This is a genomic window from Frankia sp. AgB1.9 (genome assembly GCF_016786355.1).
Taxonomy (GTDB): Bacteria; Actinomycetota; Actinomycetes; order Frankiales; family Frankiaceae; genus Pseudofrankia.
The window spans coordinates 1-57,671 of the sequence record NZ_JADWYX010000015.1 but is presented as its reverse complement, the minus strand read 5'-3'; the positions used below and the strand labels follow the sequence as shown (position 1 = coordinate 57,671).

45 protein-coding genes and 1 riboswitch (1 of these 46 running past the window's edge) are annotated in these 57,671 nt (G+C 70.1%); of the genes, 20 read left to right on the top strand and 25 right to left on the bottom strand.

Annotation, left to right across the window (positions count from 1 at the left end; all coding sequences use genetic code 11):
- From I6A60_RS07865 to I6A60_RS07845, 5 genes are all read right to left on the bottom strand, one after another.
- Positions 1-515: the 5' end (the start) of a cell wall metabolism sensor histidine kinase WalK gene (locus I6A60_RS07865; protein ID WP_203018274.1), read on the bottom strand. It extends 1,411 nt beyond the left edge of the window; only the first 515 of its 1,926 coding nucleotides appear in the window; the start codon lies at positions 513-515; the stop codon falls past the left edge of the window.
- Between the two features lie 209 nt (positions 516-724).
- Positions 725-1,570 carry a response regulator transcription factor gene (locus tag I6A60_RS07860; protein WP_203018344.1) on the bottom strand — a complete coding sequence of 282 codons (846 nt, stop codon included), beginning with the start codon at positions 1,568-1,570 and terminating at the stop codon, positions 725-727.
- Between the two features lie 296 nt (positions 1,571-1,866).
- Positions 1,867-2,610, bottom strand: coding sequence for an anti-sigma factor domain-containing protein (locus tag I6A60_RS07855; RefSeq protein WP_203018276.1), 744 nt, complete (start codon positions 2,608-2,610; stop codon positions 1,867-1,869).
- Positions 2,607-3,248, bottom strand: a complete 642-nt coding sequence (locus I6A60_RS07850) for a sigma-70 family RNA polymerase sigma factor (protein WP_203018278.1) — start codon at positions 3,246-3,248, stop codon at positions 2,607-2,609. The genes I6A60_RS07855 and I6A60_RS07850 overlap by 4 nt, the downstream gene beginning before the upstream one ends.
- A 196-nt stretch (positions 3,249-3,444) precedes the next feature.
- Entirely contained in the window at positions 3,445-4,404 is a 960-nt protein-coding gene (locus I6A60_RS07845; RefSeq protein WP_307873579.1) for a helix-turn-helix domain-containing protein, read from the bottom strand.
- Between the two features lie 27 nt (positions 4,405-4,431).
- Between I6A60_RS07845 and I6A60_RS07840 the strand changes: the two genes are divergently transcribed.
- The gene (locus I6A60_RS07840; protein WP_203018280.1) at positions 4,432-4,971 is read left to right on the top strand and encodes a glyoxalase/bleomycin resistance/extradiol dioxygenase family protein; all 540 of its coding nucleotides are present in this window, start codon (positions 4,432-4,434) and stop codon (positions 4,969-4,971) included.
- Between the two features lie 3 nt (positions 4,972-4,974).
- Here the strand turns inward: I6A60_RS07840 and I6A60_RS07835 are convergent, their stop codons facing one another.
- The 3 genes from I6A60_RS07835 to I6A60_RS07825 all read right to left on the bottom strand — a co-directional run bounded on the left by I6A60_RS07835 (position 4,975) and on the right by I6A60_RS07825 (position 10,718).
- Positions 4,975-7,374 carry an ATP-binding domain-containing protein gene (locus I6A60_RS07835; protein ID WP_307873578.1) on the bottom strand — a complete coding sequence of 800 codons (2,400 nt, stop codon included), beginning with the start codon at positions 7,372-7,374 and terminating at the stop codon, positions 4,975-4,977.
- Positions 7,375-7,925: 551 nt separating this feature from the next.
- On the bottom strand, positions 7,926-9,182 hold the full coding sequence (locus I6A60_RS07830; protein ID WP_203018282.1) for an ABC transporter substrate-binding protein: 1,257 nt from the start codon (positions 9,180-9,182) through the stop codon (positions 7,926-7,928).
- Between the two features lie 435 nt (positions 9,183-9,617).
- Positions 9,618-10,718: an SRPBCC family protein gene (locus I6A60_RS07825; protein ID WP_307873577.1), complete on the bottom strand. Its 1,101-nt coding sequence runs from the start codon at positions 10,716-10,718 to the stop codon at positions 9,618-9,620.
- Between the two features lie 193 nt (positions 10,719-10,911).
- Here I6A60_RS07825 and I6A60_RS07820 point away from each other — a divergent pair, with 193 nt between their 5' ends.
- Complete coding sequence (locus I6A60_RS07820) at positions 10,912-11,679, top strand: class I SAM-dependent methyltransferase (RefSeq protein WP_203018284.1); 768 nt, start codon at positions 10,912-10,914, stop codon at positions 11,677-11,679.
- A 150-nt stretch (positions 11,680-11,829) separates the two neighbouring features.
- On the opposite strand, the gene I6A60_RS07815 is transcribed toward I6A60_RS07820, so the two are convergent.
- Together I6A60_RS07815 and I6A60_RS07810 are read right to left on the bottom strand one after the other, a co-directional pair.
- Positions 11,830-12,618, bottom strand: a complete 789-nt coding sequence (locus tag I6A60_RS07815; protein WP_203018286.1) for a VOC family protein — start codon at positions 12,616-12,618, stop codon at positions 11,830-11,832.
- Between the two features lie 180 nt (positions 12,619-12,798).
- On the bottom strand, positions 12,799-13,428 hold the full coding sequence (locus I6A60_RS07810; RefSeq protein WP_203018288.1) for a pyridoxamine 5'-phosphate oxidase family protein: 630 nt from the start codon (positions 13,426-13,428) through the stop codon (positions 12,799-12,801).
- Positions 13,429-14,264: 836 nt separating this feature from the next.
- Between I6A60_RS07810 and trxA the strand changes: the two genes are divergently transcribed.
- On the top strand, positions 14,265-14,645 hold the full coding sequence (trxA, locus tag I6A60_RS07805) for a thioredoxin (RefSeq protein WP_203018290.1): 381 nt from the start codon (positions 14,265-14,267) through the stop codon (positions 14,643-14,645).
- 123 nt (positions 14,646-14,768) lie between these two features.
- Complete coding sequence (locus tag I6A60_RS07800; protein ID WP_203018292.1) at positions 14,769-15,209, top strand: NUDIX hydrolase; 441 nt, start codon at positions 14,769-14,771, stop codon at positions 15,207-15,209.
- Between the two features lie 31 nt (positions 15,210-15,240).
- Here I6A60_RS07800 and I6A60_RS07795 read toward each other — a convergent pair whose 3' ends face one another.
- Together I6A60_RS07795 and I6A60_RS07790 are read right to left on the bottom strand one after the other, a co-directional pair.
- A complete protein-coding gene (locus I6A60_RS07795) occupies positions 15,241-16,674 on the bottom strand; it encodes an amidohydrolase family protein (RefSeq protein WP_203018302.1) in 1,434 nt (477 codons plus the stop codon).
- Between the two features lie 160 nt (positions 16,675-16,834).
- The gene (locus I6A60_RS07790) at positions 16,835-17,284 is read right to left on the bottom strand and encodes a DUF3052 domain-containing protein (protein WP_203018304.1); all 450 of its coding nucleotides are present in this window, start codon (positions 17,282-17,284) and stop codon (positions 16,835-16,837) included.
- A gap of 235 nt (positions 17,285-17,519) precedes the next feature.
- Between I6A60_RS07790 and I6A60_RS07785 the strand changes: the two genes are divergently transcribed.
- On the top strand, positions 17,520-19,274 hold the full coding sequence (locus I6A60_RS07785) for a sensor domain-containing protein (protein WP_307873574.1): 1,755 nt from the start codon (positions 17,520-17,522) through the stop codon (positions 19,272-19,274).
- A 68-nt stretch (positions 19,275-19,342) separates the two neighbouring features.
- Here the strand turns inward: I6A60_RS07785 and I6A60_RS07780 are convergent, their stop codons facing one another.
- Complete coding sequence (locus I6A60_RS07780) at positions 19,343-20,392, bottom strand: magnesium transporter CorA family protein (RefSeq protein ID WP_203018306.1); 1,050 nt, start codon at positions 20,390-20,392, stop codon at positions 19,343-19,345.
- 210 nt (positions 20,393-20,602) lie between these two features.
- On the bottom strand, positions 20,603-21,145 hold the full coding sequence (locus I6A60_RS07775; protein ID WP_203055584.1) for a hypothetical protein: 543 nt from the start codon (positions 21,143-21,145) through the stop codon (positions 20,603-20,605).
- A 640-nt stretch (positions 21,146-21,785) separates the two neighbouring features.
- Here I6A60_RS07775 and I6A60_RS07770 point away from each other — a divergent pair.
- Genes I6A60_RS07770 through I6A60_RS07760 form a run of 3 tightly spaced genes read left to right on the top strand, consistent with a single transcriptional unit; the run spans position 21,786 to position 27,605 of the window.
- On the top strand, positions 21,786-24,041 hold the full coding sequence (locus tag I6A60_RS07770; RefSeq protein ID WP_238434983.1) for an amino acid transporter: 2,256 nt from the start codon (positions 21,786-21,788) through the stop codon (positions 24,039-24,041).
- 49 nt (positions 24,042-24,090) lie between these two features.
- Positions 24,091-26,814, top strand: a complete 2,724-nt coding sequence (locus tag I6A60_RS07765) for a DUF4118 domain-containing protein (protein WP_203018312.1) — start codon at positions 24,091-24,093, stop codon at positions 26,812-26,814.
- Positions 26,811-27,605, top strand: a complete 795-nt coding sequence (locus I6A60_RS07760) for a response regulator (protein ID WP_203018321.1) — start codon at positions 26,811-26,813, stop codon at positions 27,603-27,605. The genes I6A60_RS07765 and I6A60_RS07760 overlap by 4 nt, the downstream gene beginning before the upstream one ends.
- 14 nt (positions 27,606-27,619) lie before the next feature.
- Here I6A60_RS07760 and I6A60_RS07755 read toward each other — a convergent pair whose 3' ends face one another.
- Positions 27,620-29,110, bottom strand: a complete 1,491-nt coding sequence (locus I6A60_RS07755; protein WP_307873572.1) for a substrate-binding domain-containing protein — start codon at positions 29,108-29,110, stop codon at positions 27,620-27,622.
- Between the two features lie 750 nt (positions 29,111-29,860).
- Positions 29,861-30,032: riboswitch (cyclic di-AMP (ydaO/yuaA leader) on the top strand.
- A 78-nt stretch (positions 30,033-30,110) separates the two neighbouring features.
- Here I6A60_RS07755 and I6A60_RS07750 point away from each other — a divergent pair.
- On the top strand, positions 30,111-30,791 hold the full coding sequence (locus I6A60_RS07750; protein ID WP_238434982.1) for a peptidoglycan-binding protein: 681 nt from the start codon (positions 30,111-30,113) through the stop codon (positions 30,789-30,791).
- Positions 30,792-30,986: 195 nt separating this feature from the next.
- Here I6A60_RS07750 and I6A60_RS07745 read toward each other — a convergent pair whose 3' ends face one another.
- The gene (locus I6A60_RS07745) at positions 30,987-33,563 is read right to left on the bottom strand and encodes an RNA helicase (protein WP_238434981.1); all 2,577 of its coding nucleotides are present in this window, start codon (positions 33,561-33,563) and stop codon (positions 30,987-30,989) included.
- Positions 33,564-33,803: 240 nt separating this feature from the next.
- Here I6A60_RS07745 and I6A60_RS07740 point away from each other — a divergent pair, with 240 nt between their 5' ends.
- The 5 genes from I6A60_RS07740 (at position 33,804) to I6A60_RS43400 (ending at position 38,820) form a co-directional block, all read left to right on the top strand.
- A complete protein-coding gene (locus I6A60_RS07740) occupies positions 33,804-34,583 on the top strand; it encodes a hypothetical protein (protein WP_203018325.1) in 780 nt (259 codons plus the stop codon).
- Positions 34,584-35,229: 646 nt separating this feature from the next.
- The gene (locus I6A60_RS07735; RefSeq protein ID WP_203055583.1) at positions 35,230-35,811 is read left to right on the top strand and encodes a hypothetical protein; all 582 of its coding nucleotides are present in this window, start codon (positions 35,230-35,232) and stop codon (positions 35,809-35,811) included.
- 245 nt (positions 35,812-36,056) lie between these two features.
- Positions 36,057-36,716 carry a YdcF family protein gene (locus I6A60_RS07730; protein WP_203021805.1) on the top strand — a complete coding sequence of 220 codons (660 nt, stop codon included), beginning with the start codon at positions 36,057-36,059 and terminating at the stop codon, positions 36,714-36,716.
- A 513-nt stretch (positions 36,717-37,229) separates the two neighbouring features.
- On the top strand, positions 37,230-37,952 hold the full coding sequence (locus I6A60_RS07725; RefSeq protein WP_238434980.1) for a thymidylate kinase: 723 nt from the start codon (positions 37,230-37,232) through the stop codon (positions 37,950-37,952).
- A gap of 145 nt (positions 37,953-38,097) precedes the next feature.
- A complete protein-coding gene (locus tag I6A60_RS43400) occupies positions 38,098-38,820 on the top strand; it encodes an HNH endonuclease (protein WP_203021807.1) in 723 nt (240 codons plus the stop codon).
- A gap of 48 nt (positions 38,821-38,868) precedes the next feature.
- On the opposite strand, the gene I6A60_RS07715 is transcribed toward I6A60_RS43400, so the two are convergent.
- Positions 38,869-39,162: a hypothetical protein gene (locus I6A60_RS07715; protein WP_203021808.1), complete on the bottom strand. Its 294-nt coding sequence runs from the start codon at positions 39,160-39,162 to the stop codon at positions 38,869-38,871.
- Positions 39,163-40,474: 1,312 nt separating this feature from the next.
- Between I6A60_RS07715 and I6A60_RS43395 the strand changes: the two genes are divergently transcribed.
- Positions 40,475-41,737, top strand: coding sequence for a peptidylprolyl isomerase (locus I6A60_RS43395; RefSeq protein WP_203021809.1), 1,263 nt, complete (start codon positions 40,475-40,477; stop codon positions 41,735-41,737).
- Positions 41,738-41,935: 198 nt separating this feature from the next.
- On the opposite strand, the gene I6A60_RS07705 is transcribed toward I6A60_RS43395, so the two are convergent.
- Both I6A60_RS07705 and I6A60_RS07700 read right to left on the bottom strand, forming a co-directional pair.
- On the bottom strand, positions 41,936-44,110 hold the full coding sequence (locus I6A60_RS07705; RefSeq protein WP_203042416.1) for an EAL domain-containing protein: 2,175 nt from the start codon (positions 44,108-44,110) through the stop codon (positions 41,936-41,938).
- Between the two features lie 750 nt (positions 44,111-44,860).
- A complete protein-coding gene (locus tag I6A60_RS07700) occupies positions 44,861-45,727 on the bottom strand; it encodes a helix-turn-helix transcriptional regulator (RefSeq protein WP_203042417.1) in 867 nt (288 codons plus the stop codon).
- 1,421 nt (positions 45,728-47,148) lie between these two features.
- On the opposite strand from I6A60_RS07700, the gene I6A60_RS07695 reads away from it, so the two are divergent.
- Both I6A60_RS07695 and I6A60_RS07690 read left to right on the top strand, forming a co-directional pair.
- Complete coding sequence (locus I6A60_RS07695; protein ID WP_045879662.1) at positions 47,149-47,385, top strand: DUF397 domain-containing protein; 237 nt, start codon at positions 47,149-47,151, stop codon at positions 47,383-47,385.
- 56 nt (positions 47,386-47,441) lie between these two features.
- Positions 47,442-48,230, top strand: coding sequence for a hypothetical protein (locus I6A60_RS07690; RefSeq protein ID WP_238434979.1), 789 nt, complete (start codon positions 47,442-47,444; stop codon positions 48,228-48,230).
- Between the two features lie 330 nt (positions 48,231-48,560).
- Here the strand turns inward: I6A60_RS07690 and I6A60_RS07685 are convergent, their stop codons facing one another.
- Positions 48,561-49,016 (bottom strand): hypothetical protein, encoded by a 456-nt coding sequence (locus I6A60_RS07685; protein ID WP_203023656.1) that lies wholly within the window; start codon positions 49,014-49,016, stop codon positions 48,561-48,563.
- Entirely contained in the window at positions 49,013-49,420 is a 408-nt protein-coding gene (locus tag I6A60_RS07680; protein ID WP_238434978.1) for a recombinase family protein, read from the bottom strand. Before I6A60_RS07680 ends, I6A60_RS07685 begins: the two co-directional genes overlap by 4 nt.
- A 150-nt stretch (positions 49,421-49,570) precedes the next feature.
- Between I6A60_RS07680 and I6A60_RS43930 the strand changes: the two genes are divergently transcribed.
- Positions 49,571-50,209 carry a replication initiator gene (locus tag I6A60_RS43930; protein WP_374113328.1) on the top strand — a complete coding sequence of 213 codons (639 nt, stop codon included), beginning with the start codon at positions 49,571-49,573 and terminating at the stop codon, positions 50,207-50,209.
- Positions 50,210-50,724: 515 nt separating this feature from the next.
- Here the strand turns inward: I6A60_RS43930 and I6A60_RS07675 are convergent.
- On the bottom strand, positions 50,725-52,287 hold the full coding sequence (locus I6A60_RS07675) for a recombinase family protein (protein ID WP_203023658.1): 1,563 nt from the start codon (positions 52,285-52,287) through the stop codon (positions 50,725-50,727).
- A 128-nt stretch (positions 52,288-52,415) separates the two neighbouring features.
- Positions 52,416-52,994 (bottom strand): TetR/AcrR family transcriptional regulator, encoded by a 579-nt coding sequence (locus I6A60_RS07670; protein ID WP_203023659.1) that lies wholly within the window; start codon positions 52,992-52,994, stop codon positions 52,416-52,418.
- Between the two features lie 83 nt (positions 52,995-53,077).
- Between I6A60_RS07670 and I6A60_RS07665 the strand changes: the two genes are divergently transcribed.
- Positions 53,078-54,202, top strand: coding sequence for an alcohol dehydrogenase catalytic domain-containing protein (locus I6A60_RS07665; protein WP_238434977.1), 1,125 nt, complete (start codon positions 53,078-53,080; stop codon positions 54,200-54,202).
- A gap of 193 nt (positions 54,203-54,395) precedes the next feature.
- Here I6A60_RS07665 and I6A60_RS07660 read toward each other — a convergent pair whose 3' ends face one another.
- Positions 54,396-54,986 (bottom strand): TetR/AcrR family transcriptional regulator, encoded by a 591-nt coding sequence (locus tag I6A60_RS07660; RefSeq protein WP_203023661.1) that lies wholly within the window; start codon positions 54,984-54,986, stop codon positions 54,396-54,398.
- 170 nt (positions 54,987-55,156) lie between these two features.
- On the opposite strand from I6A60_RS07660, the gene I6A60_RS07655 reads away from it, so the two are divergent.
- Positions 55,157-56,689, top strand: coding sequence for an MFS transporter (locus I6A60_RS07655; protein WP_203023663.1), 1,533 nt, complete (start codon positions 55,157-55,159; stop codon positions 56,687-56,689).
- A 151-nt stretch (positions 56,690-56,840) separates the two neighbouring features.
- Here the strand turns inward: I6A60_RS07655 and I6A60_RS07650 are convergent.
- Positions 56,841-57,671: cation:proton antiporter (locus I6A60_RS07650; protein WP_203023665.1), on the bottom strand; the 831-nt coding region annotated here is incomplete at its 5' end.

The window sequence follows — 57,671 nt, the reverse complement described above, 5'->3', positions numbered from 1 at the left end:
GCCGCCAGCTTGGCCGCCTCGCTGGCCGGAAGCTGTTGGGCGACCTCGCCGGGCGCCGGGATCACCGCGGTCTCGACCTTGCTGCCGACGATGTGGGCGGCGACGGTGCCGGTCGACTGGCCCTGCAGGTTGACGAAATCGGCCGGGGTGCCCTGCCACGGCAGCACGCCGGTCGGGCTGCCGTCTGGCCCGGCGGTCGAGCCGAGGCCGGTCCCGTTACCCGGCGTGCTACCACTCGAGCCTGGCGTCCCGGAGGCGCTCGACGACGATCCGTCGGTGTTCGACCCAGTACCACTCGGCGCGAAGCCGCCGCCGGCCCGCGCGTTGGCATCGGTCGGCGGCGGCTTGACCCAGCGCTTGTCGACCGCGCCGAGACGCGCGTCGACCTGGTGGATCAGGTAGGAACGCAGTTCGAGCGCCGTCACTCCGACGATCGCCGTCGACACGGCCGTCAGCAGCACCAACAGCAACGCCAGCAGCCGGGTCCGCAGCGACCATCGGCGCGGCGCGAGCACCCGGCGTGACGACCGTTCGCGGTGTCTCACCCGGTCCGGGCGCGACGCCGGACGCGGGGGTGCGCCGCGGCCGGGCCCGGAGCGCGACTGCCGATGCCGACGGCCGCGCGACCCCGTCTCGGCACCGGCCCGGTCGCCACCGCTCGCGCGCTCGGCGGCGGCTCGCCCGGCGGCCGGGTCGATCCTCGGTTCCGGGCTGGCGGCGCCGGTCACCCCGTGGCCGCCGGATTCGCCACCCTGACCAGGGCGGCTCCGGCCGGCGCCGCGACCGGCCGGAGCACGTAGCCCGCGCCACGCATCGTGTGAATCATCGGCTGCCGGCCGGCGTCGATCTTCTTGCGCAGGTAGGACACGTAGAGCTCGACGACGTTGGCCTGGCCGCCGAAGTCGTAGTTCCAGACCCGGTCGAGGATCTGCGCCTTGCTCAGTACCCGCCGTGGGTTGCGCATCAGGTAGCGAAGGAGCTCGAACTCGGTCGCGGTCAGGTGGATCTCGGCTCCGTCGCGATAGACCTCGCGGCTGTCTTCGTCGAGGGTGAGATCGCCGACCGACAGGACGTTGCGGCGGGCGGCGACGGTGCCGTGCACCCGCCGCATCAGCCCGCGCAGCCGGGCGGCAAGCTCCTCGATGCTGAACGGCTTGGTCACATAGTCGTCGCCACCGGCGGTCAGGCCGAGAACCCGGTCCTCGACCGCATCCTTCGCGGTCAGAAACAGCACCGGGATGTCAGGCCGAACCGAACGCATCCCGCGCAGCACCGCGAGCCCGTCCATGTCCGGCAGCATGATGTCCAGGACGACCGCGTCCGGCTGGAACTCGTCGATCATCCGCAGGGCGGTGATCCCGGTGCCGGCGGCGGCGACCTCCCAGCCTTCGTAGCGCAGCGCCATTGTCAGCAGCTCCGTCAGCACGGATTCGTCGTCGACGACCAGCACCCGCAGCGCCCGACCGTCCGCGGCGCGAGTCTCCCGTGAACCACCTCGTAGCCCGCGCGTCCCGGCGGCCTCGACCGAGACCGCCGCGCTCACCGGCGGCAGCGGCCGCACGCCGGCCATGGACCCGCCACCACCAGCTGGGCCCGCGAAGGTCCCGCCGGGAGCGCCGTTCGGGCCAGCCTCGTCATCGGCCCGCGAAGCGGCCTTGTCATAGGTCCGCGACGCCGCCCCGTCGTTGTTCCGCGAAGCGGAGGTGGACGTCGACACCGGTTCACGCCATCCCATGTCCCCTAGGTTCCGCCAGCCGACTGTGGGCTTCCTGAGCGAAACCTGTGGAAAGCCTGTGCGCGTCCACACCGGGGCGCAACCGAGCGACTCTGCCCAAGCCGCGGCCGCGCCGCCGGATGCGGACGATCTCAGCTGTGCACTGCCGCCGAGCCGATGATCGGTGTCGTCGGCTGTTGGGAGCCGCCGGCCGGCTCGATGGTCATCTTCACCGAATCCACGCCCTTGCGCAGCGAGAGCACCCGCGCGGCCCGTTGGGCGTTTCCTCCGACGACTCCGGCCGACTCGACGCCCTGCGGGCTCGACATCCACAGCTGGTACACCCGGCCACCGGAGAGCGGCGGCAGGTCGTGGACGTCGACGTACGCCTGGTTTCCGAACGGGATCACGGCGATGGTTCCGCCGCCCGCCACCGGCTGGCCCAGCCGGTCCGCGGCCGCGGCGACCGCCGAGTTCAGGTCGGTCGCCCGGCTGCGCTCGGCGGCGAGCTGATGGTGCTGGTCAAGGGAGACGCCGCCGACGATGCCCAGCGCGACCAGGGCGACGGCCGCGGCGGCGCTGGCCACGCCGGTGATCGTCCTCAGTCGTCGCCGCTCCCGCCGGGCGAGGAGGTCGTCATCGACCTCGACGACCAGCGGCGGCAGCTGACGGGTTCGAGCGGCTTCCCGAAGCACCGAGCTGCGCAACGTGCTGGGTGGCGTCTCCGGCACCGACTGGCCGAGCAGGCCGGCGACCACCCGCAGTTCGGCCACCTCCCGGGTGCACGTCGGGCAGCCGGCGAGATGCCCCTCGACCTCGGCCCGGTCACGGCTGTCGAGCGCGTCCAGGGCGTAGGCGCCCGTAAGCAGATGTGCCTCCGGCGACGGCGATGTCATGCCTCCACCCCCAGGCAGTCGCGCAGCCGGATCAGTCCGTCGCGCATGCGGGTCTTGACTGTCGGCACCGGGGTCGAAAGCAGGTGCGCGACCTCACGGTAGGTATGGCCGTTGTAGTAGGCCAGCACGATCGACTCGCGCTGCAGGTCGGTGAGACCGTCGAGGCAGCGGCGAAGCCGCTCGTATTCAAGCCTCAGCTCGACCTGTTCGGTCACCTCGTCGTAGCCGGAGTCCTCGGCGCCCGCCCACGCGACACCGACGCGGCGTTCCCGGTCGGTCGCGGCCTGCGCCGAACGCACCCGGTCGACGGCCCGACGGTGCGCGAGAGCGCAGACCCAGCCGACCGCGCTGCCCTTCGTCGGGTCGAAGCGGCTTGCCAGCCGCCAGATCTCGACGAACACCTCCTGGGTGACTTCCTCGGCCTGCGCCGGGTCGCGTACCACCCGCTTGACCAGGCCGAACACCCGCGCCGCGAGTTGGTCGTAGAACGCGGCGAAGGCGTCGCCGTCTCCCCGGCCGCTGCGTTGCAGGAGCTGTTCGACGTCAGGGGCCCCACCGCCCGTGGGACTGACGCCGAAATCGGGCGTCGGGACGGCGTGGAGCGCTGGGCCGTCATCCTCGTCCGCGCGTCGCGGCATGGCCGGAACCTCCGGGTCGTGAGGCAAGGCCCGGTCGCTGACGCCTCGGGGCGCCGCCCCGCCGGGCCGCTGTCATCCATTACTTCGTGCCAAACCGGCGCGCGGATTGGTCCCGGCGCCACAATTCTCGCCGAGCTCGCGTCAGCGCCCGAAGCGGCCCTATTCGTCGCGCCGACCCGGCCCTGGAACGCCAGGACTATCCGGCGGCGGGCCCGGTGTACGTGCGCGGCGGAACCCCCACGGCCGCGCGGAAGTCGCGGGTGAAATGGGCCTGGTCGAACCAGCCGAGGGTCGTGGCGAGGGTCGCCAGGTCCTCGACCTCGCCGGCGTCGAGCATGAGCTGGGCGTCGTGCAGGCGGAAGCGTCGCAACACCCATTTGGGCCCGACGCCGACGTAACGGCGGAACAGCCGCTGCAAGGTGCGCGGCTCGACGTTGAACCGGTCCGTGACGGCCTGGACGCTCGTGAGGCTCCGGTCGGCGAGCATCGCGGCGACGATCGCCAGCAGTTCCTGGTAGCGAGGATCAGCCACCGAAGGGCGGCGGGCGAGCAGGAACTCGTCCATCAACGCGACCCGCTTGTCGTCCTCGTCGGCGGCCAGTATCGAGGCCTGGAGTTCCGCGACCCCGCCGTCGGCGTCGGCGTCGTCTGACGAGGCGATCGCGCCGCCGAGGGCGTCCGCCAGCAGAACCGCCCGATCGGTGTAGCTGGCGACATCGACACCGGCGCCGGTGTCCAGGCCGGTGAAGGCCGCGAAGCCGCCAGGCCGGAACTTGACCCCGAACACTCGGCCCTCGCCGCGCAGCACGATGTCGAACCGTCGGGTCACCACACCGTGCAGAAGTGCGGCCGGCATCGGGAAGCCGTGACGCGGACCGTCGCCTGACTCGACCGAGAGGTGCAAGGCCGGGTGGGAGAGCACTGACGACAGGTAGGACGCTCCGGGCGGAAGCTCCCAGCGAACTGTCCAGTACCGGTCCACCCAGAGGTCGAGGTCCGGATGGGCCGCCGGTCGGCCGAGAGTGAAGTGCCGGAGCCCCTCGTCCGGACGCAGCACGCCCGCGAGGTTCGACGTCACCGGCGGCCGAGCCCCGCCGGCCGCGGTGTCATCCGACGGTGTCCCCGTCTGCTGTGTCGCGTTCGTGCAAGCCCGCACGGACCCAGCCTAGGCACGATCGACCGCATGACCACGCAGACCTCACAGCCAGGCGACCACTCGGCAGCCATCCCCGGCGCGGTGAGCCCGATTCCGGCCGGTTTCACCTCACTCACACCCTTCGTCGTCGTCGACGGAGCCGAGCAGGCAATCGCCTTCTACCAGGCGGTTTTCGGAGCCCGGGTCATCAGTCGCAACGACACCCCGGACGGGGCGAAGATCGCGCACTGCGAGCTGGAGCTCGCCAACGGCCGCCTGCAGTTGTCCGACCCGATGCCCGACCACAATCTGGTCGCGCCGACCGGCGGCGACGTCGTCAGCGGTTCGGTCGTCGCCTACCTGCCGGATGTCGACGCGTCGTACGCGAAGGCCGTCGAACTCGGCGCGAAGGGCTACGGCGAGCCGTCGACCTTCGTTACTGGCGACCGGTTCGCCGCGATCCTGGACCCCTGGGGACACCGCTGGGCACTGATGACCCGCGTCGAGGACGTCGACCCCGACGAGGCCCAGCGCCGGGTCGACGCCTGGCTGGCGGAGGGCGGCTACGAGGCCGACCAGCCGAGCTGAGCCTCAGCCCGCGACGGCCTGGGCCACCGCGGGGCCCGGTTCCAACTTTCCGAGGGCGGCCGGGAGCGCGGCGGTGTGCAGAACGGCGAGCGAGCGGGTGGCCCGAGTAAGAGCCACGTAGAGGTCGTTCAGGCCGCGCGGAGACTCCTCGATGATCAGATCGGGCTCGACGACGAGGACCGCGTCGAACTCCAGGCCTTTGGACTGACGGACGGTGAGGATCGCGACGGGCGATTCCAGGTCCGGCTCGTCGCCGGCCGTCGTGGTGGCGGGGAGGGCTGCCTCGATCGCGGGCCGCAGGTCGCCGAGCAGGCCTGATGGGACGAGAACCGCGACGCGACCGCCATCCGGGCCGTCACCGAGGGCTTCGCGCAGCTCGGCGACCTCACTGGCGGCGATCGCGGCCAACTGGCTGGCCAGCGCGTCCGGGGCGACCGTGAGTTCCCACGGCGCGGTGCCCGTCTCCCGGACGGATCGAGGCGGTTCCAGCCCAGGGTCGATCGCTGCCAACACCTCGGCGGCAACGGCCATGATCTCGGCCGGGGTGCGGTAGTTGACGGTCAACCGCTCAAGCCGCCAGCGATCGCCCAGCTGGGGTCCGAGAACCCGGGCCCAGGACGAGGCTCCGGCGAGGTCACCGGTCTGGGCGACGTCGCCGACCAGCGTCATCGAACGGCTCGGGCACCGACGCATCACCATGCGCCAGGCCATGTGCGAGAGTTCCTGCGCCTCATCGACGATGACGTGCCCGAAGGCCCAGGTCCGGTCCGCGGCGGCCCGTTCGGCGGTCGAACGGTCATCGGAGTCCTCGTGCCGCTCGGCGAGCCGTTCGGCGTCGATGAGGTCGGAGACCATGAGGATGTCCGGGTCGTCGTCCATATCCCGGGTGAGGATGTCGACGACGCCCTGCGCGTACGCGATCCGCTCGCGGCGGCGGCGCTCGGCGGCGGCCAGCGCCGCCGCCTCGTCGTCGCCGAGCAGTTCGGCGGCCTCGTCGAGCAACGGCGCGTCGGCGGAGGTCCACATCTGGTCGGCCGCGCGGCCACCGTGCGGATCGGGCCGCGACAGCAGGTCACGCTCGGCGTCGGTCAGCCCGGCCGCCTCGGCGGCGGAGGCGAGCAGCTCCGCGTCGGCGAACAGGTCGGCCAGCAGCCACTGCGGTGTCAGCACGGGCCACAGCTCGTCGAGCGCGGTGAGCACCGCGTCGTCCTGGCCCAGCTCCTGGCGGATGTCGTCGACGACCTCGTCGCCCAGCAGGTTGCTGTCGCCGCCGGGTGCGTCGTCCTCGCCCAGCGGGTCGTCGGCGTACGGGTCGGCCCCCAGACGATCGGCGTACTGCTGGGCGAGCGCGTCGACGACGGCCTGGACGAAGACCACGCGGGCCTGGTTGTGCGGTCGATGTGTCGCTCGGGCGCGGTCGCGGGCGGCTTCGCAGGTGGCAGCGTCCAGCAGCAGGATGTCGTCCTCGAAGGGGATTTCCCGCGGGTCGTCTGGCACCCGCTGCCGGTCGCGGACGGCGGCGGTGATCAGCTCGACCATCCGCGGGCCGCCCTTGAGCTCCGCCGTCTCGCGCGGCTCCGTTCGCGTGGCATAGACGCCGGGGAACAGGTCACCGACGGTCGAGAGCACCACGCTGGTCTCGCCCAGCGCGGGCAGTACATGGGAGATGTACCGCAGGAAGGTCGGGTTCGGGCCGATGACCAGGACGCCTCGTTTGGTCAACTGCTCGCGGTACGTGTAGAGCAGGTACGCGGCCCGGTGCAGCGCAACGGCAGTCTTACCGGTGCCAGGGCCGCCCTGGACGACGAGGACCCCGGCATTCTCCGCCCGGATGATGCGGTCCTGCTCGGCCTGGATCGTTTCGACGATGTCGCCCATTCGGCCGGTGCGGCCGGCGGTGAGCGCGGCCATCAGCCGGGCCTCGCCGGTCAGCGACTCATGGCCGGTGCGCGCGTTCGCGTCGGCCAGCTCGAGTACCTCGTCGTCGATCTCGACAACCCGTCGCCGGGCCGTCCGGATCTGGCGACGCCGGCGGACGCCCTCGGGAGAGGCGGCCGTCGCCAGGTAGAAGGGCCGGGCGGCGGGGGCCCGCCAGTCGATCAGCAGCGGGGCATAGTCGTCCGACTCGTCGAAAATGCCGAGACGGCCGACATAGCGGGTCTCGTCGTCGTCGAGGTCGAGCCGGCCGAAACACAGCCCATCCTCGGCGGCGTCATAGCGGGCGAGCTGACGTGAATAGGTCGAGGCGGCCGCCTGCCGTTCGGTGTGCGCCTGTGGCCGGCCGCCCGGCCGCTCGGCCAGCACCTCGGCGAGCCGGGTGGACGCCTGTTCCCGGAAGCCGTCAAGACGCTCGTAGAGCATCGAGACATACTCCTGCTCGCGCCCCACTTCTTCGTTTGACAATACGTCTCCCCGGACAGTACAATCCGCCTTGCCTATTTTCCCTTTACGGCGCGGTCCGGAGAATTGTAACTGGCGAAACGGTCCAGGCGAGTTTCTGGGCGCCGCGGTGGGTAGGCGTTCGCGGGTAACCGGCAGCCGTCGGGCTCGCGCCGGGACGGCCCCACGTGCGTTGGGCTCCCTCGGACCCGCGGGTCCGCAGGTCGGAACGCTCCTCTTGATCTAGCGCCGCGACCCCCGCGGCCAGCACCTCGGCGTGCTCGTCGCCCACGCCCGATGCCGGTCGCAGCCGGGCCCTCGGGTAGCCAGCCGGGCCCACCGATCGCCGTCTCCGCCCGCTGAGAGCCGCGATCAGGGCAATTCCCCAATCATCAGGGGGCGCGACCGGCTATCACCTCGGGCGGAAAAGACCGAGGCCGGCGTGTCCGTTGTGGACACGCCGGCCAGGCCTAACCGGTATTTACCGAGCTGTTTACGGTGGCGCTTCGAGACTGGCCCGCTGTCGCGGCTCTCGCGGCTCTCGCGCGTACCGGAAAATGCTCAGCGCTGGTGGATCAGGACGCCGCAGCTACCGTCTTGCCGGGGATGACGTCGCCACAGATCGGGGTCGCGCCCTTGACGAGCTCGAACTTGTCGCCGACCAGCTTCGTCATCCAGGAGCAGTTGTCCGGACCGCTGACGACATTCACGCGGTCATTGATGTCGACCTTGTGGGAGCCGTACAGGCCCAGCGCGTTCCAGTCGTGGATGCCCTCCAGACCCTTGAGCAGGCCCGCCTGGCTCGGGGTTCCCCCGGCCGCCTTCAGCGCGCGGACCAGCAGGCCGATCGAGACGTAGCCGTTGTACATGGCATACGTCGGTTCACCGGTGGTGCCGCCGCTCTTGAGGTCGGCGACGAACTGCTTGGTCGCGGTGGTCTGCATCTCGACCGGCTCGTAGCCGAGCAGGAAGTAGACGTTCTGCGCCGACGACAACGCACCAGCCCCGGCCTGGATCAGGTCGCCGCCGTACCCGGTCGGCAGCAGAGCCGCCTTCAGGTTGACGCCCGAGTCACGCAGGCCCTTGATCAGGGCGAAGCCGGTGTCGGAGTCCGTGGAGGTCACGAGCCCGTCAATGCCGGCGTCCTTCATCTGCAGCACCGCCGGACCGACGTTGGTGCTGCCGAACGGGAACTTGGCGTTCAGGTAGCCGACCTTGATGCCGGCGGCCTCGGCCGAGGCCGCCGAGGCGGAGGCCGCCTCGGACGAGAGCGGCGAGACCGAGTAGCCAATCGAGCCCAGGCTGGTGACGCCCTCCAGCTTGAAGAACTTGCCCATCGTCGTGGCGACCTTGGTCTGCTGCAGCGGACCAGTCACGGAGAACATGTTCTTCGCGGTAATCCACTCGGGCCCGTCCTCGCCGATCCCGATGACCGGGACGTTGTGCGCGGTGAGGTAGGTCGACGCAGTGAACGTAATTGCCGAGCTCGCGATCACCGCGAGGACATGGTCCTGGGTGACGAACTTCTGCGCGACAGCGAGGGCCGTCGTCGGGTTTGTCGCCGTGTCGCCGACGACATACTTGATCTTGTAGCCATTCCTGGCCGCGTAGTAGGTCCCCGCCTTCACGCCGGCCTCGACGGTCTTGTTACCCGAGGCCGCCGGACCAGTGATGTCAGCGAACACACCGACCGTGACGGTCTGCGTCGCCCCGGCCGAGCCGGAGCCGGTCGCGGCCGGGCCGCTCGACCCCGACGAGCCACAGCCAGCGGCTAAGAGCACCGCACCAGCGGCGACCAATGCAGCTAAGGCGGTACTGCGCTTACGGATCACTGCTTTTTCCTCATCCCACTCGGTGTTGGCGCCGGGACATGTCTACGCATCGCAATGGACGGCCACATGACTACATAGAGTGACGATCATTGGGTAGGGTCGGCGACGAATTTAGGACGGTGCGCAACCTTTCGCCTGCTCCAGCCAGGACGGAGCACGCGCCGAGCACCTCAACTGCCGTTACGGCGTGTGAGCTAGGTTACAGATATTGACGTCGGCGTCAAGCATTGCCCACCGCGGCCCCACACGCAACCGACATACCGCCGCCGCAGGTAGGTCACCTGCCCGCCCGCGAGCGCGACCGGCGCGGACCCGATGGGTGAGAGAAGTGCCGGCCCCGCAGGCGATAGCGTCCGACTCTGAGTGCGCCCCCTGGGGACGGGTCACACGACGGCCGACCTCCAGCCGGGAGGCCGCGCGCTGTGGTGAGCCGCGCTATACGCGACGAGCGCGGGCGCGGCGACGAGCCCGCGCTCCGGGGATGGCGAGCGTCGCGGTCGTGTCAGGGACGAGCATGCGCCGGATGCGCTCGTTCTCCTGGGCAAGCCGCGAACCGGCCTCGCCAAGCGTCTCAAGCAGGCGCTGGCGCTGTTCCGGGGCGAGCGGCTTCGCTCCCAGCCACACGGTCCGGGTAAGCCGAGTGCTGTCCGGCCCGACCGCACGCAGCGCCGTTTCCACGCGCAGGGCGTGGTTACGGGCGCCGCGCGCCATCATGCGTCGCGGTGGGTCGAACGCGACCGTCTCGGATTCGACGACATCCCCGACCGCTGACGGCGGAACCGGGAACAGGTGGGCGACCAGAATCCGGCCGACTCCCGCGGGCGTGCCGGGCTTCTGGTAGACGCGCTCGACTGTGTGGTCGTAGCTGGTGACGTTGCGCGGATCGTCGAGGAAATGCCATACCTGCGCGCGGGGCCGGTCGATGACGACCGATGACTCGCCAATCTTGATCCACTCGACGAGCCGCCGCGAGTGGATCAGGTTCAGCAGGAGCCGGCCGTCGCTGACGGCCCCGGACGAGTGCACCCGTGGCACGAGGTTCGCGACCAGAAAGACAAGGTTCACGACGAAGACGAAGACGGTGACGACCGGGAGATAGGTGTGTGCTCCCGGCTGCACCGCCACGCCGTGCCGGAACTCCCAGCTAAGGCTCGCGGGTGCCGTCACCACGACAATGAACAGGTTCACCGCTGCGCCGCCACCGTAGGTGACTATCCCCCGCCAGCCAGTTATCCAGCCGCTTCCCGGCGAAATTAGCGTCGCGGCCCGCCCGAACTTGCGGCCGAACTGCAGGAAGCCGCCACTGCGGGAGAAGTCCGCACTGGTCCCACCGACGATGAACCCGCGAACGCGATACCCGACCGCCAACGCGGCCAGGGCATGCCCGAGCTCGTGCAGCACGTTGCTGACCAGCACGACCACCGGCAGGCTGGCCACGATCGCGACCAGTGACAGCCACTGCAGCCCCTGACCCACGCCGCTCCCATCCACGACCAAGACCCGCCCCGCCGTCCAGCCATCTTGCACCAGGGTCACGGAACGGCGCCTTCGCCCCCTCTTGGCGGATACCTCCCCATCCGGGGCGGCCCAGCGCCGGGCCCGATTCGCCGAGTGGCTGCGCACGATCGGTAGCGCGGCGTACACGGCCGAAGTAGGCGAGAGGTCAGGGGGCCGGTGACAACTGGATGAATGCGCCGGGCTGGCCAGCCAGGCCACATAGGCTGAGGCCGTGCCAAACTCCGTCAACTTTGACCGGATGGCTGACCGCTACGACGCGACCAGGGGCGGCGAGCTACGCGGCTCCCTGGTTGCCGAAGACGTGGCGCCGCACCTGCCGAAAGGGCGGCTACTGGAAATCGGCGTCGGTACTGGGCTGATCGCCGCCGCGTTCGCCAACCTGGGCCGGGAGATCGTCGGCATCGACCTTTCGGAAAAGATGCTCGCCCACGCCACCCGGCGGGTGCCTGGACGGGTGGTCCGCGCCGACGCCTCGAAGCTTCCAGTTGCCGACGGCTGCGTGGATGCCTGTCTGGCCGTTCACGTCATGCATCTCGTCGGAGACGCTCCGGCCGTCGTGGCCGAGGTCGCCCGGGTATTGCGGCCCAGTGGCCGGTTCGCCGTCGTTGGCGGTGGCGCGAACGTCGATCTCTCGGATATCACCGAGGCGATGATGGGTATGCAGGCACGCTTGGAGCACGGCGCGCTCAGGGAACGCGGCGCGCAGGTTGCCGCGCTCACGACGACGGCGGAACGGGCCGGTCTGCGGTTGGTCGAGGATCTCGTCAGCGTGCACGAGGTCGGCCAGACAACACCGGCGCAGGCGGCAGACGGCGTCGAGCAGCGGCTTTGGTCACGGCTGTGGGATCTCTCGGCCGAGACCTGGGCCGAGGTGGTCGAGCCGACGATCGCGCTGCTTCGCCGGCTGCCCGACCAGGACCGCCCTCGTTCCAGCGTGCTCCGCAGCCCGGTCCAGATCTTCGAGGCACCAGCCGGCTAGCCTCCCGGGCCGGCAGTTCGCCCGTTCCGGAACGGCGATCAAGGCGACGGGCGGACCTTGGCGGTCACGGCACTCGCGTCCAGGGCCGGCGCGACCACCCGGTGAACGTCTGAGCTCTCCGACTCCGGGCGTTCACCGGGTATAGGGCAGTCACCCCTTGTTCGGACCCATGATCTTGAAGGTGGCGCCGGTAGCGTCGGCAGCCTCGGCGATCCGGCCGTAGGGCGTGTCCTCGGGCTCCCGCAGGGCCTTTCCACCCAGTTCGGCGATCTTCGCCGTAGCCGCATCGGCGTCCTCGACGTTGAAGTACACCGACCAGCTGGACGGCGCCCCCGCCGGAAGGAAGCTGCTCGCGTCCATCACTCCGGCCTGCTGCTCACCGGCGGCGTTGACCAGCGTCGCGTAACGGAACTCGTCCGTATCGGACACCACCTGGACCGTCCAGCCGAACGCATCCCGGTAGAAGTCGAGGACAGCCGCGAAGTCCCGGGTGAACAGCTCGAACCAGACAGGCGCACCCGGTTCGCCGACCTTCGCGAAGCCGGTGTGAGTACCCGGCTGCCACAGGCCGATGGCCGCGCTGCCAGGGTCGAGCACGACGGCGAATGCTCCCAGGTCTCCGACCGGCATCGGCGGGGCGATCACCTGGCCACCGCGGTCGACGACCGCGGCGACCGTCTTCTCCGCGTCGTCGGTGCGCAGGTAGATCGACCAGCGGTCGGCCACCGCTTCCGCCGGCATCCCCGGCTGGTAGCCCATGCCGCCCGCGACCGGCTCGCCCGCCCGCAGGAAGTTGAAGTACCCGCCGAACTCCTCACTCCCGGTCTCCGCCGTCCAACCGAACAGCTCTCCGTAGAAGGCCCGGGCAGCGTCCGTGTCGGTCGTCATCAGGTCGATCCAGATCGGTCCGCCGGCGACGGTGCTGTCTGGCTTGGGCATGGTGGCTCCTTTGCTGGGCGCACGAACCGACGGAAACGTGGCAGCCTGGTCTGCGCGTTTCCTGGCCCGCGAGCGGGTCACTGAGATGCTTCTTTGACCTGCCCACCGTGCCGAAGTCATCGGTCCGCAAAATTTTCCGCCCATGCCCGCCGAACGTCGGCCAGGCCAACCAGGTGAGTCCTACCGGAGGGACGGCGCGAGTCCGGTGGGGATGGGGAGGTCACACGCAGGCTCCGGCGAGCCGGCGACGAGCCGAACCGGGACGACACCGGCCCAGTGACCCAGCTCGAGGTCAGCCTCATCGTCGAGTGGCCCACCAGTCCGCACCTTGAGCGCGACATCCGTGGTCTCGGCCGCGAGATCGACGGCAAGCACCGACGTCGCCGCGAGCTCCTTCGCCGTCGGCGGGCGGCACTGGGCGGACCGGGCGGTACCGACCCGATCGACCAGGGCGTCCAGCATCCGACTCTTCTCCTCGGCGTCGGTCACCAGGCGGGCGGCGCCGTGCACGACGACCGACCGGTAGTTCAACGAATGGTGAAACGCGGACCGGGCGATCACCAGCCCGTCGAGCAACGAAACCGTGACGCAGACCGACAACGGCCCGGAGCGGGCCGTCGCAAGAATCCGCGCCGCCGATGATCCGTGTACGTATAGAGTGTCGTCGACGCGGGCGTGCAGCGTGGGCAGCACGTGCGGCCGGCCATCGACGACCACGCCGACGTGACAGAACAGCGCTTCATCGAGAACGGCGTGCGCGGCCGCGCGGTCGGCGACGAAACGCTCGCGGTAGCGGGTCGGGCTCAGCATGGAGCCATCCTCCGGGCCGACTCCGGCGGACGTCCAGCGAATTTTCGCGAACGGAAGCGGCCAGGAGAAATCAACGACCGGGTTGCTGGAAAGCGCCTCGCCGATAATTACGAAAGCGTTTTCGGCATTGCGCCGTCCCGACTCCCGCAGCCCGAAGCGGGGCCACCCCACAGGGTCGTCACGGGCCAGCCCGACCGAGCCACCACGCGTGACAGATCAGACCACCACGATCTCCGCCGCCGCCCGGCCGGGTCGCGGCAGGATCCCACGCGCCCCGGGCGGCCGATCTCCGCGTTCTGCGGAACGCCGAACGGCGCGCTCCACAGCGCATTGGACTCCCACGCACGCCGACACAGCCGATCTCGGTAGTCCGCGCGGCGGCCGATCTTCCTGCTCCTGGGAACGGCCCGCCGACACCTTCTACACGGCAGCAGACTCCCACCCACCCCGACACAGCCGATCTTCGCGTTCCGCGGAACGCCGAACGGCGCGCCCCGCACCGCAGCGGACTCCCACACCCCGACACAGCCGATCTTCGCGTTCCGCGGAACGCCGAACGGCGCGCCCCGCACCGCAGCGGGTCCTCATGTTCCCCGAACGGTCCAGCTCCGCGTCGCGCGCGGAGGCGGAGCTGCCGGTTCGTCGGTGTGGTCCATCCAGGCCCGACGACGGCCCGGGTGGCAGTAGCCACCGCCGGGCGCCGCGCGAGGCGAGCGGCCACTCCGCGGGTCTCCGGTTGATCGACGGGAGGCCTTGGGAGCGCCGCGTCGTGGGAATGCTGGCCGGCCGCCGTAGCTTGAGGTGGTCGAGGGAATTTCGATCGAGGAAGGCCAGCGATGGCGACTGTGGAATTGACCAAGGAAAACTTCGACGAGGTGGTCGGCGGCGACGCGGACCTCGTGCTGGTTGATTTCTGGGCATCATGGTGCGGGCCGTGCCGGATGTTCGCTCCGGTCTACGAGCGGGCGTCACAGAAGCACCCGGACGCGGTGTTCGGGAAGGTCGACACCGAGGCTCAGCGCGAGCTCGCCGCGCATTTCGGCATCTCGTCCATCCCGACCCTGATGATCGTCCGAGACAAGGTCGTCCTCTACTCCCAGCCCGGCGCGCTCCCCGAGGCCGCGCTGGAGGACCTGATCACGCAGGCCAAGGCCGTCGACATGGACACGGTCCGCGCCGAGGTGGCCGAGCAGGCCGGCGAGAAGCACGCCCACTAAACCTTTGGCCGGCACGCCCCTGTCTCAGGCCGCTACGGACTGAGCCGCCGGGCGGACGTGCCTTGGGCAACTCCGCGCCGAAGCCGCCCGAATGATCGCCGATCTTCGGCTAACGTCCGGGACGTGGCGAAATCATTGCGGATTCGGCCGATCGCGCTCGCGGCCGTGCGCCGTGGCGACGACCTCCTGGTCTATGAGGGAGTCGACCGCGCCAACGGCCGGCGGATCTTCCGGCCGCTCGGCGGCGGGGTCGAGTTCGGCGAACGGGCGGTAGAGGCGGTACACCGTGAGCTGCGCGAGGAGCTTGGCGCGGAGCTCACGAACGTCTCCCTGCTGGGTGTGCTGGAGAACGTCTTTCAGTGGGAAGACCGACCGCACCACGAGATCGCCTTCATCTTCGCCGCCGACCTCGTTGACGCGTCGTTCTACGCGCGCGACGAGCTCGGCAAGGTCCTCGACGCGAACGACGAGGTCAGCTGGCAGCCGATCTCACGGTTCGTCGATGCTGACCCGTCGACGCCGCAGCTGCTGCCGCCGGGACTGCTGGCCCTCCTCGGAGGATGAGCCGGTCGGAGGATCAAAGCCGGGCCGAAGATCAGAAGGTCAGCGGCCCGGGAGTGACGCCGGCAGCCCGGGCCGCGTGGGCGACCCGGGCGTGCAGTTCGGTGGTCGCCGCGAGGGTCAGCTCGGACGGCGGCTGAGCGGCGTCGTAGACCGGCTTGCCACCGACGTAGACCTGCTTGAGGTTACGTAGCCCGCACGCGAAGACATACGTCGCGTAGACATCCCAGATGGGACCGGTATCCGGCTCACGGGGATCCACGACCAGAAAATCGGCGTGCTTGCCGACCTCCAGACTGCCAAGTCGGTCCGCGACGCCGAGCACCTCGGCGGAACCAAGAGTATGCATTCTCAGCATCTCCGCCGGCATCAGCACCTTCGCGTCGGAATGCAGGGCTCGCAAGGTGTAGATCCCGATCCGCATGTTCTGGAACGGGTCGGAGATGTCGGTGCACGACTGGTCGTCGAGACCGACTCCGATCCGGATGCCGGCCGCGCGCAGCCGTGGGATGTCTGCGATTCCCGAACCGAGGCGGCCGTTCGAGGTCGGTTGCCACACCATCCCGGCACCGGCGGCCGCCGCCCTTGTGATCATCTCGTCGGTCGGGTGAACGAAGTGGCCGAACAGGAAACGCGGCCCCAGGATGCCGGCCTCGTCATACCAGGCGAACTTGGCCTGCTGCTGCTCCAGCGCCTCGGCCGTCTCGACGAAGTGCGCCTGGTTGATCACGCCGTGCCGACGCATGAGCTCGGCCTCCACGGCGGCGGTACTGGACGTGGCCGCCCACTGCACGGCACCGAAGATCGCGGCGCCGAGGTTGAGCGGTGCCGGCACGTTCGCCTCGATGTGGTCGGCGACCTGGGCGAACGTGTCGAGGACCTGTTGTTCGGGGAAAGCCTCGTCATCGAGCCGGATCGCGGACATCACCCGAATGCCGGCGTCGGCGCCGGCATCGACCTGACGGGTGAGGAAGTCGACTGGATGGACCTTCCCAAGGCTGGCGTTGCCGACCTGGGGGTCGTAGTTCCAGATCACCCGGCTCTGGGCGAAGTTGAACGCGGAGGTTATGCCGTTGCGGGCGAAGTCCAGGCTGCCGTGCAGAGTGAACCAGTACAGGTCCTCGACGCCGGCACCGGTCAGAACGGCCATGTTCTCGGCCAGCCAGCCGTAGAGCGTCTCGCCGACGCCCAGCCCGCGCAGCCCGGACATGAACAGGTGGCTGTGCGCGGAGATGAACCCCGGGGCGACGATCGCCCCACCTACGTCCAGTACCGCGCCGGAAGCCGCGGAGGCGCTGAGGTCGACGGTCGAGGGCGGTGTCGGCGGGTCACCGGGCCCGATTCCGGTGATCGTGCCGTCGTCGCCGACGGTCAGCCAGCCGCGGAACGGTTCCACTCCGTCCGCCATCGTCAACAGCAGCGCGTTGACGACCGTCAACGCCGTCGCGCCCACACCCTCAGCGTTCATGCCTGCTCCCTCACGCCCGCGCAGCCGCAGGGCCACGGGCCGTCTTGTGGCCACGAGCCCGCTCCGCAGAGCCGGCGCAAACCGCACGCCCGCCTTGCCGGTCCGTACCGCCCTATCTGCTGGCACGCTACCGACCTGCTGTTTCTCACGGATTAGGCGGCTATCGCCGTTCCTTGCGCCAGACGAGCTTGAGGGCGGACCAGTCGACGTCGAGGGCGGCGACCTTGGTGTCGACCAGGCCGAGCGGAAGCGCCTCGTCACGGATCAGGTTCTCGGTGACGTCGCTTCGGTGCCCGGCCGCCTTGCGTGGCCAGGCGATCCACAGCGCGCCGGCCGGAAAGATCACCCGGCCGAAGCCAGCGATCGCGGCCTCCAGCGCGTCGGGCGTCCGGCAGAAGGCGACGACGAGGTTTGCCGCACTGAGCTGCGGGCTGGCCGGATCGACGGCCGGCGGTGTGGGGATCCGCTGGCTCGTCACGTCGGCCGGAAGGTCCGGGATCGCCCAGCCCGCCGGTGCTCCGCACAGTACGACCTGGTGTCCGGCCTTGACCCCGAGCTTCCGCGCCATCGCGGTCCCTGAGTAGCCTGCCTGCCCGTTTGTCACGGTCACAGTGTTATCTGGCGCCGGTGCGGCGACGTAATCCGGGGCCGGTGCGGCGACGTCGACCGGTGGCTCCGCGATCCCGCGTCAGCTGGGCAGCGCCGGGCCACGACTCGTGCCGCGCGGCCCACCGGCCTTCGCCCAGCCAGGCTGCACACCCCCGGCACAGGGTGGGGTTCTCCCGACCAGGGCGGGCGGCCTGGGCCTATGGTGCGAGGCCTGGCCGACAAGGCAGGCTGGAACCGTGGAACCCGATCGTGTGGCAGCGGAACGCGCCACTCCCGATAAGCCGGACACGGGCGTTTCGGCGCAGAGCGACGTCGAAGCTGCGGGTGCCGAGGTCGTCGCTCTCGAGAAGACCCGTTCGAACGAAAGCCTGCCGGACGCTGAGACCGACACCGCGAGCGAGACCAACGAAGAAGGCCGCGTCGACGACCAGGCCGGCGCGGCCGACGCCAACGCCGACGCAGGCACCGACGTCACGACCGACACCGACGTCACGACCGACACCGACGTCGCGACCAACATCGACGTCACGGACGTCACGGCAGGCACCGACGCCACAGCCGACACGGACGTCACGGCCGACAGTGACGAAGCGGCCGACACCGGCGCAGCGCCTTACACCGACGAAGCGCTCGACACCGACGACGCCGACGCTGAGGTCGAGGCGTCGAAGCCTCGTCCTGACGACCCTCCGGGCGGTGCGTCCAGTTCGGCAGGGTTGACGCCGGACGATGCGCGCAAGCCAGTATCGGAGCCGCTTCCCCTGATGGGGATCGGTGCGCGGGCGTGGAAGCAGGTGACGTTCGAGCTGCTGAACCTCCCGCTCGCCATCGCAGGGTTCGTCTCGATGGTCGTGCTGCTCACCCTCGGCAGCGGCCTCGCGATCACGATCACCGGGCTTCCGCTGCTGGCCGTCGGATTGATCATCTGCCGCATGTGGGGGCGGGTCGACCGAGCACGAGCCCGGTCGTTGCTGGGCCTCGACATCGCGACGCCGTCGAAGGTCCAGGTTCGTAACTCAGGGTTCTTCGGCTGGTTGTGGGCTCAGCTTTCCGACCCGGTCGGCTGGCGCGCGGCGTTGTATCTGCTGATCCGGCTCCCCTGGGGCGTGGTCTCGTTCAGCGTGACGCTCACGGTCCTTGTCGGCCTCTGGCCGGTGGCGCCCTACGTCGTGTACGGATTCGCCGCCGTCGACCGCGCGTTGATGTCGGCGCTGCTCTCGCCGTCGAGTGCGATGGAACGGCGCATCCGCGAGCTGGAGGCGGGCCGGGAGACCATGGTCGACGCCGCCGCTGCCGACCGGCGCCGGATCGAACGGGACCTCCATGACGGCGCCCAGGCCCGACTCGTCGCGCTGGCCATGGATCTGGGGCTCGCGAAGGAACGGATGAACGAGGATCCGGCCACAGCGGCCCGGATGGTGGAGCAGGCGCACGGCGAGGTAAAGGTCGCGCTCGAGGAACTACGCAACCTTGCCCGTGGCATCCATCCGGCGATCCTCACCGAGCGGGGTCTCGGGGCGGCGCTGTCGAACGTGGCTGGACGCTGCATCGTCCCGGTCACCGTCAACGTCGATCTGCCGAGCCGCCCTTCCGGCGCCGTCGAAGGACTGCTCTACTTCACGACCGCCGAGCTGCTCACCAACATCAGCAAGCACAGCGGCGCGACGAACGCGGACGTCCGGGTGGCGCAACGCGGCCGGACGATCGAACTGACCGTCACCGACGACGGTCGCGGCGGCGCGAACGCCACCTCGGGAGGTGGGCTCGCCGGGCTCACCGAGCGTGTTCGTGCGATGGACGGCACCTTCACGCTGACCAGCCCGTCGGGCGGCCCGACAGTCGTAGAAGTCCGTCTCCCCCAGCAGGATCAGGTCATGGCGGCGACACAGCCAGGCACGCCGGCCAGAACCGACCGGGACGTCAAACGCGACCTGCGCCAGGCCAGTCGCGAACTCAAGGAGTCCATGCGCACCGACCACCCCAGCTCCTGACGGCCGGCGACACCGACAGCCGAAGCACCTGACAGCCGGGGCACCTGACGGCCACAGCCCGGACCGGCCTACCACCAGTCGCGGCGTTTGGCCCAGCGCAGGAGCGCCGCGGACATGGCGGCCATCGCGATCAGCACGACGATCAGCTGCTCGGGGCGCGTCCTCGTGTTCACGATGATGTTCATGCCGTAGATCGAGGACACCGCGGTGATCGGCAGGGTGATCGCGGCAATCACCGCCAGCCGTTCCGCGGCGATCGTCATCTTGGTATCGATCCGGGTGCGGTAGAACTCGATGACGCCCTGCAGGTACTCGCGCTGCACGTCGGCCAGGCCGCGAACCTGCTCGAACTCGTCGGTGATCTCGGTGAGCAGCGGCCTGACCCCGGCCGGGAGCGCCCAGGCTCGGCCCATGAGCCGCGCGTAGGTCTCCCTGTTCAGCGCGCTGATCGTGCGGGCGGCGAGCAGGCCGTGCCGGGCCCGGAACAACTCGTCGAGAAAGGGCTCCGGCTCGCCGAAATGGCCGGCGATCACCCGTTGCTCCAGGCCCCAGACATCGGCGGTCAGGGCCTCGACGAACCTCTCCTGGTTGGCCGCGAGGGCGAGCACGATCGCATGCGACAGATCGAAGGCGCTCGCAGGCCGAAGCCGGCCGGCGTCCATGCGCGCCAGCACGGAACTGGTCTCGCGCAGCGCCACCGACGGGTCCACGGCGGGGTTGATCGGCCCGTGCACCGTAACCAGGAAATGGCGGCCGATGAACTGGTCGAGCTCGATGTAGTGCACGTGTCCGCCGGTGCCCTGCTCCGGGCCGTGGAGCACGACGAAGACATGGTCCGCGTAGGAATGCGTCTTGGCTACCAGATTTCGCTCGGCGCAGTCGTGCACCGCCCGTGGATGGAAGCCGAAAACGTCCAGCAGCACCCGTTCCGCGTTTTTTTCGCAGCTCGGGATGTCGACCCAGACGAACTCCGCGCCGGTCTCCGCCGCGTCGGCGCCGTCGGCGCCCTCGGCCTCGCCGCCGACGTCAGGGACGGCCGAGACCCGGCGGAGCAGTTCGCCAAGCGCCTCGACGGGGTGCCGCTCGACACCGGCCCTCGTCACCAGCCGAACATCCATGAACCGCCTCGACCCCACCCGTCGCGGCTGTTCAGCCGCCTGAACCGGCCCCTTGCGGCCCGGAGGATGAACCGCACGATAAGTCCTGGTCAGCGCGGCTGTCCTCGCCCGCAGCGTCAACGCATCGTGAACTCTCGGTCCCGTCCACGGACCGCCGACCGTGCGGCGGGCGGCACGATCAGCCTCGAACCGCGGCGGTCGGCGCCAAGCTCAGAGCTGGTTGACCTTCCCTGCCTGGCGGGTCCCGCGCTGGCCGGGAGCGCGCTTCGTCGAACGCGGCGAGCGGCGCGGAAGCCGCTGGAACAGGGCCGCGGCGCCAGCCGCCTCGACGTCCACGGTCCCAACCGTGCGAGCCTCGGCGGCGTTGGTCTCGGTGCGGCGGCCCTGGGCCGACCAGGTCAACGCCTTGCGCAGGGTGACGACCAGCAGCGCGATGCCGACGAAAACGGCCAGCACGAGCGGGTCCAGCCAGCCGCGCAGGGTGAGCTGACCGTCGTCGCGGACGACCCAGCCCAGATAGAACGGCCAGGCCAGCGTGCCGACAGCCGCGGCCGCGACCGGCGACGCCCACCAGCACAGCACCGCGACGAGGGCGCACAGCAGAAACAGTCCGTCGTGCCGCACCCCGGACATCGAGCTGAATCCCGCGCAGAGGATCAGGAAGCCGACGAAGCCCGCGGCCAGCACCACCTCGAACGGCGCGGTAGGCACGCGCACGGCCGGGCGCTGGCCCGCGCCGGAGCGACCTGCCATACCAGCGGACCCATGATGATCAGCTGCCGGTGACCGCATGACGCCTTCCTTCCGGCTCCGCCGCCGACGCCACCGACCCCCACCGGTGACCGCGGCGATTCGTCGCCCGATCGCTGCCTACCGGCCTAGGCGTTTCGGCTTACCGCCCGGGAGCCTCGGCCGACCTACTGCCAGGCTCGCCCGAACACGGAGCAACGGACGCCGCATATACGCGATATTGACGAGGCAGGGCCGACTTTCCACTCGGCGTTGACACGACCGCGTTCCTGGGCAGCGGGCACCGGACTACATATCGACAGCGATTACGAAATTCCTCGAATCTCCGCCGACGAGCGGCTTTCCCGAACTCCTGCGCGCAGCTCGGCGATCAGTGTGCTCCGCTGGCGACCCACCCTGGTGCCGCCGTCGACGACGGCCGGCAGCGGAGGCCCCGGGCAGGCAAGACGGCCCGTTGATGGGACAGGAGCCCGCCTGGCGGGAAGCGTAGGCCCGTGTGCCGGCCTGGGGGGCGTCAACAAACCATTAATAAGGATCTTCGTGCCGGCTTGTCGCCCCCACGATGTATTGCGGTCAAAACCCAGGGAGCCGGGCAACCCGCCTCGGCGGCTCGGCAGCCTCGGCCTGGGCGCGCAGACTGCCGATGGAGGCACTGGTGACCACGCGGCCGCGGTACCCTGCCAACGCGCCGGACAACGTCCAGCCGGCCGAGAACGGCCATTGTGACCCAGAACACCCTGGCCGAGAACACCCTGGCCCCGAACACCCCGGCCCAATCGAACGCAGTGACCCTCTCGAACACTGTGGCCCATTCGAACGCCGTGGCCCATTCGAAACAGCCGGCGTCCCGCAGCCCGCGCCGCCGTCGGAACGGCGCCAGCAGGTGAGCGGACCGGCCAGCCCGAGCAGAAGCGGTCGCTACCGGCATGGCCTGCGGGCCTGGCTGCTCCAAGGCCTGGCCGAGCAGTCACAACAGCACGCCGGCCCGCACGCTCAGCCGCCGGCCGAGGCGCACCGGATGCACCGGTGGTGGCGGGTCATGTGCCTGACCGGGGTCGACTACTTCTCGACGCTGGGTTACCAGCCGGGCATCGCGGTGCTCGCCGCCGGCGCGGTCAGTCCGGTCGCGACGCTTGTCCTGATCGTGCTGACCCTGGCCGGTGCGCTGCCGGTGTACCGGCGAGTGGCGCACGAGAGCCCGCACGGCGAGGGCTCGATCGCGATGCTCGAGCATTTCCTGCCCTGGTGGGCGGGCAAGCTGCTCGTGCTCGCCCTGCTCGGCTTCGCCGCCACCGACTTCATCATCACGATGACGCTGTCGGCCGCGGACGCGTCGGCGCACATCGTCGAGAATCCGTACACACCGGCCGTGCTGCACGGCGAGTCGATGCTGATCACGCTGTTCCTGCTGGCGCTGCTGGGAGCGGTGTTCTTGCGGGGCTTCACCGAGGCCGTCGGCCTCGCCGTCGTACTGGTCGTCGTGTACCTGTCGTTGAACCTGGTGGTGATGGTCGCCGCGTTCAGCAAGGTCGTGAGCGAACCCCATGTCATCGGCGACTGGCACCGGCTCCTGATCGCCCAGCACCCCAATCCGTTCCTGCTGGTCGGATTCGCCCTGATCGTGTTCCCAAAGCTCGCGCTCGGCATGTCCGGCTTCGAGACCGGTGTCGCCGTCATGCCGCTGATCCGGGGGGACGAGACCGACACGGAAGCGCATCCCCACGGCCGGATCCGGGGCGCCCGCCGGCTGCTCACGACGGCCGCCTTGATCATGAGCTGCTTCCTGCTGGCCAGCAGCCTGGTGACGGTGTGGCTGATCCCGGAGCAGGACTTCCAGACCGGTGGGCCCGCCAACGGCCGAGCCCTCGCCTACCTCGCCCACGAACTGCTCGGTAAGGCGTTCGGCACCGCCTACGACGTCAGCACCATCTCGATCCTGTGGTTCGCGGGAGCCTCCGCGATGGCCGGGCTACTTAACCTGGTCCCGCGCTACCTGCCCAGGTACGGCATGGCTCCGCGGTGGACCCGGGCGGTTCGCCCGCTCGTCCTGGTATTCGTCGGCATCGGGTTTTTGATCACCTGGGTCTTCGACGCCAGCGTCGACAAGCAGGGCGGCGCCTACGCCACCGGAGTGCTCGTTCTGATCACCTCGGCCTCGCTGGCGGTGACGTTGTCCGGATTGCGCCGCAGGGCCGACGGGCGACGCTCGACCAAACGGCTCATCGGCTTCGGCCTGATCACGGCCGTTTTCATCTACACGACGATCGCCAACGTCTTCGAACGGCCGGATGGTCTGATCATCGCGTCGATCTTCATCGTCGTGATCGTGACCGTCTCGTTCATCTCCCGGTCGGTGCGAGCGTTCGAACTCCGGGTCACCGAAGTCCACGCCGACGCGGCCGCACGCGAGTTCATCGCGGACGTGGCGGCGACGAGCCGACGCGACGGTTCGGGGGACGGTGAGCCCGCGGATCTGCGGCTGGTGGCCAACGAGCCCGACACTGGTGAGGCGGCCGAGTACCGCGGCAAGGAGGCGCAGATCCGTCGAGACGCGCACATCCCCGCCGGAGACCCCCTGTTGTTCGTCGAGGTGGCGATCACCGACGCGTCCGAGTTCGAATGTGCCCTCGATGTCACCGGCCTCGACCTGCACGGCTATCGCGTGCTGCGGCTGACCAGCACCTCGGTACCCAACGCGATCGCCGCGCTGCTGCTCTACGTGCGTGACACCACCGGTACTCGCCCGCACATCTACTTCGAGTGGACGGAAGGGAACCCGTTCACCAACCTGATCCGGTTCCTGATCTTCGGCGTCGGGGAGGTCGCCCCGATCACCCGCGAGGTGCTCCGCGAGGCCGAACCAGATCGTTCCCGGCGACCCGCCGTCCACGTCGGCTGAACGCCATGGCCAGCGCACTACGACGACCAGACAGGACCGGACCACGCACATGACCTCCGACGCCGTCGACGGGCCGCGGCGAGGCCGGCTGCGGATTTACCTGGGCGCCGCTCCCGGCGTCGGCAAGACCTACGCGATGCTCTCCGAGGGCCATCGCCGGGCCGGACGCGGCACCGACACCGTGATCGGCCTGGTGGAGACGCATGGCCGCCACCTCACCGCCGAGATGATCGGCGAGTTCGAGATCGTCCCGCGGCGGACCGTCTACCATCGCGGCGCCCGCTTCACCGAGATGGACGTCGACGCGGTGCTCGCGCGCAAGCCGGCGCTGGCCCTCGTCGACGAGTACGCGCACTCGAACGTCCCCGGCTCCCGGAATGCCAAGCGATGGCAGGACGTCGAGGATCTGCTCGGCGCCGGCATCGATGTCGTCACGACTCTGAACATCCAGCACCTCGAGTCACTCAACGACGTTGTCAGCACGATCACCGGGGTGCCACAGCGGGAGACCATCCCCGACGCGGTGGTCCGGGCGGCGGACCAGGTAGAGCTGGTCGACATGGCCCCGGAGGCGCTACGCCGCCGGATGGCGCACGGAAACGTCTACGCGGCCGACAAGGTCGACGCCGCGCTGGCCAACTACTTCCGGGTCGGCAACCTGACCGCGCTGCGCGAGCTCGCCCTGCTCTGGGTCGCCGGCAAGGTCGAGGAGCAGTTGGACGACTACAGGGTCGATCACGGCATCACCGACACCTGGGAGGCCCGTGAGCGGGTTGTCGTCGCGATCACGGGCGGGCCGGAAGGCGACACACTGATCCGCCGAGCGGCCCGGATCGCGGCCCGTTCCACCGGTGGCAGCGACCTGCTCGCCGTCCACGTCAGCCGGCCGGACGGCCTGGTCACGGGCGCGGACCCGGCGGCGCTGGCCCGCCAGCGCGCGCTCGTCGAGAGCCTCGGTGGCAGCTACCACCTCGTCCTCGGCGACAACGTCCCGAAGGCGCTGCTGGACTTCGCTCGCGCCGAGAACGCCACCCAGCTGGTGCTGGGCGCGAGCCGGCGTGGCCGGTTCGCGCACCTGGTCAGCCGCGGCGTCGGCGTCACGACGACGGCCCGCTCGGGGTCGATCGACGTGCATCTCGTCACCCACGAGGAGTCCAGCGCCGGCGGCCGCGGAACGCGCGCACCAGGCGAGGACGCATCGAAGACGGGCGGAGCCTGGGTTTTCGGCGCTGGGCGTGCCAAGCGGCGGGCGTCGCCGCTGAGCCTGGCGGCGAGCCGTCAACTGGCCGGGTTCACGATCGCCGGCGGTGCCCTGGCGCTGCTCACCGTGCTGGCGACCTCAAGCCGACCCGAGGTCAACCTGACCTCCGACACGCTGCTCTACCTGCTGGTCGTCGTCGCGGCGGCCTTCATCGGCGGGATCTGGCCGGCGCTCGCCGCGGCGGTCGCGGCCTCGTTGCTGTTGAACTACTACTTCACCCCGCCGCTGCACACCTGGACGATCGACGATCGCAACAACGCGTTCGCGCTGGCGGCGTTCGTGGCGGTCGCCATCGCCGTGAGCCGGGTTGTCGACCTCGCTCGGCGCCGTTCGGTGCAGGCGGCCCGGGCGAGCGCCGAAGCAGAGACCCTCGCGACGCTCGCCGGCACCGTCCTGCGCAGCGAGCATCCACTGCCGGCGATCCTGGAACGCGTCCGCGAGGGGTTCGGCATGACGTCGGTGACCTTGTTGGCGGCCAGATCCGGCGACGAGGCCTCGAATCCGCCGCCGCCTGGGTCAGGCCGCGACCTTTGGGAGATCGTGGCGAACGTAGGTCCGAGGCCGGCGGAACACCCCTCTGATGGCGACGTCGAGGTGCCAGCCGGCCGGTTCACGCTCGTCCTCCGCGGTCGGCCGCTGCCGGCCGCGGACCGGCGGCTGCTCGCCGGGTTCGCCGCGCAGGCGGCCACCGCGGCGGAACGGCTCCGGCTGGCGCAGGAGGCCGCCTCCGTCAAGCCACTCGCCGAGGCGGACCGGGTCCGCTCCGCTCTGCTCACCGCGGTCAGCCATGACCTGCGCACTCCGTTGGCGGCGGCCAAGGCGGCCGTCACCGGCCTGCGGGCCGAGGATGTCGTCTGGTCGCCGGAGGAACGGGCCGAGCTGGTCGCCACCGCGGACGAGTCGCTCGACCGGCTGACGACGTTGGTCGAGAACCTGCTCGACATGAGTCGTCTCCAGGCGGGGGTGTTGTCGGTGTTTCCACGGGCGGTCCACGTCGAGGACGTGGTGGCGCTCGCGCTCGACTGTCTGGGGCCGGATGCCGTCGGAGTACGCATCCAGGTCAGCGCGGACCCGGAGGTTCCGGCGATGCGCGCCGATCCAGTGTTGTTGGAGCGTGTCATCGCGAACGTGGTCGCCAACGCGATCCGATTCTCTCCGGCGGGGTCGCCACCGCTCGTCAGTGCGAGCACGCTCGGCGACCGGGTGCAGATCCGCGTCGTCGACCGCGGCCCCGGCGTGCCCAAGACGGACCGTGACGCGATCTTCCAGCCGTTCCAGCGACTCGGCGACCGCGACAACACGGTCGGCACCGGCCTCGGTCTCGCGCTCTCCCGCGGCCTGACCGAGGCGATGAACGGGACCCTCACCCCGGAGGACACCCCCGGCGGCGGCCTCACGATGGTCGTCGAGCTTCCGGCCGCCAGCGGGAGCACCGACGAGGCTGTAGGTCCGGCGACATCAGAGGGTCCGGCAACATCAGAGGGTCCGGCGGCAGCAGGGGGTCCGCGATGACCCGGGTCTTGATCGTTGACGACGAGCCGCAGATCCTGCGGGCGATGCGGATCAACCTGCGTGCCCGCGGTTACGAGGTGGTCCTCGCGGATACCGGCGCCACCGCGCTCACCGCCGCCGCAGCGACTCGACCGGACATCGTGATCCTCGATCTCGGCCTGCCCGACCTGGACGGCGTCGAGGTGATCCACGGCCTGCGAGGCTGGACACGGGTGCCGATCGTGGTGCTGTCGGGCCGCGCGGACAGTCGGGACAAGGTCGGCGCCCTGGATGCCGGCGCCGACGACTACATCACCAAGCCGTTCGGCATCGACGAGCTGCTCGCCCGGCTGCGCGCCGTCGCCCGCCGCACCGGCGAGCAGTCAGCGAGCCCCATCGTCCGGTTCGGCCGCGTGACCGTCGATCTGGCTGCCCACCGCGTCACCCGGTCAGCCGCGCCGGCATCCAGTGCAGTCGACGAGGCCGCGCCCGGCGAACCACCGGGCCGTGAACCGCCCGTCGAAGCAACCGCGGCGGCGGACCACCCGGGCGACGGCGTCCCCGCGGAGCCGGTGGAGGAGATCCACCTGACGAAGACCGAGTGGGGCCTGCTCAAGGTGCTCCTCAGCCACCCGGGCAAGCTCGTCACCCAACGTCAGCTGCTCACCGAGGTCTGGGGCGCCAACTACGGATCGGAGACCCACTACCTGCGCACCTACCTGAACCGTCTTCGCCAGAAGCTAGAGGAAGACCCCGCCCGCCCCCGGCACCTGCTCACCGATCCGGGCATGGGCTACCGCTTCCAGCCCTGACCGAGCGCTTCCCGTCAGTGCTGGGCGCACAGCGTGGTCATCAGGTTCTTGGCGCGGTCGACGCAGGGCGTGAAGCTGTCGGCCCGAAGCAGGTTCTTCGCCGAGTCGAGGGTGGCGTATTCGAGGAAGGCCGAGAGCAGGCTGTCCCCGGCCGGGTTGCCGTAGGTGTAGAAGTACTCGACCTCCCAGAACGGGTACTCGCCGCGTTCGACGGTGCTCAGGTCCGCCTCCCAGCCGCCGAGCTTGACCTCGTTGACCTTCTGGTAGGTGGCCGCGGCGCCGCGCTCGGCGTAGCCGATCGCGCCGGGTGTCCGGGAGACCTCGTCGAGCAGGGTCGCTTCGGTGCCGAACTCGCAGCGGATCGTCGCCGCCTGGGGATCACGGTCCTTGCTGATGCAGTCGTTGGACGAGACGGCCGGTTCCGGGGTGCCGAGCACCCGGCGTTCGAACGCTCCACGGGTCCCCGACTCGGATCCCCGGGAGACGATCCGGATCGCGAGGTCCGCCCCACCGACCTGCTTCCAGTTCGTCACGCGGCCGGCGTAGATGTCGCGGACCTGGGCGACGGTCAGATCGTGGACCCCGGTCGACTGGTTCACCACGAGCGAGAAGACGACGACCGCGACCGGTCGCGCCACCAGGGAGCCGAACTCCCCGGACGCGGCACCGTCGGACATCGCGAGCCGGGTGCCCGCGTCGCCGGCGTTCGCCCTGCCAGCGCCCTCGACCGACCGCAGGCCGGTGATGCTGCCGTCGGCGACGACGGTGACGGACGCGTTCCCACAACTGTGGTGGTATTCGTCCGCGATGCTCTTCACCACTGGAGCGAACGCCGTGGAGCCCTCGATCCGAAGCTCACCACGGACGCAGCGGATCGCGCTCGGCGTCCCGCCCGTGTGGTTGACGATCAGCAGGCCGATGAGCAGGCCGGCGAGCAGCAGGGAGAGCCCACCGAAGACGAGACCTCGGTTGCGCCGGCGGTCGCTGTCGCGTTCCACCCGGCCACCGCGGATGTAGCCACCGGCGCCGACTTCCGTCCGGTCGCCGGACAGCAGCACCAGAAGCTTGAAGCGGTTGCCACGGTTCAGCTCGAACTGCGGGATGCGGACCGTCTCACCGGCGAACTCCGGCTGGATCACCCCACCGAGGGAGGCTGGGCTGGGCTCGAAGATCTGGACAGCCTGAACCGTGCGGCCGGGGAACGTGAAGGTGATCGGAGACTCGGCGCTGACGTCCTCCCGGCCGACGTCGAGCCGTCCCGCGTTCTTCAACCTCAGCAGGACGAGGCTGCCGTCGGGCACGGGCTGACCGCGGTGGCGGATCTCGAAGTCGAAGTTGCTCGCGACCGACCGCGGAGTCACGCCGATCTTGCTGTTGAGGTGCACCCGGTAGGTCACGACCCGGCGGTCACCGAGGAACCGGTCGACCATCCAGCCGGCCAGGGTCGCCAGCAGCCCCAACCCGGAGATGAACGTGTCCAGGTGGTTCCTGATCGTGCCGAGCACCTGACGACGCTCCCACCCGCGCGATCGAGCACCTGCCGCGTCGGCTCCGACGCGATAGTCGAACGATTGACCCAAAAGGTACCTTCGCTGACGACCTTCGCGACTGTCGCATCACGGACAGTTCATTAGCTGTTAACTGTTCGCGTCCCGTCGAACCCGTAGCGCATCCGGCACGGGCCTCGCCCCGGACTCGCAGCGGAGCGCGGCAACGCCAAGCGGCCCACCGCATCACCGCGGCGTTCAGGAAAACGATCGCCGTCTATCGGCCGCGCCGGTCGGCGCCCTGGAATTCGCGACAAAGTCCGCGGCCCGAGTGTCGGGCGCAGCGCCCATCACCGCGATGACCACACAACGTGGCGGCCACCACGCCAACCACGGGACACAAACGGCCCCCGGCGACGGTTGAGACATCAGAGCGTAACGAGCGCGGGGTTCACGTATCGCAGCAGACCTGCCGCGCAGCGGAAATGTGAACCTCGCCAGGGCGGCCTCTCGGATCCATTGCGCGACAGTCGTTTGCGGAACAACCGACCCGTGTTCCCACATTTTCGCGCAGAACACCGTGACCCTCGTCACAGATCGCTTTTGGCAGGCACCTGGCCTCAGTGCATTGCACGGAGAGTGACAGATCTGCCGGACAGCTGCCCTGGTCAGCGGCTTGTGGCTACGTCGAGTAGTTAGTTACGGTTTCCCCGGTCGCAACAAAGCACCGTTTCGGACGCCGAGTTCTGCCCCCGGTCCGGTGCCCCCTCCTAGAGATCGCCAGGGCAGAAGTGGGGGAACCATGTTCCTCCGGGCCCGCGCGCAGCGCGCGCCCTTGGGGTTAAGCCAGCCGTTTCCCGAGCGTCCTCGGAAGAAAGGCTGGCCGGGCTTCCCGGCCCGAACCCGACAGCTAACCTCACAGGCGTGCGGGAAAGATTCCTCCAGAATGCTCAAGGGCCGTCACCGCAAGAAGACTAATTCCCGTCGCCGCAGTTCGTCGATTATCGCCGCCGGTGTCATGAGCGCCACCGCGGGCGCCGCGATCTTCACCGGCGTCGCTCCTGCCAGCGCCGCCAGCAGCGTCATCTCCGACGCGCAGATCGCGGCCTACGCGCACAGCGCCGGTCTCGACAGCTGCCGCGGTGTCCCCCTCTCGACCTGGGTCGCGATCGCGCTGGCCGAGTCGAGTGGCAACACCTACGCCCACGCCACCGGCATCGAGGACTCGCGCGGCCTCTGGCAGATCAACATGTGGGCTCACAGCAGCTGGGTAGGCAGCCGCAACCTCTACGACCCGGCGACCAACGCCTGGGCCGCGACCCAGGTCTGCAAGGGCTCCGGTCCGAGCGCTTGGAGCACCTACACGAACGGCGCGTACCGCTCGTACCTGTCGCGTGGCTACGCCGCCGCGAACGCGGTCAGCAGCGGTACCGTCTCGGCCGCTCCGGTGTCCCTGGCCAAGGCGGCCCCCGCCGTGCCGGCGAACGCCTGGTACCTGTCGCAGGCGGCGAACCACAGCTCTTACCTGGACGCGGTCCGCCAGCTGCAGGCGAAGCTTTCGGGCCTTGGCTACACGATCGCGGTCGACGGCTACTTCGGCCCGCAGACCGACGGCGTCGTGCGCGCCTACCAGGGCAGCCACGGCCTTCCCGCCGACGGGGTCGTCGGATCGCAGACCCACCAGGCCCTGTTCGGCTAGTCCGGACCAGGCCCACCTCCGGCCGCCGCGCGACGGCTGCCGGTCAGCCGGCGGGCGAGCGACCCGGCCAGCCCGCCGGCACCCAGGCACTCCCACGCTCCGTCCCCGCGAGGTGTGGGAGCAGAACCGCTCCGGCCTCCCTCCTGTCAGGGCCGGGGCGGTTCGCCATTCTGGGCGGTCAGAGCTGGTCGGGCGTCAGAGCTGGTCGACGGCGGTGACGGTGAGCGCGGCGGCGCCGATCTCGTCGGACTCGGCGAGATCGACCTCGGCGCTGATACCCCAGTCGTGGTCACCGGCAGGATCGTCGAAGATCTGGCGGAGCATCCAGGTGCCGGGCTGGGTAGCCGTGTCGACGATGAGCATCTTCGGGCCGCGGGCGTCCGCGCCGGTCCCGATCTCGCCATGCTCGTCGAAGAACGGCGCGAGCGCGTCCTCCCAGGCGTCGGCGTTCCAACCGGCCCCGCCGTCGAGGTCCCCGAGCTCGTCCCACCGGCGCAGCGCCGCGAGCTCGACTCGCCGGAACAGCGCGTTCCGCACGAGCACCCGGAAAGCCCGGACGTTCCTGGTGACGGCCGGTGGTTTGTCGCTGAGCCGGTCGCCATGCTCGATCGCGGCGGCCTCGGCCAGGTTGGCCGCGTTTGGGTTACGCAGCCGCTCCCACTCGTCGAGCAGGCTTGAGTCGACCTGACGAACCAGCTCGCCGAGCCATTCGATCAGATCGGACAGCTCCTCGGTCCGGGCCGTGTCGGGCACGGTCTGGCGCAGCGCCTTGTAGGCGTCGGCCAGATAGCGCAGCAGGAGCCCTTCCGAGCGGGCCAGGCCGTAGAAGCTGACGTACTCGGTGAACGTCATCGCCCGCTCGTACATGTCCCGGACCACCGTCTTCGGCGCCAACTCGTAGTCGTCGACCCAGGGTGCGCCGTGCCGGTAGATCTCCAGCGCCGCGGTCAGCAGCTCGTCGAGCGGCTTCGGATAGGTGACCTCCTGCAGCGCCTCCATCCGGTCGTCGTAGTCCAGGCCTTCGGCCTTCATCGCCGCGACCGCCTCGCCGCGCGCCTTGAACTGCTGCGCGGACAGCACCTGCCGAGGGTTGTCCAGGATCGACTCGATGACGGACAGAACGTCGAGCGGATAGTCCGGCGCCTCCCGGTCGAGCAGGTCGAGCGCGCCGAGCGCGAACGGCGACAGCGGCTGGTTCAGCGCGAAGTCGAACTGAAGGTCGCCGGTAAGCCGGATCGTGCGCCCCGTGGCGTCCGGCTGCTCGAGCTTCTCCACGACGCCGGCCGCGAGCAGTGCACGGTAGATCGCGATGGCGCGGCGGATGTGCCTGCGCCGCGCGGCCAGGTCCTCGTCGTTGTCGGTGAGCAGATGGCGCATCGCGGTGAACGCGTCGCCGGGCCGGGAGATGACGTTCAGCAGCATCGAGTGGGTGACGACGAAGTGCGACGTCAGCGGCTCGGGCTCGGCAACGATGAGCCGGTCGTAGGTCGGCTGCCCCCATCCGACCTGGCCCTCGGGCGGCTTCCTGCGGACGACCTTGCGCCGTTTCTTCGGGTCGTCGCCAGCCTTCGCCAGCGCCTTCTCGTTCTCGATGACGTGCTCGGGAGCCTGCACGACGACGTAACCGGCGGTGTCGTACCCGGCCCGACCGGCCCGGCCGGCGATCTGGTGGAACTCCCTGGCCGTGAGGATGCGGTTCCTGGTCCCGTCGTACTTCGACAATGACGTGAACATAACCGTGCGGATCGGCACGTTGATGCCGACGCCCAGCGTGTCCGTCCCGCAGATGACTTTCAGCAGCCCGGCCTGGGCGAGGACCTCGACGAGCCGTCGGTATTTCGGCAGCATCCCGGCGTGGTGCACGCCGATCCCATGGCGGACGAGCCGGGAGAGGGTCTTACCGAAGCCGGAGCTGAAGCGGAAGCCGCCGATCGCCGTCGCGATCTCCTCTTTTTCGGCCTTCGTCGCGACGTTGATGCTGGTCAGCGCCTGGGCGCGTTCCAGCGCCGAGGCCTGGGTGAAGTGCACGATGTAGACCGGCGCCTGGTGCGTGGAGAGCAGCTCCTCGATGGTCTCCTGCAGCGACGTCATGACGTACTGGAAATAGAGCGGAACCGGGCGGTCGGCTGAGCGCACGACCGCGGTCGGATGACCGGTGCGGCGAGTCAGGTCGCGTTCGAACCGGGCGACGTCGCCGAGCGTCGCCGACATCAGGACGAACTGGGCCTGCGGCAGCTCGATGAGCGGCACCTGCCAGGCCCAGCCACGGCCCGGGTCGGCATAGAAATGGAACTCGTCCATCACGACCTGGCCGACATCGGCGTCGGCACCCTCGCGCAGCGCCAGGTTGGCGAGGATCTCCGCCGTGCAGCAGATGATGGGCGCCTGCTCGTTGACGCCCGCGTCCCCGGTGATCATGCCGACGCTCTCGGCGCCGAATATCTCGATGAGCGCGAAGAACTTCTCCGAGACGAGGGCCTTGATCGGCGCGGTGTAGTAGGTGCGACGACCGGTCGCGAGCGCGGCGAAGTGCGCGCCGGCGGCCACCATGCTCTTGCCCGACCCGGTCGGGGTGGCCAGGATGACGTTCGCCCCGGAGACGACCTCGATGAGCGCCTCCTGCTGGTGCGGATAGAGGGACAGCCCTCGATCGCGCGCCCACTCCTCGAAAGTCGCGTAGATCGCGTCCTCGCCGAGCGGATCCAGGCGTGCGGCGGGCAGCCCGCCCGGAGGCAGGGCGTCGACGAGGTCGGTGGTGGCAGCAAGCGTCATGGTGCTTCCGATCGTGCCTGACAATTCGGCCCGCCGCCCAGCGCCTCTCGCTACCAGCACAACTACGTCCAACCAACCAACACGCTGTTACCAAATCGTTCCAGCGTGGTGACCTACGGCGACCATATTTCGCCAGATGACGCGTCGGATGTGCGCCATGGGATGGTCATATCGGGCGCATCGGTCGTATGGTGAGCGGATCACATCGCCAAAGGCGGCTTGGGGCGTGGAATGCTCAGGGTGCTGATCTATTGCGTTCTCTTCGCGCTCGTTCCGGTGGTCGCCTGGCTCACCGCCCGGCGAGTGTCGACGTTCGAGCGGCGGCTCGTTGCCGCCGTGATGGTCGTCGTCCCGACTGGGCTCATCGTGTTCGTGATGGTGATAACCAGCCACGGCAAGGGAGCGACCGCCGCGCTCAGCGCCGAGGACGCACCGAACTCCACGGCGAGCTGGAGCATTGGTCCACTGTTGGAGCTCGATACCGGTCCAGCAGCGGTAACACCCACCGTCGAGGCGAGCGTCGCCCCGCCGCCGGCCCCAGGCGAGGTTCATCCGTCGGCCTCGGGCGGTCGTCCGGACGCGAAGTCGGAGAAGAAGCCCGGCTCGACGGCTCCCGGCTTCGCGCCGCCCCCGCCCGCGGAACCGGTTGGCGTGATCCTTCCGCCGGTCACGATCCCGTCGAGCGCCGGTCCCAGGACACTGCCGGCGGTGACCGTGCCGCCGGTGACCGTGCCAGCGATCACCACGCCGCCGCGTCCGTCGCCGCCGGCCGGGCCGACGACGACACCGCCGATCATCGAGCCGACGACGCCTGTCACCACTCCGCCGCGCACCACACCGCCGGTCACGACAAGCGCGGCACCGGCTCCGACGACGAACCCGCCGGTCACCACCGAACCGCCGGTCACCGAGCCGACGAGTGCCGGGCCGACGACCGTGATCGATCCGGTGACAACCGCGGTGTCCGACCTGCTCAGCGCCTCCGCGTTCCTCTCCTCGACGGCCTCTCAGTCGGCGTAGCGCCGCGCCCGACAAGGTCTGCCCGCTCCACACCTTGATCATGATCGCCGTTTTGGCCCTCGAATGGTTGCGGCCAGGCCCGATTCACGACCACCCGAGACCCTGCTGGCCTATACGGAAGCGGAGCCTGGCTGCGCGTGGGCTTGATCGCTGTTTTGGCCCTGGCATGGTCGTGACGGGCGCATTCCTACGACCACTCCAGTGCCAAAACGGCGATCAAGGCCGGTGCGGTGGCCCACGATCCAGGACCGGACACCACGCGTCCACGTCCTGATCACGAGAGGCCTGGATCAGGCTCCCGTCATACCTCGCGGTCGACCACGGACGAGATCCACCACCACCACGTAGACCTCACCCAGACCCAGGCCCGAATTAGCCAGTAGGGTCATGCGAGGGCGAAAACGGCGCGCACCCTTCATAACGGATGGTCAAGACCTGGACTAGAAGTCCACCACCAACACACGGATGCAACACAAAGCAGTCGCTCAACTTCGCTGCGCTCTCATCTGCCGCTAGCGTTGCCACCTCATGTGACTCGGGGGGCGCAATGCGAAACATGCGGGCGATCGATAGACAAATGGACATCAGCGGCGCTGCGGCGCCAGGGTTAGGGCGACCGCACCGGCACGCGGTGGCCGGCGCGTGGTTGGCCGTTCCCTTGACGGTCCTGGTGCTGGGCCTGGCCGGATGCTCGTCGCACGCCGGCGACGACGCCTCGGGCTCCGCCCAGGTCGAGGCCAGCGCTGCTGGCCTCTCGACCACCGACACCCCGGTTCCGGCGACCTCCGACCCCGTCACGGGCGACACGCAGTTGGGACTCGACGTCGCCGCCAACTCGCCGCCCGTCGCGGCGACGTCCGCCATTCCGCCGATGACGAAGGCGGCCCAGGCGGCGCCGGCGGCGCCGGCGCGAACAGTGCCAACCCAGGCGGCCGCCGCTGCTGTGGCGGGGCCCCCGCACACGTCGCAGGCCCCGCCGCCGCCAGCCCAGGCTGCCCCGCCGCCGCAGAACCAGGCACCCGCACCGCCGGTGACGACGGCTCCGCCGCCGGCGAACTGCGACCCCGCCTACCCGGACAACTGCCTCCAGGACGGCATCGGCGACTACGACTGCGCGGGTGGCTCCGGGAACGGGCCCAACTACGTGCGTGGCCCGATCCGCGTGTTGCCCCCGGACCCCTTCGGACTCGACGGCGACGGCGACGGGACCGGCTGTCAGTCCTCCTGACCAAGCGGCGGACCGACCCCGCCGCGATCGCGCGCGGGCGGTGCCGTGGGGCCAGCCGGGTCGTCGCGGCCGTGCCGCAAGCCCGCTCGTCGGGCGCGCCGGTCCCTCGACGCGTAGCGCGGCGGAGGTCGGGCGCCAGAGCCCGACGGTTACTCGGGCGCGCGCAGCGGTTGCTCGGGCGCGAGCGCGAACGCCTTGGCGCCGGCAGGGAACAGACTGGCCGGTCCGACCCGGATGATGAGGACATGCCGGTGGCCTGGTGGGTGGCGTTCGCCGCGGTCGGGATGGTGCTCCTGGCGGCCTGTGCCGTCGAGTTCACGCACTGGGCCGCGTCCCGCCGGCATTTCCCCGACCCACCGACGGAGACAGGCATCGATGACCAGACCGAGGTCATCGTGGTCTTAGGCTGCCCGACTCGGCACAACGGCAAGGTAAGCGCCAACCAGCGCTGGCGGACCAAGATCGCCGTTCGCTCCCGCCGGCGCCGGACGGACAGCCTGCTGGTCTTCACCGGGGCCGCGACGCTGGGCGCCGCGGTCGCCGAAGCGGACACGATGGCTCGCTATGCGCGTTCCGCCCTCGGCGTCGCCGAGGAACTGATCGTGTCCGAAGCCAGCTCGCGCTCCACCCGAGAGAACCTCGCCTTCTCCACCCCTCAGCTGGAGCAGGCGACCGTCATCAGGATCGCGTCGAACCCGCTGCACGCCGCCCGGGCCCGCCGCTACCTAGGCGAGACCCGCCCCGACCTGTTCGCCCGCCTCACGCGAGCCCGCGACTACCGCCCCTTCGAACACCCTTGGCTCAAGCTCAACTCGGCCTTCTACGAGCTAGGCCGCCCCATCCTGCGACGCCAGTTCCCCAAACTCCGCGACCACTTCCAAGGCCGCACCCGCCCGAAGCCCTAGCTCCTGGTCTCCGGCAAGGTGCGCGCGTTCCGGCGCCCCCACGATCACCGTTTCGGACCTCTGCTGGTCGCCACCGGGCCTGTTTCGTAGCCACCCGAGACCCTGCTGGCCTATTCGGCAGAGCCCGGCAGCGCGTGGCCTTGATCGCCATTTGGGCCCTGGGATGGTCGTAGAAACACGCCCGGCACGACCATCCCAGGGTCCAAACGGCGATCAAGGCCGTGCGGTGGCCCGCGGGCAATTAGCCATCAGGATCACCCGAGGGCGGACGACGATCAAGGCGACGGGCGGACCTTGGCGGCCACGGCGCCAGCTCCGACCGCCCGGCCAGCGCCCCCGCCAGCGCCGGGTTGGCGTCTGCCCACCGCAACGAGACCGCGAAAGCTCGCCTCGGCCACCCTCCACTCTCCGCGCTACCGGGAGCCGGCTACCCGATCATGATCTGTAGCCAGCCCACCGGGGCGAACGGGCCCACCGAAGTGGTTACGGTCGGGTATGCGGGTTCGACCGAGAATGATCGTGCTTGTCGGCGTCGACGGGTCCGGCAAGTCGACCGCGGCACGGCGACTCGCCCAGGAGCTGACGGCCGCAGGCACCCCCGCCCGCTACTTCGAGAACGGCGGCGGCCGGCCAATCATCGACGCCCTCGCACACCGCCTCGGCTGCCGCGACGGCCGCCATCTCCTGGGAAACCGCGGCTACCTCGGCGTCGAGGTCACCATCCGCTGGATCGCGATCACCCGCGCCGTGACCCTCTCTACGCTCACCCGCCGAGTAGCCGTCATGGACCGCTACACCTACTGCCAGTACGCCATCATGCGAGCCCGAGGCGACAGCTCCCCCACAACCGGCGCGACGCTCGGGACACCCAGCGCACCCCCCGGCGTTCCCGGTGATCAGACCGCCTCACACGGCGCTAGTGCGGCCGACCAGGACGGCAACGCCACTCGCGGGCAAATTGGCGGCCGGACTGACCACCAACCTGGCAGCCGTGCCGAACGGCTGGTCCGCGTCCTCTATGCCCCGTTCCCACGGCCAGACATCACCTTCTATCTGGACGTCCGACCTGAGGAGGCCACCCGCCGCGTCCTGGCCCGCGGCCGCGACGTCGAGGACCCCGCCTACCTGGCCGCCTTCGCCGCGGCGTACCACGCGCTCCCGGAGTTCACGGGGTTCACGATGATCGACGCATCCGGCGATGCCAACACGGTTCTCGCCGCCGTCCGGGCAGTGTGATCGGCTTCCAAATGCCCTGCCGAGCAGGCCAACCACGCTGACCGTTCGGCACGATCTCGCCGACTGACAGCCGACGGGACCACCCAGCGCTCGACGGGCGCTTGCGTTCAAGCAGTTAGATCTATGTACGGTTTAGGGTGCGCCAGTGCCCGAAACCACGCGCAGCCAGCTGACCTGGACACGAGACGAGATCATCCTGGTCTGCGACGCGGTGTCACGACGGAACTGGAAGAGCATCACGGGAACCGACCCCGAGGCAAGGGCACTGTCGGATCTCCTGCAGCGCCTGCCGATCTACCCGCATGAGCGCCGGCCGCAGTCGTTCCGCAACGCCAACGGCGTCGCGTACAAGTCTGTGAACCTTCAGACGGCGCATCCGTCATACCGGGGCGGGAAAACACATGGGAACAAGCTCGACCGCGTGATCGTCGAGGAGTTCATCGCCGACCCGGACCGGATGCACCGCCTGGCGGTTCTGATTCGCATTACGGCGGAGTCCGGCGAGATTACCAGCGTGCCGGCCGAGCCGGACGACGACGAGGACCTGTCGGCGCCCGAAGGGCGACTTCTGGTCCGACAGCACCTGAGTCGCGAGCGCAGCCGCGAACTGCGCGCGAAGAAGGTGCAGGCCGTTCTCAACGCGAACGGCCAGCTAGCCTGTCAGATCTGCAGTTTCGACTTCGAGGAACGGTACGGCGAACGCGGTAGAGGCTACATCGAATGTCACCACATCGTTCCGCTACACGAAGCTGGGCCTGGACGAACAAGACTCGACGATCTGATACTGATCTGCGCAAATTGCCATCGGATGATTCATCGCGCCTCACCCTGGCTATCGCCAGACGATCTACGCACTCTGATCAGGTAGGGGGCCGGTGCCTCGGCGTATCGTTTGATTGCAAGGCATAACTGCTGGTCATGCGCCGCCAATCCAGTCGAGGATCGTCTCCAACGGTTCGCCGTAGGCCAGCACGGCAACCTCCGCCAAGCTGTCGGCCGTGTTCGCGAGACGATAAAGCGTGGCGTTGACCATCAGATTCAGCGCGTCCGTGACGCCCGAGTCCAGATCCGAGGCGAATCCGGTGCGCTCCGTCAGATGGTCCATGATGTCGTTCGCCACACCGTTGATCACGCCGTTAACCCGCCCAAGCGTGACCTTCTCGCTGTCGCGGCCGACAAATGCGTCGCCTGTCCTCGGCGAACTACTCATTTTCAACCTCCCCGTCAGCGGTTGTTGTCTGGCGACGATCAGACTACACCGTGAACAGCCGCGACAACTTCGGTGCGCCGGGTGAGTTCGATGTCGCATTCTGTTACATGACCTCCGAGGTCACTGGAGCTGGTGGAAATATGCACGGCCTGTAGCCCGGCTTCGGGTCCGGGCGGTGCGCATTGAATGCGTGACATAAAATTATCATGTTCAATTTGACATCCATCCAGTCTTTGAGATTTCGGTAAGTCGGCACCTTCCTCGTGGTTGGAAGTCCTGGCTCCTTGCGACCACCGCGGATGAGCAGGTCGGGCGACCTGCGTCTTACGCCGTTGCCGGGGGGCCAAATCACCCCCGGTCGGGGCGACGACGGTAGGTGGCCACCAGACCAGGCGGAACAGCAGGCGGATCGGGGTTGGGAAGTCGCCGAGGGCGCGGCGGACGAGCTCCGGCGAGCCGGCCGAGCAGCACCATCCGAACAGGACGGGAGCCCGCTTGCGGTCGACGGACTTGACCACGTCTACGCCGTGGACCTGCCACTCGTCGACGGTGACGTGCCGGCAGACGAGGTCCAGGACGGTGGCGCTCCTCGTCGGCGAGATGGCGACCGAGGGCGTGGTGCAGGCGGCGTAGCGCGGCCGCACGGTCCTCACGTGTCTGGGCGCCGCGATGGCGAGATCGCCAGCCATCGCCTCGTGCTGTTCTTCAAGTGCGTCAAGTGCCGGGATCGAGCGGGGGGCACGCGACCGCGCTGCGCGGCGGCTGGCGGACGACGGCTGGACGGTCGCCTGGGGCCGCTGTCCCGAGGTCGAGGGGGGTGCCCGCGCTGTGGCCGTGGGCGACGCTGCTACGCGCCCTTGGCGCTGAGACCGACGCCCGCCTGCGTCCACTGGTGCACGACGACGAGCCCCACGCGCCGGAACGAGGCTGACGCGCCGGAGCCAGGGAGTCCGATCAGGGCGGCCCTGGGAACCCCGCGACCCGGCGACTTCTGCTGCGCCGGGGGGTCGGGGAGTTCCTGGCCGCCCGAGACCGGCACCGGCCGCTACTGCTGGTAGGCGAGGTCGCGCGGCTGCTCGGCGACCGGGCTAGTGCCGTCCGTTACTTTCAGACCGCGGCGCGTGTGGCCGCCGCCGCCGGGGCCGAGCACTACCTCGCCCGCGCGCGGCTCTCGCTACCCGCGCTCACGCCCTAGCCTGCGGCCGCCATCCAGGCGTCGCCGGCTCGTAACCAAATGTGTTCGCTCCGGCGGAGGGAGGCGGCCGTCGTACAGGTTGGGTTGCTAGGCTGCGACGCCGGGAGGTAGCAACTGATGCCGGACGAGAAGGACCCCGCCGGGCCGAATGAACGGCCCGCCGAGTCGAGTGCGCCGGCAGAGCCGGCGGCCAAGACCAGCACCGCGCCGCCGATCATCGTTTCGGCCGCCGGAATCCCGATGATCCCGGGCGTCGGCACGGCCGACGCGCTGCCGGGTGGGTGGGCTGGCCTGCTGCCGCCACCGCGGGATCCAGCCGCCGGGCCATGGTCGGCCACCGGCCCGACGTTGCGTGACGGCGCGACCGACGACGAGGACGACGACGCGCGGGACGAGGACGACGACCTCGACGCCGCAGCCAAGGACCTCGGCGCCAACGACCTCGACACGGAGATCGACGACGACCCGGACGCCAAGGACCTCGACACCGAGAACCCCGACGCCGAGGACTTCGACGAGCCCGACCCCGCCGACTTCGATGATGACGAAGACGACGAGGACGAAGAGGACGACGACGAGGCCAAGCCGAGCTGGCAGAAGGACATCTCGGCCGGGACGCCCCGCCGCCGCCAGCTGTCGCCCGAGGTGAAGGTCGCCGCCTTCGGTCTGTTGGCCGCGGCGCTGCTCATCACCGGCGCGGTCCTGATCTCGAAGGCGGTCGGAGGCTCGTCGAGCTCCGCCGACACGCTGGCGACGCTGCCGACCCCGACCACCAAGCCGCTGGCGTCGACCAAGGTCGGCGACTGCGTCTACACCGAGGATGGCCAGCAGCCAGCCCGCGACGTGACGCTTCCGCCGGCCGGGCCGAGCGTCGACACGAAGACCGCGACGATGACGCTCAACACCAACTACGGCACGATGGTCGCCACTCTGGACGCGGCGAAGGCCCCGTGCACGGTGCATGCGCTGGAATACCTCGCCCAGCACAAGTTCTACGACCAGACGACCTGCCACCGCGAGACGTCCGGGTCGACCTCCGAGATCTTCGTCCTGCAGTGCGGTGACCCGACCGCCCAGGGCTCCGGCACCCCTGGGTTCGCCTACAAGAACGAGAACACGAGCGGCGTCAACTACAACCGCGGTGTCCTCGCGATGGCGAACGGTGGCCCAGACACCAACGGCAGCCAGTTCTTCATCAGCTACGCCGATCCGACCGAGGCCGGTGCCCAGGCGCTGGCCGGCGGTTACACGGTCTTCGGGCAGATCACCCAGGGCCTGGACGTCCTTGACAAGATCACCAGCCCGGGTGTGCAGGGTGAGACCGGCGACGGCGCCCCGGCGAGCAAGCCCGAGATCACCTCGGTCACCATCACCCAGTAAGGCTGCCGGCGGTTCGGCTCCTCGGCATCGACTGACGATACCGAGGAGCCGAACCCCGAAGCCGCCCGCGGCCCAGGCCGAGCGGCAGCGGTCCCGAGATCCGGCTCAACCGCCTTCTTGACTGCTGGTCATGACGTTCGGGGCGCCGAATAGCTCGAAAGTCGCATTGAGATTCAGCTTGCTCGCGCCAAAACAGGCTCAGGCCCGGCGGCGGGGAGCCGCGTGGTCGTGCAGCCGGTGGTCACGCGCCGCCGGAACCGGCATGACGGTCGGGTGCGGCCCATGTGTCCCGCCGGCGCTCGCGGGCTCCCCGGCGAAGACGGCGGCGAGCCTGTCGGAGCAGACCGGATGGCCGAACAGGTGGCCCTGGCCGAAGTCGGCGCCGTGCGCCAGCATCCGCGCCGCCTGCTCGCGCGTCTCGACGCCCTCGACGGTCACGGTATGCCCGAGCCGGTGGGCGATCAGGACGATGCCCTCGACCATGTGGTCCAGCGCCAGCACCGAGAGGCTGTCGCGACCGGCGTCAGGCCCGTCGACGTCCGCGTCGTCGTCGACCTGGCCGGCGAACTGGCCCGCGAGCTTGAGCGAGCGGACCGGCAGCGTCGGCAGGTAGGCGAAGTTCGAGTAACCGGTGCCGAAGTCGTCGATGGCGATGCGGATGCCGGCGGCGGCGAGGGCGCGCAGCGCCTCCAGCGGCCGGCCGACCGTGTCGAGCATCAGGCTCTCGACCAGCTCGAGCTGCAGCCGGCCGGGCTCGATCCCGGCCCGCTCGACGATCCGGAGGATGACCGGCACGACGTCCGGCTCCTCCAGCTGGCGCACCGAGAGGTTCACGCTGACGAACGGGCGGACCGGCGGCTCGTCGTCACCGAGCGCGGGGGCGGTCGCGGCGACGTTCGCCCACCGGGCCGCGTCCTGGCAGGCCGTCTCCAGGACGTGCAGGCCGAGCGGGACGATCAGGCCGGACTCTTCGGCGGCGCCGATGAACTCCTCCGGCAGGCGCATCCCGCGCCGCGGATGGTTCCAGCGGACGAGCGCCTCGGCGCCCTGGATCCGCCCGTCGAGCAGCCGGACGATCGGCTGGTAGTGCACGACGAACTGGCCGTCCCGCAGCGCGGCCGCGATCGCGCGGGTCGTCCGCGCCGCGGCGGCGGCCTGGTCCGACTCCGACACCCTGGTCGCGTCGGCGCGGTGGCTCGTCACGCCGTCCGAGCCGGTCACGAGCCCGGCACCTGCCCCGGCCGCCGTGGGCGCCGACGCGTCCGGCCCGGCCTGCTCCGGCACGAACCGCGGGTCGGGCCGGTAGGTGACGTCCTCGATCGTCACGGCGAAGCACACCCGGGCCGCGTCGTCCTCGACCATCGTCGCCGTCAGCGCCACCCACACGGGCCCGCCGTCGGGGCCGGCCGTCCGGTCGAGCCGCCAGATGCCGTGCCCGGACCGGCCGGCCCGCACCGCGGCCCACATGTCGATCAGTTCGGCCCGGTCGCGCGAGTGGACCAGATCCCAGACATCGCCGATGGACAGGTGCGCGAGGTCCCGGCCGACGATCTGGCTGGCCGTGTCGTTGACCTCGACGATCTCGCCGCAGTCGGCGACCACCAGGGCGCCGATGCCGGCATGGTCGAAGGCCGCGCGGAACTGAGCCGCGCCATCCCGGCGGGCCCGCTGCGCGCTACGCAGGGCGGCGAGCTCGGCACGCTGCTTCTCGGTGGCGACGGCCAGGTCCCGCTTGCGGACGGCGTCGCCGTGGCCGGCGGCGAGCGCGCCGAGGAGCGCGAAGACGGCGCCCGCGCGCCCGGCGCCGGCCGCGGCGGCCAGCGCCGGACCGAGGACGTCAACGCTGCGGGCGAGCGCGTCCGGGTCGGCGAACCCGATCCGGACCAGCCGCGCACCGACCGCTCGGCCGGTCTCCCGGTCGACCGGGTCGGCGGCGACCGCGCGGCACAGCCGACCGGTGAGTTCGCGCAGCTCGGCCCGCATGGCCACGCCGTCGACGGGGTCGGTCGCGGCGAACGCGTCTGGGGGGCCGAATCCGTCCGGGGGCCCGAATCCGCCCGCAGGCGCCGACGGGACCGCGGGGGCAAACACCTCGACGGCGGCCGGCGAGTGCGGGTAGGCCGGCCCGCTGAGGACCGCGCACATGTCCGCGGCGGCGTCCTCCGGCTCGCCACCGGAATTCGTGGCGGCACCGGCCGGTTCAGCGGTCGTCGCGCCGACCGGACCGGAAACGGGCCGCTTCTTCCGCGTTGCCGCAGGGGGCGGCACGCTGGGCGGGGTCATCCGCCCGGCAGACGCCAGCGGTGTTACACCCGCGCGTGCCAACAGCACGGTCACCGCCTCATACCAACGATCGGCGATCGGGTCGTCCACGGCGCCTTCCCTGCGGGTCCGCGAGTTGATTGGGCCTCATCGTCCCAGAACGAGTTGAGGCCTCCACACGGGCACCCCTGCGTGGAGCGGAGCCCAACACCGCTCACACGGCTCTCCATCGGCACCGCGCTCGGGCGGTTTCACCCCAGTCCGGCCGCGCGGCTCTCGATTGCGACATGACCGCGTGCGGGGCACCGGCGGCGCCGCCCCGAAAGCCGTGACCGCCGTCGCATCCGGTCCGCCGGTGGCCCGGCTTGCGCCCAACAGGGTCGGACGAACCAGGACGGAGATACCGGAATGTCCGCTCCGTATAAACGCGAGATTCGACGCCCGCTTGCCACCGCCGGGTAACAAAGCTGAATCACGCGTACGTCGCCAACCGAGGCGTAACGCGCTCGAACAAAATCCGCATGACCCGGGAAATGCGGCCCGCACAATGCACGCGCAGAATGCACGGACGTTCTGCACGACGTGTATGCACGTGCATCCGGGCTCGACCCGAATGGAACACGGCCGAGGCCGAGATCGCCAGAAAAGGTTCCGTCACGTAAGGGCCAGCCCGAAAAGGCTTCCGCGGGCGCCGTCGCGGGCCCGAAGGGGTACGGCGGTTGCCGGGGGGTAGGCGGCGCGCCCACGAGGCGCGGTCCGGCCTGCCATGGCCGCCGCCGGCGATCAGCCCTGCTGGGGCGAGCACGGGCTCCTGGCGGCCGGGCTACGAGGCGGGTCGCAGGCTGTCAGGCCGTCAGGCTGTCAGAGCTGGCCGGCAATCTTCTTCAGGACGTCCGCGGTGCGGGCCGGCGTCGTGCTGTCGACCGCCAGCCGGTCCATGGCCTCCATGTACCGGTCCACTTCCTCGCGTTTGTCCAGGTAGTTGGCACCGCCGAGGACCTCGATGTACACGACATCCGGAATGTCCGGTTCGGGGAATCGCAGGATGCTGAAGGCGCCGCCCTCGGCCGCGTGGCCGCCGAAGTCGAACGGCATGACCTGCAACGTCAGCGACGGCGTGGACATCAGGTCGATGAGGTGTTCGATCTGCGCCTTCATGGTCTTGACGCCACCGATCGGCCGCCGCAGCGCCGCCTCGTCGATGACGACCCACAGCCGCGGAGCGTTTTCCCTGCTCAGGACCTTCTGACGGTTCATCCGTACGTTGACACGGGTCTCGATGATCTCTTTCGGCACACCCCGGTTTCCCTGGGTGATGATCGCGCGTGCGTACTCCTCCGTCTGCAGAAGGCCCGGGATGAACTGGAGTTCGTAGGTACGGATGAGGGAGGCCGACTCCTCCAGCCCGATGTATGGCTGGAACCAGTTCGGCAGGACCTCGGAGAAGCTCTGCCACCAACCCTGCTGGTTTGCCTCACGGACCAGCGCCATGAACGGCGCCCGCTCTGCCTCTTCGGTCACGCCGCAAAGAGTAAGCAGATCCTCGACGTCACGTTCCTTGAAACTCACACGTCCGAGCTCGAGCCGACTGATCTTTGACTCGGATCCACGAATGTGGTAGCCCGCGTCTTCACGAGAGACGCCTTTGTCCTCACGCAACCGTCGCAGCTGGGAGCCGAGCATGATGCGACGAACGGTCGGGCCACCGCCCGCCGATGCTGTCGTCACGTCCCACTCCCTCTGATCCTGCCGTCGTAACGGTAAGCAAGCTTGTCCGTGTCCGGGCGCGGCGTCCAGACCCATCCGGGGTAAAAGTCTCGCGACCTGCGGGGCAGAACGTCCCGCAGTCCCTGCCGATCACGATTCACCGGGGATGCCACGTCCGCCGAAAGGCTCGAAATCGGAGCAAAACAGACATTCGCTCCGTCGCAACCGGTCACTGAATCGTGAAACCCCCGAACCCGCCCGGACCCGACGACCCGCCCGGAGCGGCCGAACGCCTCTATTCTGCCAGCGCCCCGAGCGCCCCCGACGGTCACCGCCGGCGCCCCGGACTTGCGCGAACCGGGCAGGCTTCCCCAGTGGCGGAGGAGCTTCGCCGAAGCGACATTGCGGCCATCCCCGTGACATGACTCACAGTCATCCCAGACGCAGGCCACATAGGCAAGACGACCGCGCGAGTGATCGACAGAACGTCAACGCACAGTGACGATGGGAAGCCGCTTGCGGGCGCGCAAAAGGGCAGGCCGACCACCCCGGGGCGCAGGGCGCCCTCGTTCGCCACCTGACCCCTCCATCGCGGTCACCGCGCGGGACCTCCCAGCCCACGCCCAGACGCACCCAGCCCGATCGGCCACGGTCCGTCAATTGCGTGATTCCTACACCATCGCGGGCCGGTTGGCACCATCGCCCCGATATGCCGCGTTGGGTATAGATCTCCGTCACGCTACGAACACGCTACCAACCCTGCCGGCCCACTCCCTCCGCCCGGCGATCGGGCCACCACTTCCGCGGCCGTCCGCGACCGCCGGGCCATAGCGCGCCGGCGCGGCGAACGCCCAGCCCGCGACCGCCGCGCCGTGACGCGCCAGCCGAGCCGACCGGGCAAAGGAGACGTAGGCCACAAAGTGGCCGGGCTCCGGTCGATCGCGGAACCGACCAGAGGGGACCAGCCGACGTCCGTCACCGCATTCATGCAGGTCACCGGCTTGCGAGTCCGTGAACCGGGACTGACGGAGTCAGCTGCTCCTGCGGACGGTGACAACGTTCGCTCCCAACGTTTGCACACGTCCTCTCCCGGGCAGATGCACGTGCATGCGACCGTGCCATACTGCTGCTGCACAAAGAAGCACGGCGTATCCGGGAACTTCCGCGACGCGGAGGGGGGTGGGCTGGTGTACCCGACCAGAGGTCGGCGTCCCGCTGGGACAGCCGTGACGCTCATCGTTGCGGGCCGCCGAGCGCATGCCCGGACCGGTTCGTCAGAGGGACTGGTCGGAGGGCAGCCCCTCGCGAGGCGGAGGCACGGCTTGCAGGACCGCTCGCAGCATCCGCGCCGTTCGCCAATGGCGACGAACGGCGCGGCCACCTCGTTTGACACGGATTCGGGGTGCGGTGGCAACCCTCCCCGGCATCCTCAGGAGACCGCCTTGACCATGATCTACAACGGCATGTCTGCTGCCGCTCTGAAAAGCGCCACCTGGCAGAAGAGCCGCCGCAGCAACTCCCAGGGGAACTGCGTCGAGATGGCGCGGATCTCGGGCGATGCCGTCGCGGTCCGTAACTCCCGGCATCCGCAGGGACCGGCCCTCATCTACACCCTCGCCGAGATCGAGGCCCTGATCCTGGGCGCCAAGGACGGCGACTTCGACAACCTGCTCTGCTGATGGGCGTCGTCGTCGCCGCCACCGCCACGCCTGCCTCGCGCTCGTTCGGAGCCCGCATGGACACCCTGACTTCCTCGGAGAAGACGCTGACTGGGGAGCGCATCTTCACGTCCAGTGACCTTCCGAGCCTGTCGTTGCCCGACGCCGACGGCTTGGTGACCTGTCGGTGGTTCCAGGACCCGGCTCCCGGCCGGACCGCCTGGCGGACTTCCTCCCAGACTTACCGGCCCCCGCTGGCGGCGGCGGAGGCCGCCGCGGTCGAGGACGACAACTTCGCGCCGCGTGGCCCCGGCCAGGTCGCGTTCGTCGCCGTCGACCGCACCTGGCTCGTCCGGGAAGGCATGGACCGGGTGCGCACCCGCGCGGTCGACGCGGTGGTGCTGCACGCCAAGGCCAGTCCTCCCGGTCGGACCGCGCTCGCGTTGGCGTTCAGCGCGCATCTGCGCACTCGCCAGCACCGGATGGGTCTCGGCGCGGATGTCGTCACGGCGGCGGTGCGCCCCGATCTCGCCGGCGCGCCGGACGCGTTCCGGGTTCCGCACCTGGTCACGGTCTCCGACGGCACCGGCACGGTCGCCGACACGATCATCTGGCAGGTGATGACCGGCGCGCGGTACGACGCCTGGCTCGGTGGGGCGCCGCGGCCCGATCATGTGGCGATCGAGACAGCGCTGCCCGGTCTCGTCCGGCTGCGTCACCTGTGGCGCACCGGCCGGCTGGACCGTTCCCGCGCCGACACGCTGGCCGCCGTCCTCGACGGCGGTGAGCTCACCGCGCAGAAGATCTTCCGCTACCCGCGCGTCGTGCTACCGATCGCCACCCGCGCCCTGCGCGGCGTCCTCTAGCTCCTGGCCACGTCCGGACCACCGGGCGACGGCTCTTGCCCACCTGCCAGCCCCGGCACAACGATGTGCCCGGGGCGACCCGCCGCGGACAGCCCGCCAGCGACGCCGGCCACCGCCAAGCCAGCCCCGGTCACACTGATGTGTCCGGGGTTTCCTGCTGTCTGGGGCAAGCAGCGTCGCGCCAGGCAGGCCAGGAGCCGCGGGGGGGGCGCGGCCCGGGTGCCCCCCGCCCGGCCCCCGGGCGCGCGGGCAAAACCCCCCGGGGGGGCCGGGGGCCACGGCCGGAAACCCCCCCGTGGGATCCCCGGCGGGCGCGTGCCGCAGGTGGGTCTATCCGGGCCAGGTGCAGCGGCAGTGCCGAGGGCGGACGACGCTGCCCAGCGCGACCATCGTTTCGGGGTCTTCGCGCTGGACGAGGCCGTAGATCCGCGCGGCGACCGCCGGATCATCGGTGGCCGTCATGAGCAGGCCCACCGCGACCTGATACGGGGTCAGCCCACGGTCCGCGAACCCGCCCACCGCAGGTACCCAGCCACCGCCCACCGTCGGCGCGTCTGGCCCACCGTCGCCCCCGCCGGCCGGGGTCGCAGGGTCCGGCACGCCGGCCGGGAACCGGCGGAACAGCAGGGTCACGCCCCCGCCCAGGGACGTATGATCCACGAACGCCGCCGGCGGTAGCCCCGACGCGACAGTAGCGATCTCCACCGGAGTCGCGCCCGCCAGGACTTCGAGCCCGTAGCCGTTCCCGGGCAGCGCCACCGCCCGAGCCAACGGCCAGCCACTCACGCCGCCACCGCCCCAGCCTCAACCGCGACCGTGCGCAGCGCGCCCACGAGCAGGTCAGACACCATCGGATTCACCGTGTCCCACCCCGTCGACGCCACCAGCAGCCGCACCCCGGCATGCCGCAGCAACACCAGCTCCCGGGCGATCTCCCGCTCGGTCGCACCGATCGTGTCCAAACCATCGACCACGACCACGTCATACCGACGCGACCGGACCAACCGGCGCACCGCAGCCCAGGCACGACCCTTGCCGCCGCCCGCGCCGATCTGGCAGACCTCACCACCCGCCACCCAGCCACGCTCCGCGCACGCGGCCCGAAACGCCTCCCGCTGAACCGCCAGCCGAGCCGCCCCGACCCCGTGACGGGTGAAGGACACAGCCCGCACCCCACCTGACATACTCATCTCAGGTCTCACCTTTCGCTCAGACGAAAGTTGGGATTTAGGCCCGGGAATTGGTGCTCGCAACACCGTCCCGGGCCGCCTATTCAATTGTCGATCTGCTACCATTCTAAACCAGGTTGACGGGAAAGTCAGCCGATTCGCGGCACCCTGATGCGGGTTATTGCCTGCGAAGATCCACGAAAATGCCCGCAAAGGCCCCTAGAATCGCCGTGGGCAACATCAACCGTAGACCTATATCCCCATATCAATCTTAACGATCATCGAATGGGAATGCGGTCCGCTCACGAAAACAAGGGCAGCGGAATCCCACGGGACCAAGCCGGCCCATTGCGATACTCGCCACCCGAACACCGAACCGCCAGCCGCACCCACCCGAGCGCAACGCCCACCAGGACCACGCCGCCGGCCACCGTCCACCCGAGGACGACGGACCCGCGAGGCAGCAACCCTCGGCGCCGAACCAGCCGCCAGCCGATCCAAGCGCAGGTCGTGCCTTCGTGTGACCTGAGTCACCATTCGCTATGTGGTTGGCCGTTTTGCTGCGGCCACTGGATCACCAAGTCGCGGCGGTACTCGACCACGTTCGGGGCCGTGCGGTCGGTGCGGCGGCGGTGGGCGCGGATGCTCGCGGCAGCGTTGACCGGTCGTCCGTTCGCTACCGACGAGGCGGGCGGCTTTGTGGCGGTCGATGGGTTCGGCCGGCTCGACGGTGACCCACAGACCGAGGTTCTCGGGTCCTGGCGGTATGCCGGCCGTGGCCGTGACCCCGCGCCGGGTGGCGGGTCATGAGGCGCCGGTCTGGTCCGCTGCCGGGGGAGATGGCGCTGCCGTTCGACCTCGAACCGGTGCCTTCCGGCGAACCTGTCGGGCAGGTGGCCGCGGTGGAGATGAGCACCGTAGGTGCCGCTCCTGCTGTTGACCCTGTGCTTGTGCCTGTGGCTGTGTCCGCGCCGGTGGCTGTGGTGGTGGGCAGCGACGTGCCGGGGGTGGGTGGGCGGGACCCCGCCCCGGCGGCGGTCCAACGGAATCCGCGGGACCGGCCGGTCCCGGCCGCGAGCAACAGGCGGGCAGCGGCTCGCCGTGGGTCGGGGCCTGGCCGTGGGCCTGGTGGGCGTCGCGCTCGGCCGGTGCCGGTGGCGGACGGTGGGCCGGAGACGGCGGGGATGCCCGCGCGGGTCTCGGCGGCGTGCGATCCCTTGGGGTTGGCGGGGGTGGTCGCTGCCGCGCATGCGCGGGCGGCGGAGTTGGCCGCGACGCCGTGTGCGCCTGAGGTGGTGCTCTGGGTGCGGGACCTGATCGGGCCGTTACCGCGTCGTCGTCTCGACGCGGGTACGGCGCTCGACGCGGACCGCCGTGGGGTCGAACGTGGACAGTCCGCGCCTGCCGGGTAGCACGGTGACCGTGACCATGGCGCGGATCAACGTCCTGCGTCGCTGCAACGCCAACGATGCCCAGTGGGCGGCCATCTCGGCCGGCGTCACCCCACCGAGACCCTCGAACACGGTCGCCTCGACCAACGCGGCCTGACGGGCGCGGGCCGCTGTCAGCGCCACGCGGATGGTCTCGGCCTGGGTCTTGCGCATGATCCGGGTGACCTCGTCTGCCGGGTCGTCTCCGGCCATGGCGGCGCCTAGCGCGGCGGCGCGGGCCTGGGCGGCTTCGACGTCGGCGGCGGCCTGGACGGCGGCCAGCGGGTCGGCCATGTCCTCGCGGACAAGCGCAGCCAGGATCTCCGGCGTCGACAGCAGATCCACCACGATCGTCTCGACGTAGGCATCCAGTGCGGCCATGTTGCGCCCAACACCCCGACAGCCGCCACGCTCACGCGGCGGACACACATACTTCGTGCCGGCGCTGGCGAGCAGACCACAGCCGCATTTGCCACACGTCGCGATGTTCGACAGCAGATGCTTGGACCGGGCCGACCAGCCGGCCGGCAACGACGCCGCACGCAACCGGGCCAGCAGGCGGGCGTGGGTCTGCTCGCTGATGATCGGCTCCCAGCGGCCCGGGGCCACAACCTCACCCTTGAAGGTCCGCAGACCGGCCAGTGCCGGGTTCCGCAGGATCGCGCGGACCGTGGTCGGTGACCAGGTCCCGCCACGCACGGTCGGGACGTTCGCGGCCTGAAGCTCCAGCACCAACGCCCGTACCGACGTGTCCCGGCGGGTGTCCAACAGCCGGTCGACACAGGCACGGATGATGTCGGCTTCGTCCTGGATGATCTCTCCGGTGGCGGTGTAGCCGTAGCTGCGGGCTCCCGACGGTAGGCCGTCCTTCGCGCGCTGGACGGCTTCATCACGCAGGCGCTCGCTCATCTGCTCGGTCTCGTAGGTGTCCAGCTCACCGAGAATCCCGGTGATCACCCGACCCGACGACGTCGAGAGGTCGAGGTCCTGGCCACCGGTCGCGATCACCCTGACCAGGTGCTTGCCGAGATGCTCCATGCCCTGGGCGCGTTCCTTGCGGTTGCGCCACATGCGGCCGGTCATCTTCACGACCAACACCCGCGCCTCACCCCGCCCAACCGCTGCCATCAGCCGGGCGTACTCCGGACGTGGCAGGCCCTTGGAGGCCGACATGTCGTTGTCGACGAACGGCGGCGCGGGCAGACGCCACGTCGGTTCCGCGTGGATCCGCTCGACCGCCGCGTCGATCTGACGGGCCACGCCACGGGCGTCCTGCTCCTTGTCCATCGAGATCCGCGCGTAGATCGCGACCGGCACCGGGCACAGCAGCGCATCGCGGGCGAGTAGCTCGGCGAGCAACTGGCGGGTACGCGGCTGGATCACCTGCTCCCACGACACCACACGATCCAGCTCCACCGGTTCGGACGGATCCGCCTGCGCCACAAGGGAAATCGACATACACCGATTATGTCCCAAAGAGAGCGAATAGCCGTTTCCACGACCACCCCAGGGCCCAAACCACGATCAAGGCCACGCGAGAGCGTCAGCACGGAAGCGCGCGGCCAGCGGAAGGGCGCGGCCAGTCGTCAATGGTCGACCGCGGCACGGATCAGTGTTTCGACCTGGGCGGCGACGCGGTCGAGCGTTTGGGTGGAGCGCTGGGCGCGGCACATCGCGACCGCGCCTTCGATCGCGGCGATGACGAGGGTCGCGAGTGATTCGGCCGCCGCGGGGTCGGCGCCGTGCTGTCGCAGCGATTCGGCGAGCTGTTCCTCCCACGCACCGAACACGTCCGCCGCCGCGGCGAGAACCGCGAAACGTGCGTCGTCCGTCGGTTCCTCGATCGAGACCGCGAGGACGGGGCAGCCAGCCTGGAAATCGGTGTCGGTGAGGATCTCGCGCCAGAGGTCGAAGAAGGCGCCCAGCCCGTCGACCGGTCCTGCCCGCAGCATCGCGCGCAGCATCGTGGTGACGGTCTGGCCGGCGAAGCGGACCGCCTCGGTGGCCAGTTGCGGCTTACCTCCGGGGAAGTAGTGGTAGGTGGAGCCCAGCGGTGTGTGGGCGTGCTTGGCGACCTCGCGAATGCTGGTGGCGTTGAGGCCCCGGCGGCGGATCATGTCGGCCGCTCCCGCGACGATCCGCTGACGAGACGGCGGGGTCGGCATGGCCCTCGGCGCCCTCTCTCTGGCTATAACGATCGTCATAGGATACCGTCAACCCAGCTTATGACAGTCGTTATAGACGAGAGATGGACGACGCGGTCACGGTCGCGCGGGACCTGGTCCGTCTACTCGGAGCCGACGCGCAGCGGATGCGTGCTCCTTTCTCGAATCGAGGAACGGTCGTGCAGCAACTCGTCCTGGATGCCCCCGGCCGCTACAGCTGGCACGACGCCGCCGATCCCGAACTCGTCAGCCCGGACCAGGCGATCGTGCGCCCCGTCGCGGTCGCCTGCTGCGACCTCGACGTCGCGGTCGCCCAGTCCCGCGCGCTGCTGCCGCCGGGCTACGCCCAGGGCCACGAGGGCGTCGCCGAGGTCGTCGCGGTAGGCGACGCCGTCACCCAGGTGCGGCCCGGCGAGCGGGTCATCGTCCCGTTCCAGCTGAGCTGCGGCCACTGCCGCGAATGCCGGCGCGGCGTCACGGGTAGCTGCGGTTCGGTCCCGCCCCTCGCGATGTACGGGCTGGGCTCGATCGCCGGTCTCGACGCCGGCGGGTTCCTCGCCGACCTCGTCTCGGTCCCGTACGCGGACGCCATGCTCATCCCGCTGCCGGCGGCCCTGGACCCGATCGCGGTGGCCTCGCTGTCGGACAACATCCCCGACGGGTGGCGAACGGTCGGCCCCTACGCCGACGAGCTCGCCGCCCTCGACGAGGCCGACCGCCGCGTCCTGGTCACCGGTGGGCTGTCCGTCGGCGTCTACGCCGCCGCGTTCGCCGCGGCGCTGGGCGCACGCGTCGACTACGTCGACACCGACCCGCGGCGCCTCGGGGCCGCCGAGCGACTCGGCGCGAATCCGGTGGACGCCCCGCTGCCCGACCCGAAGGCGGACCCCTACCCGATCACCGTCAGCACCTCGGCCAACCCGGCCAGCCTGGCCGCGACGCTGAAGGCGACCTGGCCGTCCGGCGTCTGCACCGACACCGGCATCTACTACGGCGGGACCTTCTCCCTGCCGATCCTCGATCTCTATATGAGCGGCGTCCGCTTCGTCACCGGGCGCGCCAACGCCCGCGCCGACATCCCTCACGTCCTCGATCTGCTGGCCACCGGGCTGGACCTGCGGCCAGCCGTCGAAACGGTCGCCGACTGGGAGTCCGCGCCCCAGACCTGGGCCGCGCTGCGCGGTAAGACCGTCATCACCCGCCAATAGCGCGAGGCCAGCGACGCCGTATCCACGGCTCGCTGACGGCTCAGAGCGCCGGGAGGGACGAGGTTCGCCCCTCCCGGTGATCGCCGGTTCGGCCCTCCAGTGGTCGTAACCGGGGCTGTTTCATAGCCACCAGAGGGTGCAAACGGCGATCAAGGCGACGGGCGGACCTTGGCGGTCGCGGCAGTAGTCGACTTCACGGCACGGGCAGGCCGGCCAGGGCCGCGTCGACGACGGCGACGAGTTCAGCCCGGTCCAGCCCGATCCCGATCAGGGAGCCGATGCCCCGGAAGTCGACGACCAGCAACGTCGCCAGCGTGACCGGCTCGGCCGCCGGATCGAGGTCGCCGTTGCGCTGCGCGGCCCGCAGGCAGTCGGCCAGGGCCGCCCGCTGCGCTTCGAAGCCCTGGCGTAGCCGGGCCGTGGCGTCCCGGTCACGGCCGGCCAGCTCGACGGTGAAGCGGCCGGCCATGCAGGCCAGCTGCTCGGGGTCGTTGAGCTGCCGGTCGAGCGAGTCGATGAAGTAGGCCCGCAGGCGCTGCATCGCGGTCTCGTCCGGGCCGGCCAACGCGGCCGCGCCGGAGGCCTCGTCCTGGTCGCAGTAGTCCCCCAGCGCGGCCAGGAACAGCGCGTGCTTGTCGCCGAAGGCGGCGTAGAGGCTGCCGCGGCCGAGCCCCGTCGCGGCCGAGATGTCATCGAGGCTCGTCCCGTCGTAACCGTTCCTGCGGAACTCACGCTCGACGGCCGCCAGCACCTCCCGCCGGTCAAAGCCAGGTGGGCGCCCCATCGGGCGATCGTATCCACGGATCTGGTTGATCGAGCGATCGTTTGGTTGTTGGCGGAATAGTCCAGAACCCTCGGGGTTCTTTACTGAACAGTCCAGATCGTTGGGCCTCCATGCCGACCGGGCGCCGCGCGCACGCGCCAAGCCCCCGACCGCGAGATGCGAGCCACCTCATGACTCAGCAGGACGCCCAGCCCGACCGGGCCGGTCCCAGCCTCGGCGCCGTCCCGCCCATCCCGAGCCAGCGCCGTGCGGGCGCCGGCGCCCGGCCCGTCTCCCCGGCCCTGCTGCTCGCGATCCTGTCGATCGCGAGCTTCCTGGCCCAGCTCGACGTGTGGGTCACCAACGTCGGCCTGCCCGCCATCGGGCGCGGCACCCACGCCAGTACCCTGGCCGACCTGAGCTGGGTGCTCAACGGCTACGCGATCGTCTACGCCGCGCTGCTGGTGCCGGCCGGCCGCCTGGTGGACCGGTTCGGCCGCAAGGGTGGCTTCCTGCTCGGCCTGACCGTGTTCGCCGTCGCCAGCATCGGCGCCGGCCTGTCCGGCGACATCTGGGTGCTGATCGGGTTCCGGGTCCTGCAGGCCGCCGGCGCGGCCCTGCTCACCCCGGCCAGCCTCGGCCTGGTGCTGCTGACCGCGCCGCCGGCGAAGATCGGCACCTACGTGAAGATCTGGTTCACCACCGGCGCGCTGTCGGCCGCCTCCGGCCCGGTGCTGGGCGGCCTGCTCGTGGAGGCGTCCTGGCGGTGGCTGTTCCTGGTGAACATCCCGGTCGCGGCGGCCGCGATCGCGCTGGGCGCCCGCTACCTGCCCAGCAGCCGGGACGCCGGCGACCATCTGCCCGACCTGCGCGGCGGCGCGCTGCTCATCGTCGCGATCGGCGCGCTCGCCCTGGGGCTGGTCAAGGCCCCGGACTGGGGCTGGTCGAGCGTCCAGGTCGTGGTCGCGTTCGTCCTCGCGGCGGTCGCGCTGGCGCTGTTCCTGGCCAGCTCCGCCCGCCATCCGGCACCGGTCGTCACCCTCTCCCTGTTCCGGGACCGGGTGTTCACCACCGCCAACCTGGTGGCCACCGTCGCCTTCATGGCCTTCGGGATCGAGCTGCTCTCGACGATCCTGTGGCTCCAGGGCCACTGGCACTACTCGGTGATCCGCACCGGGCTGGCCTCCACGCCCGGCCCGGTGATGTTCGCGGTCGGCTCGGCGCTCGCGGAGACGCTCCAGGCACGTACCCGGCTGCGGGCGGGACGGATCGCGGTCGCGGGCGCGCTGCTGGCCGCCGTCGGTACGATCATGCTGACCCAGCTGGTCACCGACGAGCCGCGGTTCGTGGCCGCGTTCCTGCCGACCTGGGTGGTCCTCGGCCTGGGTTACGGCCTGGCGGTGCCGACCGCCATCACCCGGGCCACGGTCGGTCTGCCAGCGAAGGACGCCGCGACCGGCAGCGCGATCGTGACGATGGCCACCCAGCTCGGCTCGGTCATCGGCATCAGCATCCTGGTGGCGATCCTGGGCCGCGCCTCAGGCGCGGCGAGCCACGCGGTCTTCCAGCACGCCTGGTATGTGTCGGCCGGAGCGCTCGTGGCGGCGGCCCTCGCCTCGTTCGGCCTGGACTCACGAGCCACGGCGCCATCCCGGCCAGACCTCCCACCGGCCAGAACGAGCGCCGCCGACACCAACGATCCGCAGGCGGCCGCCCGGCTGTGAGGACGCCGCCGGCTCAGGCCGCCTAAGCCGGCGCAGGCTGCCGGCCGAGCTGCCAACGTCATCGCCACGACGTTGGCACGCTCGCGCCGGTGGCCCCCGGCGGTTCCTTCTCGCAGAGGTGTCATCGGAGGCTGGTAAGTCAGCACTGCGCCTAGGAGACCGCCGCCGGGGGTCGGCGGTGCCGGCGGCGCAGCGCGGTCCGGGTGACGGGTTCGGCGAACCGGGCGGCGAGCGGGCCGAGGACGGCCATCAGCAGCACATAGCTCGCGGCAAGCGGGCCGAGGTCGGGGTTGATGCCGGCGGCGACCGCGAGGCCGGCGATGACGATCGAGAACTCGCCGCGGGCGACCAGCGCGGCCCCGGCCCGGAACCGGCCGAGCGTGGCGATCCCGGCCCGTCGCGCCGCCCACCACCCGGTCAGGACCTTCGTGGCGACACCGGCGATCGCCAACAGCGACGCCACGCCCAGCGCCGGCGGGATCGCGGCCGGGTCCGTCTGCAGTCCGAAGAAGACGAAGAACACGGCGGCGAACAGGTCCCGCAACGGGGTCAGCACCTCGGTGGCGCTCTCGGCGACCGGGCCCGAGAGGGCGATGCCGACGAGGAACGCGCCGACCGCCGCCGAGACGTCGAGGCGCTGGGCGACGCCGGCGACCAGCAGTGCGAGCCCGAGTGCCCGCAGCAGCAGGATCTCGTCGTTGCGGTCGGACTTGGGGTTGAACACCAGCAGCGTCACCTTGGCGCCGTGCCGCAGCGCCACGTAGAGCACGCCGACGAGAGCGCCGAGCGCCACGGCGACCGTGAGGGAGCCGCGGGCGATCGTCTGGTGGGCCAGCAGCGCGGTGATGACGGGCAGGTAGACCGCCATCGCGAGGTCCTCGAGGACGAGGACCGACAACACGACCGGGGTCTCGCGGTTGCCGAGGCGGCCCAGGTCGCCGAGGACCTTCGCGATGATCCCGGAGGAGGAGATCGCGGTGAC

Bases quoted from the DNA above. Each gene is read 5' to 3' on its own strand.
- I6A60_RS07860 (WP_203018344.1), bottom strand. From the start codon at position 1,570: ATGGCCGGCGTGCGGCCGCTGCCGCCGGTGAGCGCGGCGGTCTCGGTC.
- I6A60_RS07855 (WP_203018276.1), bottom strand. From the start codon at position 2,610: ATGACATCGCCGTCGCCGGAGGCACATCTGCTTACGGGCGCCTACGCC.
- I6A60_RS07850 (WP_203018278.1), bottom strand. From the start codon at position 3,248: ATGCCGCGACGCGCGGACGAGGATGACGGCCCAGCGCTCCACGCCGTC.
- I6A60_RS07840 (WP_203018280.1), top strand. From the start codon at position 4,432: ATGACCACGCAGACCTCACAGCCAGGCGACCACTCGGCAGCCATCCCC.
- I6A60_RS07815 (WP_203018286.1), bottom strand. From the start codon at position 12,618: ATGCCCAAGCCAGACAGCACCGTCGCCGGCGGACCGATCTGGATCGAC.
- I6A60_RS07810 (WP_203018288.1), bottom strand. From the start codon at position 13,428: ATGCTGAGCCCGACCCGCTACCGCGAGCGTTTCGTCGCCGACCGCGCG.
- trxA (WP_203018290.1), top strand. From the start codon at position 14,265: ATGGCGACTGTGGAATTGACCAAGGAAAACTTCGACGAGGTGGTCGGC.
- I6A60_RS07795 (WP_203018302.1), bottom strand. From the start codon at position 16,674: ATGAACGCTGAGGGTGTGGGCGCGACGGCGTTGACGGTCGTCAACGCG.
- I6A60_RS07780 (WP_203018306.1), bottom strand. From the start codon at position 20,392: ATGGATGTTCGGCTGGTGACGAGGGCCGGTGTCGAGCGGCACCCCGTC.
- I6A60_RS07775 (WP_203055584.1), bottom strand. From the start codon at position 21,145: ATGGCAGGTCGCTCCGGCGCGGGCCAGCGCCCGGCCGTGCGCGTGCCT.
- I6A60_RS07770 (WP_238434983.1), top strand. From the start codon at position 21,786: ATGGAGGCACTGGTGACCACGCGGCCGCGGTACCCTGCCAACGCGCCG.
- I6A60_RS07765 (WP_203018312.1), top strand. From the start codon at position 24,091: ATGACCTCCGACGCCGTCGACGGGCCGCGGCGAGGCCGGCTGCGGATT.
- I6A60_RS07760 (WP_203018321.1), top strand. From the start codon at position 26,811: ATGACCCGGGTCTTGATCGTTGACGACGAGCCGCAGATCCTGCGGGCG.
- I6A60_RS07750 (WP_238434982.1), top strand. From the start codon at position 30,111: ATGAGCGCCACCGCGGGCGCCGCGATCTTCACCGGCGTCGCTCCTGCC.
- I6A60_RS07745 (WP_238434981.1), bottom strand. From the start codon at position 33,563: ATGACGCTTGCTGCCACCACCGACCTCGTCGACGCCCTGCCTCCGGGC.
- I6A60_RS07730 (WP_203021805.1), top strand. From the start codon at position 36,057: ATGCCGGTGGCCTGGTGGGTGGCGTTCGCCGCGGTCGGGATGGTGCTC.
- I6A60_RS07725 (WP_238434980.1), top strand. From the start codon at position 37,230: ATGATCGTGCTTGTCGGCGTCGACGGGTCCGGCAAGTCGACCGCGGCA.
- I6A60_RS07715 (WP_203021808.1), bottom strand. From the start codon at position 39,162: ATGAGTAGTTCGCCGAGGACAGGCGACGCATTTGTCGGCCGCGACAGC.
- I6A60_RS43395 (WP_203021809.1), top strand. From the start codon at position 40,475: ATGCCGGACGAGAAGGACCCCGCCGGGCCGAATGAACGGCCCGCCGAG.
- I6A60_RS07690 (WP_238434979.1), top strand. From the start codon at position 47,442: ATGGACACCCTGACTTCCTCGGAGAAGACGCTGACTGGGGAGCGCATC.
- I6A60_RS07680 (WP_238434978.1), bottom strand. From the start codon at position 49,420: ATGAGTATGTCAGGTGGGGTGCGGGCTGTGTCCTTCACCCGTCACGGG.
- I6A60_RS43930 (WP_374113328.1), top strand. From the start codon at position 49,571: ATGCGGGTTATTGCCTGCGAAGATCCACGAAAATGCCCGCAAAGGCCC.
- I6A60_RS07675 (WP_203023658.1), bottom strand. From the start codon at position 52,287: ATGTCGATTTCCCTTGTGGCGCAGGCGGATCCGTCCGAACCGGTGGAG.
- I6A60_RS07670 (WP_203023659.1), bottom strand. From the start codon at position 52,994: ATGCCGACCCCGCCGTCTCGTCAGCGGATCGTCGCGGGAGCGGCCGAC.
- I6A60_RS07665 (WP_238434977.1), top strand. From the start codon at position 53,078: ATGGACGACGCGGTCACGGTCGCGCGGGACCTGGTCCGTCTACTCGGA.
- I6A60_RS07660 (WP_203023661.1), bottom strand. From the start codon at position 54,986: ATGGGGCGCCCACCTGGCTTTGACCGGCGGGAGGTGCTGGCGGCCGTC.
- I6A60_RS07655 (WP_203023663.1), top strand. From the start codon at position 55,157: ATGACTCAGCAGGACGCCCAGCCCGACCGGGCCGGTCCCAGCCTCGGC.